Annotated in this window: 54 protein-coding genes and 1 riboswitch (2 of these 55 only partly in view); of the genes, 20 read left to right on the top strand and 34 right to left on the bottom strand. The window is 65.3% G+C overall.

Features of this window, described 5'->3' with window-relative positions; all coding sequences use genetic code 11:
* Positions 1–332 carry the 5' portion of an acetyl-CoA carboxylase carboxyl transferase subunit alpha gene (gene accA, locus V6D91_RS01125; RefSeq protein ID WP_347317347.1) on the bottom strand. The gene continues 631 nt to the left of window position 1, outside the view, so the window shows 332 of its 963 coding nt (coding positions 1–332); its start codon is at positions 330–332; the stop codon falls past the left edge of the window.
* 64 nt (positions 333–396) lie between these two features.
* On the bottom strand, positions 397–3,003 hold the full coding sequence (gene pepN, locus V6D91_RS01120) for an aminopeptidase N (protein WP_347317346.1): 2,607 nt from the start codon (positions 3,001–3,003) through the stop codon (positions 397–399).
* A gap of 113 nt (positions 3,004–3,116) precedes the next feature.
* On the opposite strand from pepN, the gene V6D91_RS01115 reads away from it, so the two are divergent.
* Positions 3,117–4,028 carry a recombination-associated protein RdgC gene (locus V6D91_RS01115; protein ID WP_347317345.1) on the top strand — a complete coding sequence of 304 codons (912 nt, stop codon included), beginning with the start codon at positions 3,117–3,119 and terminating at the stop codon, positions 4,026–4,028.
* On the opposite strand, the gene V6D91_RS01110 is transcribed toward V6D91_RS01115, so the two are convergent.
* The 15 genes from V6D91_RS01110 to ilvD all read right to left on the bottom strand — a co-directional run bounded on the left by V6D91_RS01110 (position 4,023) and on the right by ilvD (position 18,739).
* Positions 4,023–4,676 carry an alpha/beta hydrolase gene (locus V6D91_RS01110; protein ID WP_347317344.1) on the bottom strand — a complete coding sequence of 218 codons (654 nt, stop codon included), beginning with the start codon at positions 4,674–4,676 and terminating at the stop codon, positions 4,023–4,025. The two genes, V6D91_RS01115 and V6D91_RS01110, sit on opposite strands and share 6 nt — an antisense overlap.
* Before the next feature lie 881 nt (positions 4,677–5,557).
* Positions 5,558–5,950 (bottom strand): hypothetical protein, encoded by a 393-nt coding sequence (locus tag V6D91_RS01105; protein WP_347317343.1) that lies wholly within the window; start codon positions 5,948–5,950, stop codon positions 5,558–5,560.
* A 67-nt stretch (positions 5,951–6,017) separates the two neighbouring features.
* Positions 6,018–6,800, bottom strand: a complete 783-nt coding sequence (locus tag V6D91_RS01100) for a glycosyltransferase family 2 protein (RefSeq protein WP_347317342.1) — start codon at positions 6,798–6,800, stop codon at positions 6,018–6,020.
* Positions 6,801–6,929: 129 nt separating this feature from the next.
* Positions 6,930–7,649, bottom strand: a complete 720-nt coding sequence (gene fabG / locus V6D91_RS01095) for a 3-oxoacyl-ACP reductase FabG (RefSeq protein WP_347317341.1) — start codon at positions 7,647–7,649, stop codon at positions 6,930–6,932.
* Positions 7,646–8,095, bottom strand: coding sequence for a hypothetical protein (locus V6D91_RS01090; RefSeq protein WP_347317340.1), 450 nt, complete (start codon positions 8,093–8,095; stop codon positions 7,646–7,648). The genes fabG and V6D91_RS01090 overlap by 4 nt, the downstream gene beginning before the upstream one ends.
* The gene (locus tag V6D91_RS01085; protein ID WP_347317339.1) at positions 8,092–8,874 is read right to left on the bottom strand and encodes a beta-ketoacyl synthase chain length factor; all 783 of its coding nucleotides are present in this window, start codon (positions 8,872–8,874) and stop codon (positions 8,092–8,094) included. Before V6D91_RS01085 ends, V6D91_RS01090 begins: the two co-directional genes overlap by 4 nt.
* A complete protein-coding gene (locus V6D91_RS01080; RefSeq protein WP_347317338.1) occupies positions 8,871–10,052 on the bottom strand; it encodes a beta-ketoacyl-[acyl-carrier-protein] synthase family protein in 1,182 nt (393 codons plus the stop codon). Before V6D91_RS01080 ends, V6D91_RS01085 begins: the two co-directional genes overlap by 4 nt.
* A gap of 25 nt (positions 10,053–10,077) precedes the next feature.
* Positions 10,078–12,399 (bottom strand): MMPL family transporter, encoded by a 2,322-nt coding sequence (locus V6D91_RS01075; RefSeq protein WP_347317337.1) that lies wholly within the window; start codon positions 12,397–12,399, stop codon positions 10,078–10,080.
* Entirely contained in the window at positions 12,396–12,905 is a 510-nt protein-coding gene (locus tag V6D91_RS01070) for a LolA-related protein (RefSeq protein ID WP_347317336.1), read from the bottom strand. Before V6D91_RS01070 ends, V6D91_RS01075 begins: the two co-directional genes overlap by 4 nt.
* 40 nt (positions 12,906–12,945) lie before the next feature.
* Complete coding sequence (locus V6D91_RS01065; protein WP_347317335.1) at positions 12,946–13,851, bottom strand: lipid A biosynthesis acyltransferase; 906 nt, start codon at positions 13,849–13,851, stop codon at positions 12,946–12,948.
* Between the two features lie 307 nt (positions 13,852–14,158).
* Positions 14,159–15,463, bottom strand: coding sequence for an AMP-binding protein (locus V6D91_RS01060; protein WP_347317334.1), 1,305 nt, complete (start codon positions 15,461–15,463; stop codon positions 14,159–14,161).
* Positions 15,460–16,065: a hypothetical protein gene (locus V6D91_RS01055; RefSeq protein WP_347317333.1), complete on the bottom strand. Its 606-nt coding sequence runs from the start codon at positions 16,063–16,065 to the stop codon at positions 15,460–15,462. Before V6D91_RS01055 ends, V6D91_RS01060 begins: the two co-directional genes overlap by 4 nt.
* Positions 16,066–16,093: 28 nt before the next feature.
* Positions 16,094–16,366: a phosphopantetheine-binding protein gene (locus tag V6D91_RS01050; protein ID WP_347317332.1), complete on the bottom strand. Its 273-nt coding sequence runs from the start codon at positions 16,364–16,366 to the stop codon at positions 16,094–16,096.
* A 154-nt stretch (positions 16,367–16,520) separates the two neighbouring features.
* On the bottom strand, positions 16,521–16,877 hold the full coding sequence (locus tag V6D91_RS01045; RefSeq protein ID WP_347317331.1) for a HopJ type III effector protein: 357 nt from the start codon (positions 16,875–16,877) through the stop codon (positions 16,521–16,523).
* Positions 16,874–18,739 carry a dihydroxy-acid dehydratase gene (gene ilvD / locus V6D91_RS01040; RefSeq protein ID WP_347317330.1) on the bottom strand — a complete coding sequence of 622 codons (1,866 nt, stop codon included), beginning with the start codon at positions 18,737–18,739 and terminating at the stop codon, positions 16,874–16,876. Before ilvD ends, V6D91_RS01045 begins: the two co-directional genes overlap by 4 nt.
* 120 nt (positions 18,740–18,859) lie before the next feature.
* Between ilvD and V6D91_RS01035 the strand changes: the two genes are divergently transcribed.
* A complete protein-coding gene (locus tag V6D91_RS01035; protein ID WP_347318078.1) occupies positions 18,860–19,138 on the top strand; it encodes a heavy metal-associated domain-containing protein in 279 nt (92 codons plus the stop codon).
* A gap of 63 nt (positions 19,139–19,201) precedes the next feature.
* Here V6D91_RS01035 and htpX read toward each other — a convergent pair whose 3' ends face one another.
* The 5 genes from htpX to yegQ are packed head-to-tail and all read right to left on the bottom strand — an operon-like array spanning position 19,202 to position 25,922.
* Positions 19,202–20,098 (bottom strand): protease HtpX, encoded by an 897-nt coding sequence (htpX, locus tag V6D91_RS01030; protein WP_347317329.1) that lies wholly within the window; start codon positions 20,096–20,098, stop codon positions 19,202–19,204.
* 59 nt (positions 20,099–20,157) lie between these two features.
* On the bottom strand, positions 20,158–22,389 hold the full coding sequence (gene parC / locus V6D91_RS01025) for a DNA topoisomerase IV subunit A (RefSeq protein WP_347317328.1): 2,232 nt from the start codon (positions 22,387–22,389) through the stop codon (positions 20,158–20,160).
* A 24-nt stretch (positions 22,390–22,413) separates the two neighbouring features.
* Positions 22,414–23,475: an LPS export ABC transporter permease LptG gene (gene lptG / locus V6D91_RS01020; RefSeq protein WP_347317327.1), complete on the bottom strand. Its 1,062-nt coding sequence runs from the start codon at positions 23,473–23,475 to the stop codon at positions 22,414–22,416.
* The gene (gene lptF, locus V6D91_RS01015) at positions 23,465–24,562 is read right to left on the bottom strand and encodes an LPS export ABC transporter permease LptF (RefSeq protein ID WP_347317326.1); all 1,098 of its coding nucleotides are present in this window, start codon (positions 24,560–24,562) and stop codon (positions 23,465–23,467) included. Before lptF ends, lptG begins: the two co-directional genes overlap by 11 nt.
* 10 nt (positions 24,563–24,572) lie before the next feature.
* Positions 24,573–25,922 carry a tRNA 5-hydroxyuridine modification protein YegQ gene (gene yegQ, locus V6D91_RS01010; RefSeq protein ID WP_347317325.1) on the bottom strand — a complete coding sequence of 450 codons (1,350 nt, stop codon included), beginning with the start codon at positions 25,920–25,922 and terminating at the stop codon, positions 24,573–24,575.
* A 13-nt stretch (positions 25,923–25,935) separates the two neighbouring features.
* Between yegQ and V6D91_RS01005 the strand changes: the two genes are divergently transcribed.
* Together V6D91_RS01005 and V6D91_RS01000 are read left to right on the top strand one after the other, a co-directional pair.
* Positions 25,936–26,355, top strand: a complete 420-nt coding sequence (locus V6D91_RS01005) for a gamma-glutamylcyclotransferase family protein (RefSeq protein ID WP_347317324.1) — start codon at positions 25,936–25,938, stop codon at positions 26,353–26,355.
* Between the two features lie 58 nt (positions 26,356–26,413).
* Positions 26,414–29,053: a DUF2339 domain-containing protein gene (locus tag V6D91_RS01000; RefSeq protein WP_347317323.1), complete on the top strand. Its 2,640-nt coding sequence runs from the start codon at positions 26,414–26,416 to the stop codon at positions 29,051–29,053.
* A gap of 275 nt (positions 29,054–29,328) precedes the next feature.
* Here the strand turns inward: V6D91_RS01000 and greB are convergent, their stop codons facing one another.
* The 3 genes from greB to V6D91_RS00985 are packed head-to-tail and all read right to left on the bottom strand — an operon-like array spanning position 29,329 to position 31,943.
* Positions 29,329–29,805, bottom strand: a complete 477-nt coding sequence (gene greB, locus V6D91_RS00995) for a transcription elongation factor GreB (protein WP_347317322.1) — start codon at positions 29,803–29,805, stop codon at positions 29,329–29,331.
* Positions 29,806–29,811: 6 nt separating this feature from the next.
* Positions 29,812–30,999: a DHHA1 domain-containing protein gene (locus tag V6D91_RS00990; RefSeq protein ID WP_347317321.1), complete on the bottom strand. Its 1,188-nt coding sequence runs from the start codon at positions 30,997–30,999 to the stop codon at positions 29,812–29,814.
* Positions 31,000–31,025: 26 nt separating this feature from the next.
* A complete protein-coding gene (locus V6D91_RS00985) occupies positions 31,026–31,943 on the bottom strand; it encodes a cation diffusion facilitator family transporter (protein ID WP_347317320.1) in 918 nt (305 codons plus the stop codon).
* Positions 31,944–31,996: 53 nt separating this feature from the next.
* On the opposite strand from V6D91_RS00985, the gene V6D91_RS00980 reads away from it, so the two are divergent.
* Positions 31,997–32,389 (top strand): DUF6858 family protein, encoded by a 393-nt coding sequence (locus tag V6D91_RS00980; protein ID WP_347317319.1) that lies wholly within the window; start codon positions 31,997–31,999, stop codon positions 32,387–32,389.
* A gap of 64 nt (positions 32,390–32,453) precedes the next feature.
* Here V6D91_RS00980 and V6D91_RS00975 read toward each other — a convergent pair whose 3' ends face one another.
* Positions 32,454–33,377 (bottom strand): histone deacetylase family protein, encoded by a 924-nt coding sequence (locus V6D91_RS00975; protein WP_347317318.1) that lies wholly within the window; start codon positions 33,375–33,377, stop codon positions 32,454–32,456.
* 59 nt (positions 33,378–33,436) lie between these two features.
* Between V6D91_RS00975 and V6D91_RS00970 the strand changes: the two genes are divergently transcribed.
* Complete coding sequence (locus V6D91_RS00970; protein ID WP_347317317.1) at positions 33,437–36,115, top strand: bifunctional acetate--CoA ligase family protein/GNAT family N-acetyltransferase; 2,679 nt, start codon at positions 33,437–33,439, stop codon at positions 36,113–36,115.
* Positions 36,116–36,130: 15 nt separating this feature from the next.
* On the opposite strand, the gene V6D91_RS00965 is transcribed toward V6D91_RS00970, so the two are convergent.
* From V6D91_RS00965 to V6D91_RS00930, 8 genes are all read right to left on the bottom strand, one after another.
* Entirely contained in the window at positions 36,131–36,475 is a 345-nt protein-coding gene (locus V6D91_RS00965) for a zinc ribbon domain-containing protein YjdM (protein WP_347317316.1), read from the bottom strand.
* 53 nt (positions 36,476–36,528) lie between these two features.
* Positions 36,529–37,971, bottom strand: coding sequence for a sodium:solute symporter family protein (locus tag V6D91_RS00960; protein ID WP_347317315.1), 1,443 nt, complete (start codon positions 37,969–37,971; stop codon positions 36,529–36,531).
* Between the two features lie 342 nt (positions 37,972–38,313).
* Complete coding sequence (locus V6D91_RS00955) at positions 38,314–38,967, bottom strand: hypothetical protein (protein ID WP_347317314.1); 654 nt, start codon at positions 38,965–38,967, stop codon at positions 38,314–38,316.
* A 516-nt stretch (positions 38,968–39,483) separates the two neighbouring features.
* Positions 39,484–41,133: a phosphoglucomutase (alpha-D-glucose-1,6-bisphosphate-dependent) gene (gene pgm, locus V6D91_RS00950; RefSeq protein ID WP_347317313.1), complete on the bottom strand. Its 1,650-nt coding sequence runs from the start codon at positions 41,131–41,133 to the stop codon at positions 39,484–39,486.
* A 187-nt stretch (positions 41,134–41,320) separates the two neighbouring features.
* Positions 41,321–41,848: an SMC-Scp complex subunit ScpB gene (scpB, locus tag V6D91_RS00945; protein WP_347317312.1), complete on the bottom strand. Its 528-nt coding sequence runs from the start codon at positions 41,846–41,848 to the stop codon at positions 41,321–41,323.
* Positions 41,842–42,627 (bottom strand): ScpA family protein, encoded by a 786-nt coding sequence (locus tag V6D91_RS00940; RefSeq protein ID WP_347317311.1) that lies wholly within the window; start codon positions 42,625–42,627, stop codon positions 41,842–41,844. The genes scpB and V6D91_RS00940 overlap by 7 nt, the downstream gene beginning before the upstream one ends.
* An 11-nt stretch (positions 42,628–42,638) precedes the next feature.
* Positions 42,639–43,292: a site-2 protease family protein gene (locus tag V6D91_RS00935; RefSeq protein WP_347317310.1), complete on the bottom strand. Its 654-nt coding sequence runs from the start codon at positions 43,290–43,292 to the stop codon at positions 42,639–42,641.
* Entirely contained in the window at positions 43,292–43,924 is a 633-nt protein-coding gene (locus V6D91_RS00930) for an L-threonylcarbamoyladenylate synthase (protein ID WP_347317309.1), read from the bottom strand. Before V6D91_RS00930 ends, V6D91_RS00935 begins: the two co-directional genes overlap by 1 nt.
* A 92-nt stretch (positions 43,925–44,016) precedes the next feature.
* Here V6D91_RS00930 and V6D91_RS00925 point away from each other — a divergent pair, with 92 nt between their 5' ends.
* The 14 genes from V6D91_RS00925 to cobS all read left to right on the top strand — a co-directional run.
* Positions 44,017–44,571 carry a septation protein A gene (locus V6D91_RS00925; protein WP_347317308.1) on the top strand — a complete coding sequence of 185 codons (555 nt, stop codon included), beginning with the start codon at positions 44,017–44,019 and terminating at the stop codon, positions 44,569–44,571.
* Positions 44,572–44,581: 10 nt separating this feature from the next.
* Positions 44,582–44,890 carry a YciI family protein gene (locus V6D91_RS00920; RefSeq protein WP_347317307.1) on the top strand — a complete coding sequence of 103 codons (309 nt, stop codon included), beginning with the start codon at positions 44,582–44,584 and terminating at the stop codon, positions 44,888–44,890.
* Between the two features lie 18 nt (positions 44,891–44,908).
* Positions 44,909–45,772 (top strand): peptidylprolyl isomerase, encoded by an 864-nt coding sequence (locus tag V6D91_RS00915; RefSeq protein ID WP_347317306.1) that lies wholly within the window; start codon positions 44,909–44,911, stop codon positions 45,770–45,772.
* Between the two features lie 95 nt (positions 45,773–45,867).
* Positions 45,868–46,353, top strand: coding sequence for a cyclic nucleotide-binding domain-containing protein (locus tag V6D91_RS00910; protein ID WP_347317305.1), 486 nt, complete (start codon positions 45,868–45,870; stop codon positions 46,351–46,353).
* Positions 46,354–46,442: 89 nt separating this feature from the next.
* On the top strand, positions 46,443–47,357 hold the full coding sequence (locus V6D91_RS00905) for a Tim44-like domain-containing protein (RefSeq protein WP_347317304.1): 915 nt from the start codon (positions 46,443–46,445) through the stop codon (positions 47,355–47,357).
* A 149-nt stretch (positions 47,358–47,506) separates the two neighbouring features.
* Positions 47,507–47,702: riboswitch (cobalamin riboswitch) on the top strand.
* Between the two features lie 35 nt (positions 47,703–47,737).
* Positions 47,738–49,588 carry a TonB-dependent vitamin B12 receptor gene (btuB, locus tag V6D91_RS00900; RefSeq protein WP_347317303.1) on the top strand — a complete coding sequence of 617 codons (1,851 nt, stop codon included), beginning with the start codon at positions 47,738–47,740 and terminating at the stop codon, positions 49,586–49,588.
* A 46-nt stretch (positions 49,589–49,634) separates the two neighbouring features.
* Positions 49,635–50,240: a cob(I)yrinic acid a,c-diamide adenosyltransferase gene (gene cobO, locus V6D91_RS00895; RefSeq protein WP_347317302.1), complete on the top strand. Its 606-nt coding sequence runs from the start codon at positions 49,635–49,637 to the stop codon at positions 50,238–50,240.
* 20 nt (positions 50,241–50,260) lie between these two features.
* The gene (gene cbiB, locus V6D91_RS00890) at positions 50,261–51,187 is read left to right on the top strand and encodes an adenosylcobinamide-phosphate synthase CbiB (protein ID WP_347317301.1); all 927 of its coding nucleotides are present in this window, start codon (positions 50,261–50,263) and stop codon (positions 51,185–51,187) included.
* Complete coding sequence (gene cobD / locus V6D91_RS00885; protein WP_347317300.1) at positions 51,180–52,163, top strand: threonine-phosphate decarboxylase CobD; 984 nt, start codon at positions 51,180–51,182, stop codon at positions 52,161–52,163. Before cbiB ends, cobD begins: the two co-directional genes overlap by 8 nt.
* The gene (locus V6D91_RS00880; RefSeq protein WP_347317299.1) at positions 52,160–53,632 is read left to right on the top strand and encodes a cobyric acid synthase; all 1,473 of its coding nucleotides are present in this window, start codon (positions 52,160–52,162) and stop codon (positions 53,630–53,632) included. Before cobD ends, V6D91_RS00880 begins: the two co-directional genes overlap by 4 nt.
* On the top strand, positions 53,629–54,150 hold the full coding sequence (cobU, locus tag V6D91_RS00875) for a bifunctional adenosylcobinamide kinase/adenosylcobinamide-phosphate guanylyltransferase (protein WP_347317298.1): 522 nt from the start codon (positions 53,629–53,631) through the stop codon (positions 54,148–54,150). The genes V6D91_RS00880 and cobU overlap by 4 nt, the downstream gene beginning before the upstream one ends.
* Complete coding sequence (gene cobT / locus V6D91_RS00870) at positions 54,147–55,196, top strand: nicotinate-nucleotide--dimethylbenzimidazole phosphoribosyltransferase (RefSeq protein WP_347317297.1); 1,050 nt, start codon at positions 54,147–54,149, stop codon at positions 55,194–55,196. The genes cobU and cobT overlap by 4 nt, the downstream gene beginning before the upstream one ends.
* Entirely contained in the window at positions 55,193–55,813 is a 621-nt protein-coding gene (locus V6D91_RS00865; protein WP_347317296.1) for a histidine phosphatase family protein, read from the top strand. The genes cobT and V6D91_RS00865 overlap by 4 nt, the downstream gene beginning before the upstream one ends.
* Positions 55,814–56,051, top strand: the 5' end (the start) of a protein-coding gene (gene cobS / locus V6D91_RS00860; RefSeq protein ID WP_347317295.1) for an adenosylcobinamide-GDP ribazoletransferase. It continues 485 nt past the right edge of the window; the window shows 238 of its 723 coding nt (coding positions 1–238); it begins with the start codon at positions 55,814–55,816; its stop codon lies beyond the right edge, outside the window.

The raw sequence follows: 56,051 nt of genomic DNA, 5'->3' as shown, positions 1-56,051 counted from the left end.
ATCACCGGACGGCCCTCGAAGCGCGCCAGTCCACCCACGATCGCGGCATCGTCGGCAAACGCCCGATCACCATGCATTTCGACGAAGTCGGTGAACAGGTGTTTGACGTAATCCAGGGTGTAGGGGCGCTGCGGGTGGCGCGCCATCTGCGACACCTGCCAGGGGGTGAGTTTGCTGAAGATGGAGCGGGTCAGCTGATCCGCCTTGGCGCGCAGACGCTCGACCTCATCGCCGAGATTGAGGTTGCTGTCGTTGCCCATCAGCCGCAGTTCGTTGATCTTCGCCTCGAGTTCGGCAATGGGCTGTTCAAAATCGAGATAGTTCGGGTTCATGCGCGCAGAGCTTCAAAGGGATCGCGTGAAAGCTGAATGTTAGCAGACCAGCACCACATGCGGGTTAGGCGTCCTCAGCGAGGCTTTTCTCCACCACCTCGCGCAGTTCGACCGAGATCGACTGCGCAGCGAGGAACCGCAGGGCATCACGCATCAAGCCGCGACGCTGGGGATCGAAACGCCGCCACTGCTGGAAGGCCCCCGCCATGCGCGCGGAGACCTGGGCGTTGAGGGCATCCAGCTTCAGCACCTGCTCGGCCACGAAGCGGTAGCCCGAGCCGTCCGGGGCGTGGAAAGCGACCGGGTTGGCGCGGGCGAAGCTGCCGATCAGGGCCCGAGCCTTGTTCGGGTTGGCCAGGTGGAAGGCACGGTGCCCCATCAGACGCTTCACCTCGTCCAGCGTACCCGGCAGGGGGCTGGTGGCCTGGATGCTGAACCACTTGTCCATCACAAGCGATTCATGGGCCCAACGGGCCTCGAAGGCTGCGAGCACCGAGCTGCGTTCAGCGCAAGCGCTGTGCGCGATGCTCTGCAGGGCTGCGAGGACATCGGTCATGTTGTGCCCCACGCGGAATTGATGGGTGGCCAGCGCATGGTGCGTGTCATGATCCAGCGCCATCAGCATGTTCAGGCAGAAGTTCTTCAAACGTCGGCGGCCGATGGCTTCCGGGGTGGGCTCGTAGGCGCCTGGCTCCTGCTGGGTGTGGTACACGGCGAGCAGGCTATCCTCCCAGGCCTCCGCCAGGGCGCGACGGAGGAATTCACGCGCCGTGTGGATGGCGTGCGGGTCCACCACCTCGCACTGGTCGGCCAACCAGGCCTCGGAGGGCAGGGTCAACAGGTCGGCCTTCATCCGTGCATCGAGCTTGGCGTCATGCAGCGCATGGCCCCAGGCGGTGCTCAGTTTGGGATCGAGGACGAGCTCGCGCTCGGCCTGCACATCGTCGATGAGGCCAAGCAGCACGCGGGTCATCAGGCGCTGGGCGGCCTCCCAGCGGTTGAAGTCGTCGTCGTCCCGCGCCATGAGGAAGGCAAGCTCCTCCGCCGTGTAGGGGAAGTCGATGCGCACCGGGGCGGAGAATCCGCGCAGCAGGGAGGGCACGGGGCGCTCAGGCATCCCCTCGAAGACGAAGTGTTGCTCCGCCGCGGTGAGTTCGAGCACGCCCTCGGCGAGTTGTTTTCCCTCGCGGTCAAGCAGGGCCATGTCGATGGGGATGACGAAGGGCGCCTTTTCCGGCTGGCCGGGTGTGGGGGGGGTATGTTGGCGCAGGGTCAGGGTATAGCGCTGGGCTTCGGCGTCATACGCCCCGCTTGCAGTGACACGTGGGGTGCCGGCCTGCACATACCAACGGCGGAATTGACTCAGGTCGCGCCCGGAGGCGTCTTCCATGGCCTTGACGAAGTCTTCGATGGTGACGGCCTGGCCGTCGTGGCGGGCAAAGTACAGGTCGCTGCCCTTGCGGAAGGTCGGCCAGCCGAGCAGGTTCTTGAGCATGCGCACCACCTCCGCGCCCTTGTTGTAGACCGTGGTGGTGTAGAAGTTATCGATCGCCTGGTATTCCGGCGGCTGCACCGGGTGCGCCAGGGGGCCGGCATCCTCGGCGAACTGCCAGGTGCGCAGCACATTGACATCCTCGATCCGCCGGCAGGCGCGCGCGCCCATGTCGGCGGAGAATTCCTGATCGCGGAAGACGGTGAAGCCTTCCTTGAGCGAGAGCTGGAACCAGTCGCGGCAGGTCACCCGGTTGCCGGACCAGTTGTGGAAGTATTCGTGGGCGATGACGCTCTCGATCGCCTCATAATCGCTGTCGGTGGCCACCTCCGGGCGCGCCAGCACGTACTTGGCGTTGAAGATGTTGAGCCCCTTGTTCTCCATCGCCCCGGCGTTGAAGTCCTCCACCGCGACGATCATGTAGCGCTCGAGGTCATACTCGCGGCCGTAGGTTTCCTCGTCCCACGTCATCGCCTTGATGAGCGACTGCATGGCGTGGCCGAGTTTGTCCACGTTGTGGTGCTCGGCATAGATCTCCAGCGCCACCTCGCGCCCGCTCATAGTGACGAAGCGATCACGCAGCACGCCGAGATCCCCCGCCACCAGGGCGTAGAGGTAGGTCGGCTTGGGGAAGGGGTCGTGCCAGGTGGCCTGCTTGCGCCCATCTGCCAGCAGCGTCTCACCGACAAGGTTGCCGTTGGAGAGCAGCACCGGGTAACGGGCGGGATCGGCCACCACATGCGTGGTGTAGATCGACAGCACATCCGGCCGGTCCAGGCTGTACATGATCCGGCGGAAGCCCTCCGGCTCGCACTGGGTGGTGAAGATGCCGTTGGAGAGATACAGCCCCATGCAACTGGTATTGGCGGAGGGGCGGATGCGCGTGGTGATGGAGAGGGTCAAGCGCTCGGGCGGCTGATGAATCACGAGCCCCCCCGCCTCCGTCAGGGCATAGGCATCGGGGCTGAGCGGCGCATCGTCGATGGCGATGCGCACCAGCTCCAGCGCCTCACCATCGAGCACCAGCGGCCCCTGCCCCCCGTCGGCACGCTCGAGGTGCAGCTGGCCGTGGACGAGGGTGCTCTCGGGATCGAGCTCGAAGGTCAGCTCGATGCGGGGCATGCGCCAGGCGGGCGGACGGTAATCGGCGAGGCGGATGGTGCGATCGTCAGTGCTCATGGGACGCGGGCCGGGCTCTTCGTGACAAACGGATGCGGCAGTATAACCGTGTTTGCCCCGCGCGTTCGGCGCCCGGATAATCCTTGGCCCCGCCATGCAACGACGATGCCGCCATGTGGTTCCGCGCCCTGAGTCTCTACCCCCTGACCGCCCCCCTGCCCTTCGGGCTCGATGACCTGGAGGCCGCACTCGGCCATCACCCATTCCGTCCCTGCGGCCCCCTGGAGCTTGCCAGCCACGGTTTCGAGCCGGTGCTCGGGCCCAAGGCGCAGGCCTTCGTGCATGCCGCAGAGGGCGTGTGGACGGTGCGCTGGGTGAGCGAAGAGAAGCGCCTGCCGGGGGGCTTTGTGCGCGAGCAGCTGGCCGAGAAGGTGCTGGAATACGAGGCCCGGGAGGGCCATGCCCCGGGATCGCGCGAGAAGAAGGAGATGCGCGAAGGGATCGAGCACGCCCTGCTGCCGCGCCTGATTCCGCGCCGTCGCCGCATGTTCGCAAGCATCGACGCCGAGCGCGGCTGGGTAATGGTGGACAGTGCGGCCAGTAAGCAGGCCGAGGCCCTGCTCGGCGCCCTCCGTCAGGCCACCGGCACCCTCCCCGTCGCCCCTTGGCGCACCCAGGAAGACTGGGGCGCAACCATGACCCGTTGGCTCGCCACCCGCCAGCTTCCCGAGGGCTTTGAACTGGACCAGACCTGCGTCCTCACCGCTCAGGAGGAAGAAGGTGGCACCGCCACCCTGCGCAAGCACGATCTCACCGCGGAGGAGGTCAAGGTCCACCTGGCCTCGGGCAAGAAGGTGACCCGCCTGGGCCTGGTGTGGCGCGACCGGATGAGCTTCGTGCTGGATGCCGCAGGCGTGCTGCGCAGCCTCAAACCCACCGATGTGCTGCTCGAACCGCTCGAGCAGGCGGACGATGACGACGCCATGGCGCGCATGGATCAGACCCTTGCGCTACAGAACATGACCCTGCGGGCCATGATCGATGACATCGACAGCGCGCTGGGAGGGTTGGCCGCACGCTCATGAGCGCGTGGCCATGGCGCCTTTGCCGAGTACACCGCGCTCCAGCAGGCCATCCCACAGGCGCGTCCAGGTCGGCCAGCTGTGGTCGCCCGGAATGGCGAGAACGCGCTCGGCAGGCAGCAGCCTTTGCAGGGCTAGATGTCCATAGACCAGCTTGTCCAAGCTTCCGTAGCCCATGAAGATGGGCGGGGCGGATGGATTGCGTGCGTTCTCTTCCAGCCAGGCCCATAGCTCCGGCTCGAAGCCCTCAGGCATGAAATCCATCCAGGAGTCCTGATGCTTGGGGGACCCTTCGCTTACCAGGCGTGCAATGGCATTCCTGCGCCCGAGGAACGGGGCCAGCAGCACAATCCCGCGGATTTCTTCCGGATGCTCCTTGGCATAAAGCAGACTCCCCAGCCCGCCGAGAGAGACCCCCACCAGCCAGATATCCGAATAACCCTGCGCGCGGGCAGGCAAAATCACGTCTTCGTGCAGTTGATCGACAATCCTGCCTGAAAGGAAATAGCCGACATGGCTATTGACGGCGACTGTATCAGCCTCCACCCCGTGGCGGCGAAGGGCCTCGTGGAAGCCGTGCTTGCGGAAGTCCTGTGCGGAATCCTCAATACCCGGAAGGAAGACGACGAGCGTCTTGTGGCGCCCGGTCATGCCCGCGGTGTCCTGACTCATAGGGGCGCCGGGCCAGTACCGATAGGCAGCACACCCCCCAAGCAGAAGGACAATGGAGGTAAGCAGGAGTATGAGGATGATGGCACCATTCATGGAGCGGGCCGACATGATCCTATCCTCCCCAGCATGGTACGGTTCGAAGTCAAACATGCCCAACCCCGGCCAACGACATACCAATGAAGGAGATAGGCCTCCTTCAGGCACAGCAGCCATTGTCCCGGTGTTTCATGGAACACATCCTCGGCTGCACAAGGATGGGCCCTCAACCCAAATCCTCGGGCCATATAGAGACATCTGGCCAGATGATAGCGATTACTGAGCAAGATCACGTCTTGCTGGTTTTCCCACATGGCTTGCACGTTGTAGATATTCTCCAACGTGTGTCGCGAGCTTTCCTCAATGTGAATGTGTTCGTCTCCCACGCCAAGAGAGAGCAATACATCCCTGCCCGCGCCCGATTCGGAGATATCGTGACTGCCCGTCCGGCCGCCCAAGAGGATGAGATCCAGCGCAGGCCGGGCACGATGGAGGAGATAAGCCCGCTCAAGCCGCAGAAGGTAGGGGTCAGGCACTCTCCCATCATCCCTCAGGCGCATGCCGAAGACCAGACAGGCCCCTGCTGCAGGTGGATTCGTCGTCGCCTGGCGGGCGACTTGCAATACCCGTAAGCACAGGATCATGAACAGCAGCCCCCCGCTTACGATGAAGGCGACGTGGGAGAGGAACAAGGTGAACAGTCCGTCAGGTCCGATGTCCCGCAGGGCGACCCTAGGTTGATGTGGTGGGGGGAGTGGCATGGGAACAAACACAAAACCCCTCGCGGAGGAGGGGTTAAAAGGAAACGGGTGCTCAGGTGGAGATCACATGGCGGCGAGGTTGGCACGGATGGCCTTGTCCAGATTCTGAACCCAGCCGTTGTAGTTGCTGTGAATGTTCTGGCCGTCGTAATCGAGGTTGGTGCTGTTCTTGTACTTGATGGTGTAATTCTGCTTGGTGTAGAGGATATCGACCTGCGCCATGTGGCTACGCAGCATCAAGGTGCCAAGCATGTGGCCATTGTCCACATCCTTCATCTGCCAACCGAGCCTTGCGCCGGCATCGAGGATGGCCCTGCGCACATCATCCTGCGTGTACTTCTGCGTGCTGGTGGTCACCGGGGCATCGACCACATCCTGTACCGGCGCAGACTTGCACCCCATCATGGTTACGGTCGAGAGGATGATAACGGCGGCTAGCGTTTTCTTACCCAACATGTCCTTCATTCCCTGTCTTGGTTATGGTTCATGACCGCTGCTGGAAAGGCAGCGATCGGTACATATCCTAATCATCGTTCCGCAGGCTTTCCAGTCTCGCAGGGGCGATGATTCCCGCCGGACTGCGCAAGGCGCTGAGCAGCCCCGGAATATACATTCCGCGCCGCAGGAGTTTCCCCCCCACCATGCGCACGATCGCCCAGGTATCTTCCAGGGGGCGGTAATGACTGGCGCGCCGGTCTTCCGGGTAGATGGTTTCGATCGGTATCTGCAGGGTGCGGATCCCCGCATGCGAGGCCTCGATCAGGATCTCGCTCTCAAGCACGAAGCCGGTACGCCTGTCCGGGCCAGGGCTGACAAGATCAAAGGCTTGGGCAGGATAGATGCGGAAGCCGGACTGGGTATCAACCATTCTCTGGCCCGCAGCCCAGGATATCCAGAAATCAGCGAACTTATTGGCGAACCGGCGCATGGGCGGTGCCTTATCGCGCCTATTCAAGCGCGCCGCCACGACGATGCTGTCCGGATAGCGCTGGGCCACGGTGACGAGGCTTGCGATGTGATGGGGAGGATGTTGACCATCGCCATCAAGCGTGACGATGGCCTCTGCCCCCTGCTCGATGGCCACGCGCGCCCCACGCCACAGGCTCGCGGCCTTACCCAGGTTGGCCTCGTTGCGGATGACCTGTACCGGCAGCCCGGCCAGTACCTGGGCCGTCCCATCCACGGAGCCATCATCGACGACGATGATGCTTGAGGCATGCTCACGCACCTGGCCTACGACCGCGGCGATGGTGGCGACCTCGTTATAAGCCGGAATGACAACGCTGAATTTCATGTGATGCTTCATCCTTTTGCCTGTCCGCGGGCTTGCTCCTTGGGTCTCCGAATCAGCGGAGGACAGATCGAAGCCTGACTTTCAGTGGTGGATCTTCCACTGCCCGAAGCAGATCTTGGGAAGAGCGGCAAATCTACTTGCTCAGGCCATGGCTCCGTTGATGGAAATGACCTGTCCCGAGATATAGGCAGCCTCTTCCGAGGCCAGGAAGGCCACGAGGCTCGCGACCTCCTCCGGTCGCCCCGCCCGCTTCATCGGTACCAAGGCCTGGATGCGCTCACGGTCGAACACATCCTCCGTCATCGAGCCCTCGATCACTCCGGGTGCAACCACGTTGGCGGTGATGCCACGTGAGGCAAGTTCAATGGCCAGAGACTTGACCGCACCTGCCAGACCCGCCTTGGCCGCGGCGTAGTTGGCCTGCCCCCGGTTGCCCATGATGCCGGCCACGGATGACATAGCGATGACCCGTCCCCAACGCGTACCGATCATCGGCAGTAACAGAGGGTGGAGTGTGTTGTAGAAGCCGTTCAACGACACGTCGATGACTTCGTGCCAGGCTGCCGGGGCCATGCCGGCAAGCGGGGCGTCGCGGTGGATGCCGGCATTGCACACCACCGTCTGGATCGGGCCAGCGGTGAGAAGTCCCTCAAGGCCCGTACGGGCCGCCTCGGTGTCCGTGACATCGAATACCGTGGCCTCGGCGCGCCCACCTTCTGCAAGAATGACTTCGACTACCGCGGCTGCCCTTTCCGGGCGCGAGTTCGCGTGCACGATCACGTGATAGCCGTCGCGGGCCAGCCGGCGGCAGATGGCTTGGCCGATGTCTCCGCTTCCGCCCGTGACGAGTGCGCGTTTCATGGATGGTGTTCTCCTGGCTTGGGCATGACCGTCACGCGAGCCTCGGCGACCGGTTCGCCGCCGGCCTCGACGCGGATGGCATAAATGAAACTTCCTCCCGCGCCCCCCAGGCGGCTGGCATGGATGCGTAGGGGGTGTTTGATGTCGTGCAGGGTGTCCCGATGGAGGTGCACGCCGCGAACGGCGGCGAGATAGCCGCCCTGCCCCACCGGCTCGCCGGCCGCCTGGGCCAACAGCCCGCCGTGGATCGCCATGGCCTGTGCACCGTATTCGATCGCACAGATCGCTGCCAGGCGGCCGGCCTCACGAAGAGGGAGATCAGCCGCCCGATGGCTGTTCGTCTCGCACTGGATCTGGACCGCATCCCAAGCAAGGACGCGTTCAATCAGACACATCCCCCCTGCATGAGGTATGAGGGTTCGTATGGCTTCCTGATCCAGGATCATACGGCCAGCCCGAGCGTGACACTGCTGCCATCCAGGTAGGGAAGTCGCACCGACCTCTCCGAGCCGATGGCCATGGCGCACAGCAGGGGCAGCGCCCGCGCGGAGGGGTTGGCAAGGCGCAGGCCCTCCAGCGCAGGATCTGCCGCAAGGGTGTCAGAGGGCTCCGCGGTGATGGCCCCAAGCTCAAGCCAGACTCCACCTGACCTCGACGCCCAAGGTTGCAGCACGAGGGCGCAGGCAAAGGGCTGGTCGATAGGACACAAAGGATGCAAGCGCTCAGGGGTGGAACCGTCGTACGCCACGAGGAGCACGGACCGGGCTTCGGTATGCACCAGGCTCATCGCATCCATCAGCCCGGAGGCGAAGCTCGCCTCCCCGGCGGAAAGACTGGTGGATGCCGCATGTGATTTCCGCCCGAGATGCCAATAGCCCGCAGGAGCATTGTGCACCGAGTTGTGGAACTGGGTGGGAGAAACGGGACGGTGCGGCTCAGCGAGCGCGGTACAGAGGTGGTCGATGACCCCCAAGTCCCCTTCGCTGCTCGCGAACACGGTGGACAGATCCACATGCTCGTCGCCCATGGCCTCCAGAGCCGCCTGCAGGGCAATCCGGATCACGGGGGTCATTCGCCGACGCTCGTTCGGCGGGCAGAAGGCTGGGGCCTTCGGTTCAAAGGGCGATGGGCTGTAGGGTGCCCGCCCGGCCAGAACAGGGATGGATGCCTGCCAGCCTTCCAGTCCTGGAGCGATCAGCCCCACGCCTGCGATCCGGACCTTCATGCCTCAATCCTCCCGAAGACCAGGCTGCAGTTGCTGCCGCCAAAACCGAACGAATTCGACATGGCATAGTCCACCCGCTGCTCGCGCGCATTGACTACGACGGGGGTGTGCAGGCTAGGGTCGGGCTGGCCAAGGGTCGGCATCCCCGGCACGAAACCGTGCTCGATCGCCATGCAGGCAAACAGGGCCTCGATCATGCCGGCCGCACCGAGGGTGTGGCCGGTGCCACCCTTGGTCCCGCTGCAGCAGACCTTGCCCCCGAAGACGGCCCTCATCGCCTGGTCCTCCGCCTGATCATTGGCACGCGTACCGGTCGCATGCAGGTTGACGTAATCAATATCCGACGGGGAGAGTCCTGAGCGATCGAGGGCATCCTGCATGGCCCGCGCGGCCCACAGTCCCTCGGGGTGTGGTGTGGACATGTGGTAGGCATCGCTGCTTTCGCCATAGCCGATCAGGCCGATGCCTTCCGCAGCCGGCTCGAGCAGGGCAAAACCGGCCCCCTCGCCGATGGAGATGCCAGCACGGTCGCGATCCCACGGACGGCAGGGGCCGGAGGCAAGGAGTTCCAGTGCATTGAAGCCATAAAGTGTGGTGAGGCACAAACTATCGACCCCACCCACCAGGGCCGCATCGCAGAGACCCGCCTGGATGTGTCGCCAAGCGGTCGCGAAGACCTTTGCGCTGGATGAGCAGGCGGTGGAAATGACGTGCATGGGGCCGCGCAGGCCCAGCCATTCGCGCACGAAGCGCCCCGTGGCCGCCATATTGTGCGTCAGGGCATGATCGTGCTCACCTACCGGGAGATGTTTTTGGTCAGGTAAAGATGCGTAAGCATGCTCGGTGCGTTCGATGCCGGAGGTGCTGGTGCCGAGGAACACGCCGATCCGCGTGGCGCCGTGTCGGGCGATGGCGCGCCTGACACCCTCGAGGAAGCCATCCTGTTCCAAAGCGAGGAGGGCAAGTCGGTTATTTCGGCAGTCGTAACCAGCAAGGGAGGCTGGAAGGGAAACATCCTCCACCCCGTCCACCCGCCCGATCCAGGTTTTCGGGGTGGGTTCCTCCAGATCGATCGGGCGCAGGGCGGAACGCCCCCCGCGCAAGCCGCTGAGCGAGGCTGTCCTGCCTGCTCCAAAGGCGTTGGTAAGGGTGTAGTCGGCGATGCTTAGGAGCTTCATGCGTCGTTGCGGCATCAAGGTTGATTCAATGCCCCCCCCGGGGGCCCATCAATAAGGCAGCGCCGAGTGCCAGCGGCACGCCGAGGCTGACGGTCAGTCCGATGGCGTGGAGCACCGGGATAGGCGATCCGGCCAGCAAAGCGAAGACGACAGTCGTCGATGCCACACAGGCCAATAAGGCATGCAGGGTATGCGCCAACGACGATGCGTTGCCGCCGTGGGACTGGAGGAAAACCACATAGTCGATCGCGATCCCCAGCACGAGCAGCAGGGAGATCAGATGGAACAGGGTCAGTGCCTCCCCCAAAGCCAGCAGGGCAGCCACAGTCAACGCCATGGCTGCAAAAACGGGAATGATGGCACGGATGAGGGCGGCAGGCGACCTCAGCCAGAGCAGGAGGGCCAGAAGGATGGCCACACCAACCATTACGCTATTGGCCAGTGTTTCAGTGCGGAAGCGTGCCACCATGGCTTCGGTGTCCTGCTTGAGATCCAGCGCCAGGACATAGGCAGGACGAACAGGCCCCAAGGTTTCAGCCAGGCGTGTGGGGGAATAAACCCCGCGCAACACGACCAGCGCCGTCCAGGCATCGGCATCCTGGCGCAGCAGGCTGTCAACACGCAAACCAAGCGGGGTACCGCTTAGATCTTCTTTTCTGAGCAGGGGTAGATCACGCGCAAGCTCGACATCGGCGATGAACGGTGCGAACAGGCCGGTGCGGAAGGGCAGACCCTCCCCTGCCCGGGTAAGCCTTGCATACAGTTCATCCGGCAAAGGAAGCGCCTTGCGCCTGGCCTCCTGGGTGGCCTGACTCGGCAGATAGCGGGCTGCAAGATCAAACCCCTGGATGACGCCCTCCCTGACGAGATCATCCAATAGCGGGATGAGCATTTCGCTTTGTTGGAGGGTTTGCTCCAGATCCTGTCCCTTCACCAGGAGCAGATGACGGACGTCCGGTGCGCCAAGCGCTTGGCGCAATGCTTGATCCTGTAGGCGATCGGCGGACGGAATGGGGCTCAAGGCGCCCAGATCGTCCTCCCATGGCGCTGAGATGGTCAGGCTGTACCCCACGGCCAGGGCAGCAGCCCCGGCCAAGAACCACAGGCGAACTGCTGTGCGATGAGGGGAAGCCAAGGCGCGCGCCAGTTTTTCAGGACGCACCACGCGGCGGTCCGGGAATGTGCCTGTCAGGGCTGGCAGGACCCAGAGGGTGGTGATGGCTGCAGCCAGCAGCCCAGATGCAGTCATCACCCCGAGCTGGACCAGCCCGGGAAAGTCACTCAGGGCCAGGACTGCGAAGGCCATTGCGGTGGTCAGGGCGCTGATCGCCATGGGGGTGGCGATGGAATGTGCGGCCTCAGCCAGAGTGGAGCCTTTCCGATGTTGGCTGAACAGGTGAAGCGGGTAATCGACCGTCAGCCCGAGCAACACCATGCCGAAGGCCAGAGCGATACCATGGATCGGCCCTGTAAGGAGGGCGGTCACGGCGATGCCCACCATCAGGGCGGTTGCGAGCGGAACGACGCTCAGGAGTGCAACCTTCCACGATCGGTAAGCCACGAGGAGGATGAATGCCACCGCAATACTCGTCCATAGGCTGAGGCGGCGAATCTCTGTGCTGATGATCTCACGCGACTTGACCGCGAACACCGCCGGGCCAGTCATACGCAGGGTCAGGTCGGATGCACCTTTCACCTCCTCAAATGCCTTTTGAATCGCGTCGATGACCGCCTGTTGCTGTTCAAGATCAAATCCCGCTGCGGTGCTGTGCACCATCAGAAGCGCCTGCTGGCCGGCGGGATCGCACCATACCCCATGCTCCTGTGTGGGATTGAACCCCCCCTGCCACCCCTGCAGCAAGGAAGGGAGAAGCCCGACCGGATCGTGGGCAAGCCAACGCTTGTCCAGTAGGGGGAGTCCGCTGGAAAGCTCGGCCAGTCGCTGCTGTAGGGCCTGATGTAACTGCTCCTGTTCGAACAGGGCGGGCACCACCAGGGGGCTAAGCAGGAAGCGGTAGGCCAACAGCTCACCATCCAGCTCAAGGCCGGTCTGCCGGTCGCCATTGGCGACCTCAGCAATGAGGCTGTAACCCCGCAGTGCGGCAGCCAACTGTTTGCTTGCATGGGCGCGCTGGGGGGCATCGCCACCACTGATCGACAGCAGGATCAACTGTGCGGCGTGCCCAGCCCGTAACTCCCCCAGAAGGAGTTGCTCCTCCGTGGAACTTCCGGCAGGCAGAAAGACGGAGAGATCGTGGGTCACTTCGAGCCGGGTGCTCAGCCAGGCCACAACGAACCCCATGGTCAGAAGCCAGACCAGCGGGGGGAGTGCGCGCTTCAGGTTCATGGCGGGAGAATGCGCATGTCGCTCTGATCGCCGCCACGTTCATGAGTCACGGCCCGCAGAAGCAGCGCTCCCCTGCCCTGAAGGCTCAAGCGCTCAACCTGGTCGGCCACGCGGCGATCCAGAGGTGTCAGCTCGAGGCTCCAGGCATCCTGACCTTGTTTGCTGAAACGTACCTCGAAATAGCGACGCAAACTGGCCAAGTCTCCCGAGAGGGTGGCGCGGAATGCCTCCGCTATGGCTCGCAGGGCGGGATGAGTGTCGATGTCGATGCGACTCAGCTTGCCATCGCGCTCAATGGTCAGGGTGTTCTTTTCAAGGACATAGTCCTCACGGACGGGAGTCTCGACCACCTTGATCAGTTGGTCGGGTGCCCTGAACTGCAACCGACCGCGCAAGACCACAGGGCTGGCCAGTGCCGAAAGGTGCCTCTCCTCCTCAAACCGGGCCGCCGTTTCCTGCCGGGTGGCGAAAGCCGCCATCAGCTCCTCAAGGTTCTCTGCTGCCATGGCTGAGCCTCCTGTAAGGAGCGCTCCAAGCAGAATCAAGTTAATGAGACTTCGTGTCCTCATTCCAAAAATCGTAGAAATTGAACCAGTTATAGGGCGAAAGCCTTGTGTAGTACTCGAGCCGTTCCACATAGAGGCGGACATAGTGCTGCAGCTTGGCTGGATCATGCGGCCGACCGAGGTCGACTCGCTCCACGAGGGGTTCGAAGTGCAGGTCATAGCGGTTGCCGCCTTGGTAAAGGCCAAACACAAGAAATAACGGCAGGCGAAGGCTGTGCGCGAGGATCATGGGGCCTGCGGGGAAGGATGCTTCCTTGCCCAGAAAGGGACAACATACTGACTTGTCGCTCTCTGCCACCCGGTCGCCGAGCAGGCCGATCAAGTAGCCCTCGTCGGCGCATTCCCTGACCTTGAGCAGGCTGTCGAAGGGGCCGAGAGGAATGATCGTCTCGGCCACGGCTGGATTGAGTTGATGCAGGAGGCGCGAGATCACCTGGTTGTGATCCGCGTACATCAGTACCTTGAGGCGAATGGCATCGTCCTCGACTGCCAGGGCGCGCAGGGCCTCGAAGCTTCCCAGGTGGGCACCGATCAGCAGGGCCCCCTCCCCGTCCTTCGCCCGTTGGCGAAGAGCTTCGAAACCGTGCAGGTGGATATCGAAGCGCTCGAGCTTTCCAGTGAGGAAATAGACTCGATCAAGGATCGTCGCGGCAAAGGTGTGTAAATGCCGCAGGCTGTCCCACGAAGTCGCCCGGCGTCTGAGGGCGCGGGCAAGAAAACGCTTGGAAGCCAGCCGGGCGCGCGGTGCGGCGACGTAAAAGTAGGCGGTAATCGGCAACAGCACTAGGCGAGCGACACCACGCGGCATGTTCAAGGCTATCCAGAGCATGAGGCGGACGAGCCACGGCGCGCCACGTTCGCGTTCGGTCAACCACTGACGACTCAAGATCGATCCTCGTTGATCTCAACATTTAACAGGCCGTGCGCCACCGGTTGTCCCGCATGTTGGCAGACAAAGCTGAGACGTCCCGGAGTCGACTCCTCCAGTACGATGTCGAGGTGCTCACCAGGGCGCCAGGGCTGCACGAATTTGGCCTGTGGCAGGCCACGGACCCGGCACCGGGGCCAGCCCCGCGCCACGGCCTGCAGGACCCGGTCTAGCAGAAGCACGCCCGGCGCAAGGGGGTTGCCGGGGAAGTGGCCTGCAAGAGTCGGATGCTCAGCTTCGAGCAGGGTGGTTTCTCTCCAAACCCTCATCCGGGCCTCCGTTGCTGATCGAACAATCGCAGCACGTCTTGGTGTGCGAGCTTGCCTGTCTCGTTGCGCGGCAGGGCGTTGACCCTGTACAGCGGCCGGGGTAAGAACACCGGGTCGACATGCTCGGCCAAGGCATTGAGGACAGCACGCGTGGGGAGCCCGGGCGCCACCACGAGGCCGGCGGGGCGCTCTCCTCCCTCAGGCATGAAGATCACTCCATCCTCGACACCTTCGATCTGGCGCAACTTGAGATTGAGATCCGCGAGCGATGCCCGCTTGCCGGCAACATTGACCAGGTCGCTGTCACGGCCGAGGAGTTCAAAGTGCTCGTCACCCAACAGCTGAATCCTGTCGTTGAGTGCCAAAGGCGCAGGGCCGACCCCATGCAAACGAGGCCCGCTCGCCGTCATCTCGAGATGCAATCCATCCAGCAGGCGCCAGGCTTCGCCGCAAGCCGTTCGGCGCGTGGCGACGGCCCCCGTTTCGCTACTGCCGTAGATCTCAAGGACCGGGGCTCCCATCACGGCCTCTGCCTGCTGAGCGAGTTCCAGGGGCAACACATCCGTGGCCGAGAGGATGAATTCCAGCTTGGGCCACTTCACCCCTGCCTCAATGCAGGCGCGCAGATGCAGGGGGGTTGTCACGAGTGCACGAGGTTCGGGCAGCGTGGCGAGGGTGTCAGCCACGTCCGCAGGATAAAACGGGCGCCCCGAGAAAGCGGACAGCGCGTGATGCAACGGCAGCAGGATGGACGTCTCCAAGCCGAACATGTGCTGGGGAGGCACGGTTGCGACCAGGTGCAGGCCATCCAGTCCCCCGACCAGCGCAGCAAGCCGCGCATGGATGCGTTGGCTGCCGGCCAGAAGCCCTGACCAGCGCTTGGGCTGCGGCTTAGGGGTTCCGGTACTGCCGGACGTGTAAAGGATGACCGCATCGAGTTCCGGGTCGACAGAAGCTGACCCCTCGGGCACACGCGGTAGTGTCTGCCGGATGAAATCGTCATCCACGAACAGGGCGCCAGGCCAATCGGCCGAGAGCTGCTCAAGGGTACGGGGCGCCCGGTTGGGCGGAAGCAGCGTGGTGACACCTGCTTCCAAGGCGCCAACCAGCCCTGCGGCAAACTGGGTGCGATCCTCACACAGGTTGAAGACGGCCCGCGTGGCCCCTCTCAGGCGGGCAGCCACGCCATGCGCAAGGGCAAGAAAATCCCGGCGGGAAAGGTGCTGGCCGCGGCTGCTGAAGACCACCTCCTCGCCCCCGGAAGAATCGAGCAAGGGGGTGTTCAAACGCGTCGTTTTCATGGTCTGCTGCCCGCGCGTATCTGCCCCATCCCGCGGAGGAAGGCGCCGAAGTCGGGGTTGGCCTCGCCCCGTAGGACCCGTCTCCGTACCATGAACTCGGCAATGAAAACAAAGGCGATCAACAGGTAGTTGAAGCCATTGGTGAACAAGGACCAGAGTTCGACCGTCGCGAACAGGGCGAGATAGAGAGCACCGAATCCAAGCAGTGCAAACACGACGACCCATACCAGGGTCACCGCGCGGGTGTAGCGGATCGCCTTGGGCGAGAGGGGACCTTCAAGCTGACTTGCAATCCTTGTCACCCATGGCGTCCGTCCAGGAATAAGGCTTGAGGCGAACAGGAGCATCAACCCAAGGGGAAGGATGACCGGGACATAAAACAGCCATGTAAGCGCCATCCCGCTCCACGCCCCCAGCCCGAGAAATAGAAGGGGCAGGAGGGCAAACCATCCCCTGACCGTCCCGCCTGCCCGGATGGCCCCCAGCACCCCGGGCAGGACCAAGAGCCCAAGAGCCAGGGTGGCGCCGACCGCCGATCCCCTGCTCGCGGCTAGATGGCTCGCCAGGGGAAAGGCGATAAAAAGCAGGAGTGGCCAGCGCATAGATGAGAGCGCGAAAGCCGATGAGTCGTCAGGCCGACTGGCTGGCAATGTGCGCGCTCAGCGCGCGCAACGAGGAGAAGATGCGCATGTTGTCAGGCGAATCGGAACGGAGCTGAAAGCCGTACCGACGGCTGATGGCTAGGGCAATCTCCAGCGCATCGATGGAATCGAGCCCCAGACCCTCGCGGAACAAGGGGGCAGCGGGATCGATCTCGTCGGCCTGGATGTCCTCCAGGTTGAGGGCGTCGATGATGATCTGGGCAACTTCCCGCTCATGGGGAGTCAGGTTCGGGTTCGTCATGATGAAACATCCCTGCATATCGAAAGGCGAAGCATCTGCAATGTTAAGGAATGCAGAGCGCAACCTAGTCAAATTTTAATGGTTCAACTCAGGCGTGAATAGCCTGAGAAGCCAATGAACGCACGTGAAAAGGCCAGGATGCTGTTGCTCCTGGTTAACCACGGCAAAGAGGTTCCCCGTCAAAGCGGATCCCCTCCCAGCCATGGCGCATGAACAGGCGGATATTGGGGTGCCCGATCCCCGCGGGGTCGTTTAGCACAGCCTGGTAGTGCTCACCGAAGCAGGCCAGGGTTTCGGCCTTGGAAAGGCCGTTAAGCCGGGCGAAGGCGAACACCTTGCAGGAACCTTCGTTGACCCCGGCCGGGCTGTCGAGCCGATCTTCCCCCACACCATTGCTGAAGGCGGTGGGGGTGTAGTCGTACAGCTCGGCGATCAGCGCCAGCGTGTCGGCAAACGGGACGAACTCGTCATGCAGGCGCTGGATATGGGCCTGGATGCGTGGATCCTTCATCGCTTGCCCCGATGCTTGAGCTGTTCGAGGTCACGCACCGCGCCGCGGGCCGCGGAGGTAGTCATAGCGGCATAGGCCTGCAGGGCCAGGCTCACCTCACGCTCACGGGCCATGGGCTGCCAGGCGTGGATGCCCTTGGCCTCCATCGCCTCACGGCGGCGGTGGAGTTCCTCCTCGCTCACGTCCACAGCGATGGTGCGGTTGGGGATGTCGATCATGATCAGATCCCCCTCCTCCACCAGGCCGATGGGGCCGCCTTCGGCCGCCTCAGGCGAAACGTGGCCGATGGAGAGGCCGGAGGTGCCGCCGGAGAAACGGCCATCGGTGATCAGGGCGCAGACCTTGCCCAAGCCTTTGGACTTCAGGTAGCTGGTGGGATAGAGCATCTCCTGCATGCCGGGACCGCCCTTCGGGCCCTCGTAGCGGATGATGACCACGTCGCCAGCGTTGATTCTGTCACCCAGGATGGCCTCGACCGCGGCGTCCTGGCTCTCGAAGATGCGCGCCGGGCCATGGAACTTGAGGATCTCCTCATCCACGCCCGCGGTCTTGACGATGCAGCCATCCGGGGCGAGGTTGCCGTACAGCACGGCCAGGCCGCCATCCTGGCTGTAGGCGTGGGCGCGGTCACGGATGCAGCCGCCCGCGCGGTCGAGGTCGAGGTCCGGCCAGCGGGTGTCCTGGGAAAAGGCGGTCTGGGTCGGGATGCCGGCGGGGCCAGCGAGGTAGCGGGTCTTCGCAGCCTCGGCGGCGGTCGGGCGGGCGATGTCCCATTGGTCCAGGGCCTCGCCAAGGGTGTTGCTGTGCACGGTATGGCAACCGGCGTGGATCAGGCCGGCGCGATCCAACTCGCCGAGAATGCCGAACACACCACCGGCGCGGTGCACGTCTTCCATGTGGTATTGCTGGGTGCTCGGCGCGACCTTGCAGAGGTGCGGCACCTTGCGGCTGATGCGATCGATGTCGGCCATGGTGAACTCCACCTTGGCCTCATGCGCGGCGGCGAGGAGGTGCAGCACGGTGTTGCTGGAGCCGCCCATGGCGATGTCCAACGCCATGGCGTTCTCGAAGGCCTCGAAGGTGGCGATGGAGCGCGGCAGCACACGCTCGTCGTCCTGCTCGTAGTAGCGGCGTGCCAGCTCGACAATCCGGCGCCCGGCCTCGAGGAACAGCTCCTTGCGGTCCGCGTGGGTCGCCAGGAGCGAACCGTTGCCCGGAAGGCTCAAGCCCAGCGCCTCGGTCAGGCAGTTCATCGAGTTGGCGGTGAACATGCCGGAGCAGGAACCGCAGGTCGGACAGGCGGAACGCTCGATCTGCTCGACGTCGGCATCGCAGGTGTTCGGATTGGCGGCCTCGATCATGGCATCGACCAGGTCGAGCTTGATGACCTTACCCGCAAGGCGAGTCTTGCCGGCCTCCATCGGGCCACCGGAGACGAAGATCACCGGGATGTTCAGGCGCAGCGCGGCCATCAGCATGCCCGGGGTGATCTTGTCGCAGTTGGAGATGCATACCAGGGCATCCGCGCAGTGGGCGTTGACCATGTACTCGACCGAGTCGGCAATCAAATCGCGGCTCGGCAGGGAATACAGCATGCCGCCATGGCCCATGGCGATGCCGTCGTCCACCGCGATGGTGTTGAATTCCTTGGCCACGCCCCCCGCCTTCTCGATCTCACGCGCCACCAGCTGGCCCATATCCTTGAGGTGGACGTGGCCCGGCACGAACTGGGTGAAGGAGTTGGCGATGGCGATGATCGGCTTGTCGAAATCGCCATCCTTCATGCCGGTGGCGCGCCACAGGGCGCGGGCGCCGGCCATGTTGCGGCCGTGGGTGGTGGTGCGGGAACGGTAGACGGGCATGGCATCCCTCGGAACACTGGACGGAAAGATGGACTATTCTACACGGCAATGCACCCGAATAACCTTCATGCCCGGGGGCTTCCAGAGACGTCCGGCATTCGCGGAGGCTGTCTGATGGACATCATCATCGTGGTTGACAACATCAAGTGTAGCGGCTGCGCCAACAGCATCCGCACGGGGCTGCTCAAGATCTCCGGCGTGATCTCGGTGGAGGTCGATATCGGCGGGGAGAGCGTGTTGATCGCGGCAGACCGGGATGTGCGCCTCCAGGCCATCGAGCGCCTCGCGGCGATGGGCTACCCCGAGAAGGGCAGCGCGGAAGGCATGCAGGCGATGGGGGCCAAGGCCCGCTCGTTCGTCAGCTGCGCCCTCGGGCGCCTGGACAAGGGAATGGGGTAACCCCGCTGAAACAACGAAGGCCGCATGATGCGGCCTTCTTTCCTTCGCCCGGACGGGCTTGGATCACGCGGCGTTCTTCAGGGCCGCGATGCGCTCCTCCAGCGGGGGGTGGGTCATGAACAGGCGGGCCAGGCTGAAGCCCTCCTTGCCACCACCGTTGATGCCGAAAGCGGCCATCTGGCTCGGCAGATGGCTGGGCTCGTGCATGGCGCGCAGCTTCTCCAGCGCCGCGATCATCTTGTGGCGGCCGGCCAGGCTCGCGCCGGCGGCATCCGCGCGGAATTCACGCTGACGCGAGAACCACATGACGATGATGCTGGCGAGGATCCCCAAGACCAGCTCGGCCACGATGGTGGCGACGATGTAGGCGATGCCATTGCCCTCTTCGTTCTTGAAGATCACGCGGTCGACAAAGTTGCCGATGATGCGGGCGAAGAAGATCACGAAGGTGTTCACCACGCCCTGGATCAGGGTCAGGGTGACCATGTCGCCGTTCGCCACGTGGCCAATCTCATGCCCCAACACGGCCTCGGCCTCGTCGCGGTTCATGTAGTTGAGCAGGCCGGTGCTCACCGCGACCAGGGCATTGTTGCGGCTCGGGCCGGTGGCGAAGGCGTTGATCTCAGGGGAGTCGTAGATCGCAACCTCCGGCATGGCAATGCCGGCCTTGTCGGCCTGACGGCGCACGGTCTCCATCAGCCACAGCTCTGTGGAGTTGCTCGGCTGCTCGATGACCTGTGCACCCACGCTTTGCTTGGCGACCCACTTGGACATCATCAGCGAAACGAAGGCACCGCCAAAACCGAATACGGCCGCGAACACCAGCAGGCTGCCGAGATTGAGGCCACCCGGTCCGTTCATCGCTCCGAGGCCGAACACGCGCGAGATGATGCTCCACGAGAGGGTGAGCACGATCATGATCGCGATGTTGGTGGCTAGGAACAGGAAGATGCGTTTCATGCGTCGATTTTTCCTTCAATGGGGATGCGGCTTATTAGATAGGGATTTTCGTCAAGAATTCAATCGTTGGAGCGTACGGTTTCCAGTCGCTCGGCCCGGGTAAAGCCGCGGGGGAGCGGACGGCCGCGCCGGGCGCGCTGGCCGACCATGCCCTGCCAGTCGGCGGGGGAAAGGTTGAGATAGCGGTTTGCTGTGTGCACGCGCAGGCTGTCGCTCTTGCTGAGCAGGGTAACGGCGAGCAGAGGCTCGTCCCGGCCCAGGGCCATGAGCTTGCTGCCACGACCGCCGCGCCCTTCTTCGAGCAGCTCTTCCAGCGGGAAGATGAGCAGGTTGCCGCCGCCCAGCAGGGCCACCCAGGCATCTCCGTCGCGTACCGGCACCGGCGGCAGCAGGTGCGCCCCTTCCGGCACAGTGATCAGCGCCTTGCCCGCGCGCTGGCGGCTGTGGGCCTGCTCCAGCGGGGCGACGAAGCCGAAGGCCGCACTGGAGGCGAAGAGGTAGCGATCCTCCGCCGGACCAAGCAGGACATGGGGCACCTGCACGCCTGCTGGAAGACTGAGGCGACCGGTGAGCGGTTCGCCATGCCCGCGCGCGGACGGCAGGGTGTGCGCGGGGAGGCTGTAGGCGCGGCCGGTGGCATCAAGGAACACCGCCAGCTGGGTGCTGCGTCCCACGGCTTGGGCCTGGAAGGCATCGCCGGTACGGTAGGCGAGGCTCGCCCCATCCACGTCATGACCCTTGGCCAAGCGCACCCACCCCTGCCTGGAGAGCACGATGGTGACCGGCTCGCTCGGGATCAGGGCGGTCTCGTCCAGGGCCTGGGCCGCCTGGGCCTCGATGAGCGGGGCGCGGCGTGGATCGCCATGGGTCTCGGCATCCGCCAGCAATTCCTCATGCACCCTACCCCGCAACTTCGCTTCGTCGTCGAGCAGGTTGCGCAGTCCATCGCGCTCCCGGGCCAAATCGGCCTGCTCGCCGCGCAGCTGCATCTCCTCCAGCCGCGCCAGGTGGCGCAGCTTGAGTTCGAGGATGGCCTCGGCCTGGGTGTCGGAGAGGCCAAAGCGCGCCATCAGCACCGGCTTGGGCTCGTCCTCGTGACGGATGATGGCGATGACCTCGTCGATGTTGAGGAAGGCGATGAGCAGGCCATCGAGGATGTGCAGGCGGCGCTCGACCCGTTCCAGCCGCCACTGCACCCGGCGGCGCACGGTCTCGATGCGGTAGTTCAGCCATTCGCCCAGCAGCTCAGGCAGGGACATGACGCGCGGGCGGCCATCCAGGCCGATCACGTTCATGTTGACCCGGTAGCTGCGCTCAAGGTCCGTGGTGGCGAACAGGTGGGCCATCAGCGCCTCGATGTCCACGTTGCGGCTGCGCGGCACGATCACCAGGCGCGTCGGGTGCTCGTGGTCGGACTCATCGCGCAGGTCGGTCACCAGTGGCAGCTTCTTGGCCTGCATCTGCGCGGCGATCTGCTCCAGCACCTTGCTGCCCGAGACCTGGTACGGCAGGGCGGTGATGACGATGTCGCCCTCCTCGATCTCATACCGCGCGCGCTGCCGCACCGAGCCCTGGCCGCTGGCGTACATCTTCAACAGTTCCTCCCGCGGGGTGATGATCTCCCCCGCGGTGGGGAAGTCCGGCCCCGGCAGGTGCTGGCAGAGGGCCGCGGTGTCGGCGTCAGGGTGATCGAGCAGGTGCACGCAGGCCTGCACCACCTCGCGCAGGTTGTGCGGCGGGATGTCGGTCGCCATGCCCACGGCAATGCCGGTGGTGCCATTGAGCAGTACGTTCGGCACGCGGGCCGGCAGCAGCGCAGGCTCCTCCAGGGTGCCGTCGAAGTTGGGCTGGAAGTCCACCGTGCCCTGCTCCAGCTCGCTCAAGAGCAGGCGGGCGTAGGGGGTGAGGCGCGCCTCGGTGTAGCGCATGGCGGCGAAGGACTTGGGCTCGTCCGGCGAGCCCCAGTTGCCCTGACCGTCGATCAGCGGGTAGCGGGTGGAGAACGGCTGAGCCATCAACACCATGGCCTCGTAACAGGCCGAGTCGCCATGCGGGTGGTACTTGCCGATCACATCGCCCACGGTGCGGGCGGACTTCTTGTGCTTGGCCGCGGCCGAGAGGCCCAACTCCGACATGGCGTAGACGATGCGCCGCTGCACCGGCTTGAGGCCATCCCCGACGTGCGGCAGGGCGCGGTCGAGGATGACGTACATGGCGTAGTCGAGGTAGGCCTTCTCGGTGAAGCGACCGACGGGCAGGTGTTCGATATGCTCGGTCAGATCAGGACGCATGGGTAGGGTTGGCCTCCAAGGTGACTAAACCACCCCGCGCCGTAAGCCCAGGATGGCGAGGGCGAGGAACAGCACGGGGGGGAGCAGCGCAGCAAACCAGGCGGGCAGGCCGATCAAGAGCCCCCCCTGGGTCAACAGGCGGGTGAGGATGAGGATGGCAAGCCCAAGCAGGATGCCGAGCACCATGCGCTGCCCCGCCCCGCCCGTGCGCCGGGTGGCAAGGGCAAAGGGTAAGGCCAGCAGCAGCATGGCCACCACCTGCAGCGGGGCAAACAGCTTGCCCCACCAGGCCAGCCAGTAGGACGCGCTCTCCAGACCGTTGGCATCCAGGAAGCGCGCATAGCGCCACAGCTCCTGCATGCTCATGTACTGGGGCAGCACCACCAGCACGTTGAGCAGGTTGGCCGGCACCAGGGCGGGCAGCCTACGTTGCGCGTCGAACGCCATGCTCACGGACTCGGGCCGGAAGGTGTTGCTGCTCACCTTACTCGCCTCCCAGCCCTGCTCGCCGGGGGTGGCCTGCTCCAGCAAGAGGGCCTCGCGCAGGGTCTGATCGGGGCCGAAGGCGAAGGCGCGCACCTGGTGCAGCTCGCCACCGGGGGTGACATAGCCCAGGTGCACGAAGCGCTCCTGCTCGCGCAGCCACAACCCCTGTTCGCCCTGCATGGAGAGCGTGTGCCCCAGTGCCTCGGCCCGCATCAGGCGCGCCTGGGTCTGGCCCAAGGGACCCAGGGTCTCGCCCATCAGCATGCCGACGAGTCCGAGCAGGACCCCGGCAGCCAGCACCGGCCGCGCGAGCCGGCCGAGCGAGACCCCCGCGGCACGCATGGCGGTAATCTCGTTGCCGGCCGCAAGCTGACCCAAGGCCATCAGGCTACCGACCAGGGTGGCGAGGGGAAAGAACTCCAGCATATAGCCCGGCAGCATGTAGAGGACGAAGAGCATGGCCTTCCCCAAGGTGTAGGCCCCCTCGACCTTGTCGATCTCATCCAGCAGCAGCAGGATCACGGCCAGCCCGAGCAGAGCCCCGAGGGTGACCAGGGTGCCTCCCAGGACGGTGCGCAATACGTAGAGGTCAAGCCGCATGACCGGCCCTCCCCATCGTGCGGACGAAGGCCCCGTGGCGCCAGTACAGCACGCCGATCAGCGCCAGCAGGACGAGGTGCGGCAGCATGAAGCCGAGCGTGGCCTCCAGCCGGCCAGCCTCCACCAGCTTGGCGGCCAGGGTGATGAGGTTGTAATAGGCGACGTAGATCAGGATGCCAGCACCGAGGCGGGCAAAGCGCCCCTGGCGCGGCGCGGTGCGTGCGAGCGGCAGGGCCAGCAGGGCGAGCAGGAGGGCACTGATCGGCTGGGCGGCCCGCTTGATCAGCTCGGCACGATCCACGGGTTGCCCGCTTTGCCAGAGCTCGAAACTCCCCTGCGCGGAGCGCTTGCGCTGGGCGGCCTCGGCGGTGCGCTCCAGGCCAAGATCGATGCGGTGCTCGGCGAAAGTGATCACCCGCCAGTCGCCCTGACCGATGACACCGTCGTAACGCCGCCCATCCTCCAGCACCAGTTGCCGCACCCCATCCGCATCCTCGATCAGCCTGGCGCGGCGGGCACGTTCCACCCCCTCCCCCTCCGACAGCCGGGTATGCACGAACACCTCCTCCAGGGTGCGGCCATCCTCTGCCAGACGCTCGGCATACACCGTCACCCGGCCTTGGTCCGCCACCAGGAAGCGGCCGATTGGCAGGCGCTCATAGAGGGCGGCGGTGCGTGCCTGCTGCAGCATGGCATCGCGTGCACTCTGGGTGGCGGGCCATTGCACCAAGGACAGCCAGGCGACGATGAATGCCCATGGCAGGGCGACGGCGAGGATGGGGCGGGTCAGGCGCAGCGGCGAGGCGCCGCAGGCCAGCATCACCGGGATCTCCTGATCGCGGTACAGGCGGCCGAAGGCCAGCAGCAGACCGAGGAAGCCGCCGATGGGCAGGATGAACAGCAGGAACTTGACCCCGTTGGCCCACAACAGGCCCGGCAGGATCTGCACCGGCAGCGCACCGTGCATGACGGTGGAAAACAGCTGCACGCCGATGTTGGCCATCATCGCCAGCCACAGCACGCCACTGACCGCGAGCATCCCGAACAGGGCCTCGCGCATCAGGTAACGGTCGAGACGGCCGGGCATCACAGACGTCTCAGAGGTAACGGGCCAACAGGCCCAGCTCGACCTGCTCGGCCGGCAACGGCAGGCGCACACGCCAGCCACTGCCCGGGGCCTCGGTGAGTGGCCGGCCTTCGAGGTCGCGCATGTCCTCGATGACGAAGTCGTGGTTGCCGGAGGGCAGGATCAGCTCCATGCGATCGCCCACGCTGATCTTGTTCTTCACCTCCACCTCAGCGAGGCCCGTCGCCGGATCGCGGCCGACGATCTCACCAACGAACTGCTGCGCATGGTTGCGCGAGGCGCCTTCGAGGTAGTTCTGGTAGTCCTGGGTGTGGTGACGAACGAAGAAGCCATCGGTGTAGCCGCGGTGGGCGAGTGATTCGAGCTTGCCGATGAGGCTGGGGTCGAAGGGGCGGCCGGCCACGGCATCGTCAATGGCCTGGCGGTAGATCTGCGCGGTGCGGGCGGCGTAGTAGTGGCTCTTGGTGCGTCCTTCGATCTTCAGGCAGTCCACGCCGATCTCGGTCAGTCGCTGCACGTGCTCGATGGCGCGCAGGTCCTTGGAGTTCATGATGTAGGTGCCATGCTCGTCCTCGAAGATCGGCATCAGCTCGCCCGGACGGTTGGCCTCCTCGAGAAGATAGACCTGATCGGCGAGCGGGTGGCGCGCGTCGCCGGACACCCCGGCCTTCAAGGCGGCGTTGATGGCGTCCATGGAAATGACCGCCTCCGCCGGGCGCACCACACCGGCCACATCCTCCTCGCCGGGCAGGGTCTTGTACTCCCAGCGGCAGGCATTGGTGCAGGTCCCCTGGTTCGGGTCGCGGTGGTTGAAGTAGCCGGAGAGCAGACAGCGGCCCGAGTAGGCAATGCACAGCGCGCCGTGGACGAACACCTCCAGCTCGGTGTCCGGGCACTCCTGGCGGATTTCGGCAATCTCGTCCAGCGACAGCTCGCGGGAGAGGATCACCCGCTCCACGCCGACGGACTTCCAGAACTTCACTCCGGCGTAGTTGACCGTGTTGGCCTGCACCGAGAGGTGGATGGGCATCTCCGGCCAGCGTTCGCGTACCATCATGATCAGGCCGGGGTCGGCCATGATCAGGGCATCGGGCCCCATGGCGATGATGGGCTCGACATCGGCCAGAAAGGTGCGCACCTTGGCGTTGTGGGGCATCACGTTCAGGGCGACGAAGAACTTCTTGCCCAGCTGATGCGCCTCGCGGATGCCGATGGCGAGGTTATCCTCGAGGAAGTCGTTGTTGCGCACGCGCAGGGAATAGCGCGGCTGGCCGGCATACACCGCGTCCGCGCCATAGGCGAAGGCGTAACGCAAGTTCTTCAGGGTGCCGGCCGGGGAGAGCAATTCAGGAATACGCATGGAGATGTGTTGAATGAGCAATGAACATCATTGTAACCCGGCCCTGGCATGCAGGCCCGGAAATCGGCCGGAAAAGGCCCGCTCAGGACTTCTGTTCGTCTACGGGACCTTGATGCGGGGGCAGCCGGCTCATCGGCTGATGCGCGGGGCGCGCCTGCTTGGCCGCGTCACGACGCCGCCAGACTTCACCCTGTACGACCTGGGCCCCTACCCTGCCGCGGTACGTCGAGGCCACGGGCGGGTGCATGGCGAGTTGTATGTCGTCCCCACGCCCCTGCTGCGCAGGCTGGATGCCTACGAGCACTGCCCGCGTGAGTACCAGCGCGCCATCATCCCAACGGCGCAGGGGCCCGCGTGGATCTATCTTTACCCCACAAGGCCCCGGCGCGGACATCAGCTTTGGCACGGCGACTGGCGCCGGCGAAGGCTATGAAGGGGATACCCACCCGCTATAGTCCGGATACTTCCGTGCCCGTCGCAAGGCAGTGAACATGACCTGGATCCTCCTCATCCTCGGCCTGTTGTTCGGCCTCTCCAGCATCGGTCTGCCCGGCGCCATCTTCGGCGCATTGCTCGGCTACCTGCTCGGACGGGTGATCGCCTTGGGCGACGAGTTGCGGGCAGTACGCCAGGAGATGGCCGACTTACGCGACGCGAAGGCGATCCCGGAAGCCCCGGCGGCTGTGGCGGACGAGACGCGTCCGGAGGAACAGGAAAAACGGATCTCGCCACCGGAAGTGCCCTTGCCCGAGCCCGCCTCATCCCCCTCGCCGGCGAAGGCCTGGTCGCCCCCGCTCTCCGTGGGCCGAGACAGGCTCCCGCTCTTCGACCGCCTGCCTGTCCCCCTGCGTGCTTTCCTCGCCGAGGGCAACGTCGTGGTCAAGGTGGGGGTGGTGGTGCTGTTCTTTGGCCTGGCCTTCCTGCTCAAATACGCCGCGATGCGCTTCGCCTTCCCCATCGAGCTGCGGCTAGTCCTGGTAGGCATGGGCGGGCTGGCCCTACTCGCCGTGGGTTGGCGCCTGCGCGAGCCTAGGCGCGGCTATGCCCTCGCCTTGCAGGGCGGCGGTATAGGTGTGCTCTATCTCACCCTCTATGCCGCCTTTCGGCTGGACGCCCTGTTGCCTGCCGAGGCTGCCTTCCCGCTGATGCTCGCGGTGGTCGTCCTGGCCGCCGGGCTTGCCATCCAGCAGGATGCGCGCAGCCTCGCCGCCCTGGGGTTGGTGGGCGGCTTTCTCGCCCCAGTGCTCACCGCGAGCGAGGCTGGCCGCCACGTGGAACTGTTTGGCTATTACGCCATCCTCAACCTGGGCATCTTGCTGATCGCCATGCGTAAGGCCTGGGGTGAGCTGAACCTGCTGGGCTTTCTGTTCACCTTCGTCATCGGCACGGCCTGGGGCGTGCTGCGCTACCGTCCGCAGGACTTCGCCACCACCGAGCCTTTTCTCATCCTGTTCTTTCTCATCTTCCTGACCAGCACCGTGCTGTATGCCCTGCATCGCGCGCCGATTCTTCGCGACTACGTTCAGGCCAGCATGGTGTTCGGCCCGCCGCTGGTCGGCTTTAGCCTGCAGGCGGCCCTGGTGCGGGAGTTCGAATACGGCCTGGCCTGGAGCGCCTTGGCCCTCGGCACACTCTACCTGCTGCTGGCTGCGGGACTCTGGCGCTGGGCGGGCGAGAAGCTGCGGCAGTTGACCGAGGCCTTTCTCGCCCTCGGCGTGATCTTCGCCTCGCTCGCCATTCCCTTTGCCGTGGATGGGCGCTGGAGCAGTGCGGCCTGGGCATTGGAGGGCGCGGGCATCCTCTGGGTGGGGCTGCGCCAGGAGCGAAGACGGGCGGTTCAGTTCGGCCTGCTGTTGCAGTTGGGGGCAGGCCTGCTGTACCTGCTCGATGCACGCACCGCGCCAACGCCCCTGCCGCTGCTCAATGCCGAGTATCTCGGCACCGCCATGCTCGGCCTGGCCGGCCTGTTTAGCGCCTACCAGTTGCGTGCCCAGCAGGCGAGCACGGTACTGCTGCTCTGGGGCCTGGCCTGGTGGCTGCTCGGTGGACATGCGGATCTTGTGCGCACCCTGCCCGGCTCGGAGGTGCTCGCCGCCTGGCTGTCCTATGTCACCCTTTCTGTGGCCGCTGTACGCCTGCTCGCCGAACGCATTGAGTGGACGGCCCTGCATCATCTCCCGGCCGGCTACCTCATGCTGCTGGCCCTGCTGACCTTCGCGAGCTTCACAAGCCAGCCCCACCCTGCCGCACATGGTGGCCTGCTGGCCTGGCCCCAGGCCTTTGCCGTCATGCTGCTGATGTTGTGGTGGAGCGACCGCCGTAGCTGGCCGTTCAGTGCCCCGGCCCTGGTCCACGCTGGGACGATCTGGCTGCTGGCCCTGCTGCTTACACGCGAGCTGGACTGGCGCATCACCTTCGCCCTTGGACAGGACGGCAGTTGGCGTGAGATCGTCTGGGGGCTGGTGCCTGCCACCATGCTGGTGGGCATCGGCGCATGGCGGCGCTGGCCGGTGGCCGCCCATCCCGGAGCCTACCGGGGCCTGACCGGCGGCGGACTGGCTGTGTTCCTCGTCCTGTGGGTGGTGCTCGTCAACCTGCGTTCGGCGGGCGATCCCTGGCCTCTGCCTTACCTGCCGCTGCTCAACCCCTTGGATGTCGCCATCGGCCTCGTCCTGCTGGTGCTGGTGCGCGACGGGCTGACGCACCGTGAACTGCGTCCCGCCATCCCCATCCAGCGCCTGCTGCCGGTCCTGGGCAGTCTATTCTTCCTCTGGCTCAATGCCATCCTCGCGCGCAGCCTGCACCACTATGCCGGGCTACCGCTGGAATTCTCGGCGCTGATGAATTCCACGCTCGCCCAGGCCACCTTCTCCATCGCCTGGACCATCACCGGGCTGGTGCTGATGGTCGCGGCGAGCCGCCTGCAACGGCGGATCCTGTGGATGGTCGCTGCCGGCCTGCTCGCCGTGGTGGTGGTGAAGCTGTTCCTGTTCGATCTCTCCGGGCGCGACACCTTGGAGCGCATCGTCTCCTTCGTCGGCGTCGGCCTGTTGCTCCTGCTGGCGGGCTATCTCTCGCCCATGCCACCGGCCGAGGGGACATCCCAACGGGAGGCAGGCCGGGGTGAGTGACAGGGCAATCGCAAGAGATTGGAGCATCGCACTGGGAGCTCGCCACGACAGGCGTGCCGTGCGTGGGCTATCGGCCCGAGGCAGATTCTTTCGAAAGGGCTGTCCTGCCCTTTCGAAACTCGCCTTGTCGCGGTACACGCCCACGACGGGCTCCGAGAATCAATCACTTGCTGTGATTGACTTCTCGGGCGGGCCTCCTAAGGCCAAACCAAGGACATACAACATGATCGGCGTGCGCTGGAGACGAGCTTCGTGCAACGGCCCTGGGGGAGTGATCAGGGCGCATAGCGTATGCCGAGGATGACGTAGCTCTTCTCCCCCGCAGGGGTGTGCACGATCACCTCATCGTCCACCTGCTTGCGCATCAGGGCACGGGCCATGGGGGAGTCGAGGCTGATCCAGTTGCGCTTGGGATCGAATTCATCCGGGCCGACGATGCGCACCTCCATGGTCTGCCCCTCCTCGTCCTCAAGCCTCACCCAGGCACCGAAGAAGATGCGGTTGGGATCGGAGGGTGGGGAGGACACCACCACCATGCCGTCCAGCCGCTTGCGCAGGAAGCGTACGCGGCGGTCGATCTCGCGCAGCATCTTCTTGCCGTAGATGTATTCGGCATTCTCCGAACGGTCGCCCAGCGCGGCGGCCTCGGTCACTGCCTGCACGACCTTGGGGCGCTGCACGCGCCACAGGTCGTCCAGCTCCGCCAGCAGGCGGGCATGGCCCTCGGGGGTGATGTACTTGGAGGGGAACATCGTGGTTTAGAGCGGCTTGACCTCGCCCTTGCGCTCGACGATGGCCTGGCTGATGGAGCGGATGGCCTGGTTCACATCCTTCAGGCGGGTGTCCTTGAGCACGCCGCCGGCCGCGCCGGGGTGGCCGCCGCCCTCGAAGTAACGGCCGGCGATGATGCCGACGTCCACGCCGTCGTTGGAGCGCAGCGACATCCGGCCGTTGCCACCCACGCGGATGGCCATGTCCATCTTGCCCTGGTTCTCCATCAGCTCCATCACCACGCCGCGGAACACATCGTGCGGCCAGTTGAAGAAGATGCCGGCGCGGTAGCCGTCGATGAGCAGCATGGGCACCGAACCCTCCGGAAGCATCAGCGCGGAGAGCTTGTGGAACTTGTCCTTCAGCGGGGTCTCGTGGTCGTTGTACACGCCCTCCTCCACCCGGCCCTTGAGAAAGTCCTTGCGGAAGTCGTACACCGCGCGCTCCAGCGCCTCCAGGCTCGCGCCCTCCTCCATGCGTCGGAAGAAGGCGTCCATCAGGTGGAAGCGGTATTCGCGCTTGAGCTCGTCCAGCGGCGGGGCGAGCTGGTCATCCTCCATCATCAGGCCGATGAGGAAGATGGAACGGTGGAAGCGCGCATCGTCCTTCAGCCAGCGGTCACCGACGTCGATGAAGTCGGCCCGCGCGGCGTAGAGCGCGCGCGCCGCATCGTCCAGGTAGGGCGCGACGGCCTCGAAGGCCAGGCGGCTGGCGCAGCGGCTGGTGTCCAGGTGATACCAGGCGTGCTTCTCGGCGGCGTCCTCGCCCGTGGCGTGGTGGTCCAGGAGCATGACTTCGGGTTGGGGCCGCGTGCCCACGATGGACTGTTTGAGCATGGCCGCCATGTCCGGGCTGAGCAGTCCGTTCCTGGCCGGGGCAACGCTGGGGGCTGTCGATTCGCTGCCTCCCATGCCCTGGATGCGGCGAGCCACCATGTCGGCCTGCTCGGCGGTCAGGTTGAGGTCGGTGATCAGCAGCATGGCCGGCTCGCGGACCTTGGCCATGTCGGCGAAGATGCGCTCAAGCACCGCCGGCACGTCGCGGTAGTCGGCGTTGTAGTAGCGGGCGCGGAAACCCGCGGCACGGGTCATGTATTGCGCGCCGTAACCGTCGAGGTCGTTGTGGCTGAGGTGGAAAAGGAGAACGTCGCGGTTCGGCAGGGTGGGCGTGGTCATGCGGCAGGGGGTGTTGAGAGGGCCGGCTATTGTGCCGCAGTCCGGGCGCTTGGCCCAAGCACGCTGGCCGGCTCTTCGTGGATCACGATGTCGGCGCCGGGGAAGGCGCCCTGGATCGCGGCCCGCACCTCATCGCCAACGTCGTGCGCCGCCCGCAGGGTGATCGCATCGTCGAGTACGACGTACACCTCGAAGAAATAGATGCTGCCGGACTGGCGCGTGCGCAGGCTGGCAATGCCGCGCACGCCCGGGACCCCAAGGGCCAGGGCGCGGACCTGTTCGCCGATCGCGGCGGGCAGTTCGCGGTCCATCAGTTGGTCCAGCGCGTCGCGCGCGATCTGGATCGCGCTCCGGGCCACGTAGGCGGCGATCAGCAGGCCGATGATGGCATCGGCGCGCGGGAAACCCCACTGGCTCAGGAGCAGGGCGGCAATGACCGCGACGCCCGACAGCAGGTCGGTCACATAATGCAGGGCATCGGCGCGGATCGCGGTCGATCCGGTGCGACGCGCCACACTGTACTGGAAGGTCACCAGCGCCAGGGTGAGGGCGATGGAGAATCCCATCACCACCAGGCCGATCTCACTCTGCTTCAGGGGCTGGGGATGGATCAGGCGGTCCAGCCCCTGCAGGCTGAGCATCACGGCCGAGCCGAGGATGAACATCGACTGGGCAAGGGCCGCGAGCGCCTCGGCCTTGCCATGACCGAAACGGTGGTCATGGTCCGGTGGAACCAGCGACCAGCGCACCGCGAGGAAGGTCAGCAGCGAGGCGACGAGGTCGGCGGAAGAGTCGAGTAGGGATGCAAGCAGGCTGACCGAATCGGTCAGCCACCAACCGCCCAGCTTGGCCGCGATCAGGACCAGTGCGGTGGCCAGGCTGGCCCACGTGGCAAGGCGCAACAACCGAGCCTGGAACTCGGGATTGGACGAAGCGGACGGCATGGGTTAATAATTAGCTTGCGTTATCGAGCATCAATTTTATCGAGGAAACAGCCATGAAACAGACCGTCCTGATGGAAAAGTATCCGGTGTTCGAACTGGAGCTGCCCAAGTCCGAGACCACCTTCCAGAGCGTGGACGCCATCATCGCCCACCTGAAGGAGAAGATTGACGCCCACCCGGTCGCCGCCTTCATCGGCATCTTCGACCACTATGCCCATACCAAGGGCCTGCCCGAGGGGCAGGTGGCGGAGAACATCAAGGATGCCAAGCTGATCGTGTTCTGCTTCGGCACCGCCCTGCCCAACCCGCACGTGATGGCGGTGCGCCCCCGCTCCATCGGCGTGGCCGACCTTGGCGACAAGTTCGTAATCAACTTCATGGAGCCGCCGATGCCGGTCGCCACCCAGGCGATGGAGGCATGGGTCAAAGGCCTGCGCAACGCCTGATCGGGTATCCCTGCCTGAGCATCCCCGGGGCCGGTGGCAAAACCACCGGCTTTTTTCATGGCGTTCAATTATCCATCAAGGCACGCAGGTGGGCAGCCACGCTACGCGCGAGGGCATTCGGCGCGTAACCGCCTTCCAGCATGGAGACGACCTGTCCCTCGCCATGACGCGCGGCGATGCGCACCACCTCCCCGGTAAGCCAGGCATAGTCATCCTCCACCAAGCCGAAGTGGGACATGTCGTCCTCACGGTGGCCGTCAAAGCCCGCGGAAACGAGGATCAGCTGGGGCGCATGGGTCGTGAGCCGCTCGAACCAGCTTGCCGCGACCGCCTCGCGCCAGGCAGGGCCCGCCGCGCCGGCGGGCAAGGGCACAGGCAGGCAGTTGTCTGCCCTCGGTGGCGTGCCTGAGTGCGGGTAGAAGGGATGCTGAAAGCTTGAGCAGAATAGGATGCGGGGATCCCCCGCAACGATGTCCTCGGTGCCATCGCCGTGATGGACGTCGAAATCGACGATGGCCACCCGCGTCAGTCCCTTCCGCTCCAGCGCGTACCGGGCGGCGATGGCCACGTTATTGAACAGGCAGAAGCCGGCAGGCCGTGCCCTCCCCGCATGATGTCCCGGCGGGCGGATGGCGCAAAAGGCTCGCCGGCCGGCCTGCTCCAGCACCCAATCCACCGCCGCGATCCCGCTGCCTGCCGCGCGCAGGGCGGCCGGCAGGGTGTACGGGTTCATTGCCGTGTCGCCATCGATTTCCACCATGCCGGTGGCCGGGGCGAGTTCGAACAGGCGGTCGACATAGCGGGCATCATGGGCGAGCAGCAGGTCCTCGTGCGTCGCCTGCGGCGCGCTCAGGTGCACCAGCCAGGGGTCGAGGCCGGTGGCGATGAGGTGGTCGAAGATGGCCTCGAGTCGGCCGGCGTTTTCCGGATGATGCGGTCCATTGCTGTGCCGCAAGCAGTCGGGATGGGTGATCAGGGCGAGATTCATGCAGGCGCCATCCTTTTCCGTCATCATGTAAGCCAATCATGGCAGGGAAATGAAGGATTATGGGCGCTCACATCCTGGAACAGCTCTTCAACCCGCGTGGCGTGGCCCTGTTCGGCGCGAGCGAGCGCGAGGGCTCGGTCGGTGCGATGGTCCTCGCCAACCTGATCAAGGCGGGCTTCAAGGGCGCGATCGTGCCGATCAACCCCAAGCACGAGCAGGTGCAGGGATTGCCCTGCCATGCAGACTTGAGCCGGATCGAACACGACGTCGATCTCGCCGTCATCGCCACCCCCGCGCCGACTGTGCCCAACATTCTGCGCCAGTGCGGCGAGGCGGGGCTCAAGGGGGCGGTGATCCTCTCCGCAGGCTTCGGTGAGGCCGGTGTGGACGGCCAGCGCCTGCAGCGCGAATGCGTCGAGATCGCCCAACGCTTTCGCATGCGCCTGATCGGCCCCAACTGCCTTGGCATCATGCGCCCTGCCATCGGCCTGAATGCCACCTTCAGCCACAACCAGGCCCTGCCCGGGCAGCTCGCGCTCGTGTCGCAGTCCGGCGCCTTGGTGACGGCCGTGCTCGACTGGGCCCAGGCGCGTGGCATCGGTTTCTCGGCCATCGCATCCACCGGCGATGCGGCAGACGTCGATTTCGGCGACGTGCTCGACTACCTCGCCCTCGACCCGCAGACTCGCGGCATCCTGCTCTACGTCGAGGGCGTGCGCCATGCGCGCCGCTTCCTCAGCGGGCTGCGCGCCGCCGCGCGGATGAAGCCGGTGATCGTGCTCAAGTCCGGCCGCCACGCGGAGGGGGCGCATGCCGCAGCCACCCACACGGGCGCCATGATTGGCGGCGACGATGTGTTCGACGCCGCCCTCGAACGCGCCGGCGTGGTCCGCGTGGAGCGCATCACGCAATGGTTCTCCGCCGCGCAGACGCTGGCCCAAGGGCTCAGCCTGCGCGGTGAGAACCTGCTCATCCTGACCAACGGTGGCGGACCGGGGGTGATGGCCACCGACCGCGCCGCCGACCTCGCCCTGCCGCTCGCGCAGCTCGGAACCCAGACGGTCGAGTCGCTCGACGCCGTGCTGCCCGCCCACTGGTCGAAAGGCAACCCTGTCGACATCCTCGGCGACGCGACCCCGGAGCGCTACGGCGAGGCGGTGCGCCTGTGCCTGGCCGATCCCGCCGTCGACATGATGGTGGTGCTGCTCACCCCACAGGCGATGACCGATCCCACCGGCTGCGCCCGCGCGGTGATCGAGCAGGCCAAGGCCAGCCGCAAGCCGGTGCTGGCCTGCTGGATGGGCGAGACCCTGGTCAGCGAGGCCCGCAACCTGTTCGACGAATCCTCCATACCGCACTTCCGCTCGCCGGAAACCGCCGTCGAGGCGCTGGCCTACCTCGTCGCCCACCGCCGCAATCAGCGCCTGCTGATGCAGACCCCGGGGCCCTTAAGCGACGACATGCCCGCGGACGTGGAGGGCGCGCGCCTCATCCTGCAGGCCGCACGCACCGAGGGGCGCAAGGTCCTGACCACGCGCGAATCCAAGGCGGTGCTGACCGCCTTCCACATCCCCACCAACCCGAGCATCCTCGCGCGCACCCCGAACGAGGCGATGCTTGCCGCGGAGAGCATCGGCTTTCCCGTCGCCCTCAAGATCAGCGCACCGGCCCTCACCCACAAGAGCGACGTGGGCGGGGTGCGCCTGAACGTACGCAGCGTGCAGAGCGCGCGCCAGCAGGTGCAGGACATGCTGGACCAGGTCCGTGCCCGCCATCCCGAGGTCGAGATCGAGGGAGTGACCATCGAACGCATGGCCGAGGTCGGGCACAAGCGCGAACTCTTGATCGGCGTCACCCGCGACCCGGTGTTCGGGCCAGTCATCGCCTTCGGCCTGGGCGGGACGGCGGTCGAGGTCCTGCGCGACCGCGCGATCGCCCTGCCGCCGCTCAACAGTGTCCTGGCCGAACGCCTGGTCCGCCGCACCCGCGCCGCGCGCATGCTCGAGCAGTTCCGCGACGCCCCGGCGGTGGACCCGAAGCGGATCGAGCAGGTCCTGCTGCGCGTCTCGGAGATGGTGTGCGAGCTGCCGGAAATCGCCGCGTTGGACATCAACCCCCTCCTCGCCGGCGAGCTCGGCGCGGTGGCGGTCGACGCGCGCATCGAACTGGCGGACACCCTGCACGGGGCCGAGCCCTACGCCCACATGGCGATCCACCCCTACCCCGCCCACTTCGCGCGCACGGCCGCGCTGAGCGATGGCCGAACCATCACCCTGCGGCCGATCCGCCCCGAGGATGCCGAGATCGAGCAGGCTTTCGTGCGCGGCCTGTCCGAAGAAAGCCGCTACCTGCGCTTCATGCGTGCGATTGAGGAACTGACGCCCGAGATGCTGGTGCGCTTCACCCAGATCGACTACGACCGCGAGATGGCCTTCGTCGCCATCTTCGAGAAGGACGGCCAGGAGGAGGAGATCGGCGTGGCGCGCTACAGCGTTGAGCCGGACGGCGAATCGGCCGAGTTCGCCGTGGTGGTGGCCGATGCCTGGCACGGCCTTGGGGTGGGCACGCTGCTGCTCGAGGCTCTGATCGAATCAGCCCGCCAGCGTGGCGTGCGCGAGCTGATTGGCGAGGTGCTTCCGCGCAACCGCTCCATGCTGGCGCTGGCGGAACGGCTCGGCTTCAGCCGCCAGATGCTGGAATCGGACGAAGACCTGGTGCGGGTCAGCCGGAGGCTTTGAGGGAGCCTGGGCGCATCAGCCCTTCTTCACGAACTCCGACTTCAGGCTCATCGGCCCGATGCCGTCGATCTTGCAGTCGATGTTGTGGTCGCCCTCCACCAGACGGATACCCTTCACCTTGGTGCCCACTTTCACCACGAGGGACGAACCCTTGACCTTCAGGTCCTTGATCACGGTCACCGTGTCGCCGTCCTGCAGGATATTGCCGTTCGCATCCTTGACCACCAGCACATCGCTGGCCTCTTCGGCTGGAGCAGCGTCCTTGGCCCACTCATGCCCGCACTCCGGGCAAACGAGCATGGTGCCATCCTCGTAGGTGTATTCAGAGCCGCATTTCGGGCAGTTCGGCAGAGCGGACATGGTCAACCTTCAATAAGAAAAGATAAAAAAAGTCCGCAAATCATATCAGAAAATCATGATGCCTCAGGGCGCGCCTTCGCGACATGCCCAGCCGGTCGCATCAACGACCCCACAACCATGCCGGCCATCGAGGCGAGGAAGCCCCAGAAATGCGGGGAGATCTCCGCATCCGGCATGACGAACTCCAGCGGCAGCCAGACCGAAAGGCCCGCGGCGATGGAAACATAGACCCCCAAAGTGCTGGCGCGCTTCCAGTACAAACCGAACACCAGCGGCGCGAAGGCCACCACCAGGGTCACCTTGTAGGAGGCCTCCACCATGGCGTGGATGCCGGTCTCGTTCTCCAGGGCCCACAGCGCGTACAACGTCACCGCCATGGCAAACACCGCCACCACGAAACGCGTGATACGCAGCATGTCCGTGTCCTTCACGTCCTTGAATAGCCAACCCTTGAGCACGTTCTCCGACAGGGTCACGGACGGTGCCAGCAGGGTGCCGGACGCCGTGCTCATGATCACTGCCAGCAGCGCGCCGTAGAAAATCACCTGCGCGATCAACGGCAGGTGGCCCTTGATCAGCTCCGGCAGGATGCTTTCGGCATCCGTGGACAACAGGCGCTGCACCAGACCTGGATCAATCAGGTTGGCCGAATAGGTCAGGTACAGCGGCACGGCGGCGAACAGCAGGTAGAACACGCCTCCCAGGATCGCGCCCCACATCGCCACGCCCGCGCTCTTCGACGAGTTGGCGCGTTGAAACACGTCCTGCTGCGGGATGGAACCGAACGCCACGGTCAGGAACGCGGAGATGAACGCCAGCCAGGCCACCGCACTCAGCTCCGGCCAGAACACGAACTTCTCGGCGTGTGCCGCGTGCTCCACCACAGGCCACACCCCACCGGTCATGCCGCTGACCAGCCAGGCGATGTAGAACAGCCCGAGCACGATCACGATCATCTGGAAGAAGGTCGTCATCGCCACCGACCACATGCCGCCGACGACGGTGTAGATGAACACCACCGCCGCGCCGATCATGATCCCCTGCGCCTGGGTAATCGCCCCTTCCGACAGCACGTTGAACACCACGCCCAGCGCGGTGATCTGCGCCGACACCCAGCCAAGGTAAGACAATGCGATCGCGATGCCCGTGATCACCTCCACCTTGCGGTTATAGCGCTTGCGATAGAAGTCCCCGATGGTCAGAAGGTTCAGGCGGTACAGCTTCTTGGCGAAGAAGAGGCCGAACAGGATCAGGCAGATCGCCGCGCCGAACGGGTCCGAGATCAGCCCGCCAAGATTTTCCTCCTGGAAGGTCGCCGGGATGCCCAGCACCGTCTCCGCCCCGAACCAGGTGGCGAACACCATCGCCGTGACGATGTAGATCGGCAGGCTGCGCCCGGCGGTGATGTAGTCCCCCGCCGAATGCACGTGCCGCGCGGCGATCAGGCCGATGGCAATGGAGAGGACGAGATAAAGGATGACAAAGGTGGCGAGCATTGGGCGTCCTGAATGAGGCTTGGTATTGGGGCTGGTCGCCGTCTCACCTGCAGAGCGTGTGCTTGTTGTTGTCTCTCACCCCTTTAATAAGGGGATGAATTCCGCAGAATTTTCAATGAGCGAGCCGCGTGTATCAAGTCTCTGGGCGTCCTGATGTACATGCAGGACAAGCCACAGCACGCCCTGCCGGGGATAAGGCTCTCCAGCCCATAGAGATTGACATGCTCCGCAAGCTCTTCATTTTCCACGCGGTATGTGGCGGTTCCTTCGTGCACGTTGAATCCGCTCTTGAGTGGCATAGTGTTCTAACGTCGCCCATGCAGCGGCCGCTGCATGGGCTGGTTATGCCCCATCGCGGGGCACCCATTGAAGCTTGTCTATGAGGAAGGCTCTATACACGGCCGGTGCCATGTAGCTGTAGAAGTCCTCCGCCCGGCGTTTGAAGATGGCAGCGGCGAGGAGGCACACAACAAGGCTTGCGCCTCCAATAACCCAAGACTTCTCGAGAGCGAGCACCGAAAAGCCGGAAACCACCGCCAGGAACGCACAGTTCCGATAGAAACCATACCTCGAGAGAAAGACCATGAAAGTAGTGCTCAACTGCTTTGTCTCCACGTATTCTTTGCAGATGGCGTACGGATTGGAGATCTTTCCGTTTAATGACCCGAGGTATCGCGAACGAATCTCTGCTTCCAGAATATATTCCTCGTCTGAGTGCTTATCTTTAGGCTTTAAAACCCAGCTAAAGATGAACTTCGAAACGTACCGATCAAAGTAGTTTGCGAACGGCTCGATGACCATTCCGAGCAGCGTCAATGCCAGAGGCGCTGCAACAATCGTAATTGCCGTCGGCAGTGCGGACAGGCCGTTAAAAAAATCCTTCGGTGTAGCGGGGCTGTATATGACAACGAGGATCGCGACGAGGATCGCTGCGAGGAACCCTGTGAGAAAGAATGAAAAGATGTCCCACAGAGAGACGCGGATCTTCTCAACCATAGCTGTGGCTACTCACATGGAGCATAATGTCGAAACCTAGGGGGCGCCGCCGATAGGCAGTGCCTAACCTGCAACGAAGGGGTGGGCGTCATAGCTTGCACATTGCAATAGGCGACTGAAAATACCTGAGCTCAACGACGCATTGACGTTCCGATGCTGTCATATTGTCCTTTGCAGGTGGCAAACCCGTCGTCCCAGCTTATCTTATACACGGCATCAGACAGGTATCTCGATACATCTTTCCCAGCTTTGGCATAGGGATGCCACGCAGCCACGAAGCCAGAACCACAGCCGGCTGAATAACCGTCGACGCAAGCTGGAGGCTGGCCGGCGGTATTCCGTTTCGTAACGGCATCTACCGGAGCACACGCCGCCACCATCAATATAATGGCCGGCGACACCAGTGCTCCAGATTTAACTTTCATTTGATTACCTTTTCTTGTTCCCACGATTCATGCAAGGAGAATTCAACTAAGGCACCTTTCGACAAATCTCGCAAACAAACACGGCGCAGGCTTACTTCCCCGGCCCAAACGCCGCCGCCACAATCGCCTGCGCCTCGTCCTGAATCTGCTTCAGGTGGGCCTCGCCCTTGAAGCTCTCCGCATAGATCTTGTAGACATCCTCAGTGCCCGAGGGCCGGGCGGCGAACCAGCCGTTTTCGGTGACAACCTTGAGGCCGCCGATTTCGGCGTTGTTGCCGGGGGCGCGGGTGAGCTTGGCGGTGATCTTCTCGCCGGCCAGGGTTTCGGCCTTGACCTGCTCGGGGCTGAGCTTGGCGAGGATCTGCTTCTGCTCGCGGTTGGCGGCGGCATCGATGCGGGCGTAGACGGGGTTGCCGTGACGCTCGGTGAGCTTCTTGTAGTACACACCGGGGTCTTCGCCGGTCTTGGCGGTGATTTCGGCGGCGAGCAGGTTGAGGATGATGCCGTCCTTGTCGGTGCTCCAAGCGGTGCCGTCCATGCGCAGGAAGGAGGCACCGGCGGATTCCTCGCCGCCGAAGCCGCAGTGGCCGTCCACCAGCCCGTCCACGAACCACTTGAAGCCGACCGGCACTTCGCGCAGACCGCGGTGCAGGTCGTGCGCCACGCGGTCGATCATGGAGCTGGAGACCAGGGTCTTGCCGATGTAGGCATTCGCCGGCCAGTGCGGGCGGTTGCGGAACAGGTAGTCAATGGCCACGGCGAGGTAGTGGTTGGGGTTCATCAGCCCCACACTCGGGGCGACGATGCCATGGCGGTCGGCGTCCGGGTCGTTGCCGAAGGCGATGTCGTACTTGTCCTTGAGGCGGATGAGGCCGGCCATGGCATAGGGGGAGGAGCAGTCCATGCGGATCTTGCCGTCGTGGTCCACGCACATGAAGGCGAAGCGCGGATCGATCTCCTGATTGACTACCTCAAGGTTCAGGCCGTAGGTCTCGGCGATCGGCGCCCAGAAAGGTAGCCCTGCCCCGCCCATCGGGTCGACGCCGATGGAAAGGCCTTCGGACCTGATGGCCTCCATGTCGACGACGTTGCGCAGGTCGTCCACGAACGGGCGGATGAAGTCGTGCTTCACCGTGGTGCCAAGGCGCAGGACGGATTCGAGCGGCATGCGCTTGACGCCTTTGAGGTCCGTATTCAGCAATTCATTGGCGCGCGCCTGGATCAGGCGGGTGACGTCGGTGTCCGCCGGACCGCCGTTGGGCGGGTTGTACTTGAAACCGCCATCCGCTGGAGGATTGTGCGAGGGGGTGATGACCACGCCATCGGCCAGGTGCGCCTTGCGGCCTTTGTTGTGGGTGAGGATGGCGTGCGAGATGACCGGGGTGGGCACCAGGGGCTCGCCGGCCGGGATGCGCAGTTCGATGCCGTTGGCGGCAAACACCTCGATAGCGGTGTAGAAGGCCGGGGTGGAAAGGGCGTGCGAATCCAGGCCGATGAACAGCGGGCCGGTGATGTCGTTGTCGCGACGGTATTCGGCAATGGCTTGGCAGGTGGCGAGGATGTGATCCTCGTTGAAGGTCTGCTTGAGGCTGGAACCGCGATGACCGGAGGTGCCGAAGGCCACCCATTGGCTCAGATCATTCGGATCGGGGTGCCGGGTGTAGTAGGCGGAGACCAGTTCCGGGACGTTGATCAGGAGCTCACGCGGGGCGGGTTGCCCGGCCAGGGGGTGCAGTGCCATGTGTCGTTTTCCTTGGGTTGACCGTCGGCGCTTAGGAGATGCTAAAAATTAGAACTTAGCACGTCCCCTCCCCCCCTCTGGTGGGGGAGGGTTAGGAAGAGGGGGGATGCGTTTTAATGAAGTGGCACCCTCTCCCCCAGCCCCTCCCCCATCAAGGGGGAGGGGGGGAATAAATACATGACGAAGATTACCTTTCCTTGGCAGGCTCGGGAAACACCCTGGCCGCCAAGTCCTCCAGGCATTGCAGGTTGAAGTCATCGAGAAACTGGCGGGTGGTGCCAAACAGGTCCGGGCGGCCGGGGGCCTCCTTCTTGCCGACCACGGTGATCCAGCCGCGTTCCTGCAGGGTGCGGAGGATGTTCGGGTTGACCGACACCCCGCGCACGGCCTCGATCTCCGCGCGGGTGACCGGTTGCTTCCAGGCAATGAGGGCGAGGGTCTCGAGCACGGCGCGGGAATAGCGCGCAGGCCGCTCGGGGGTGAGGCGGGCGATCCACGGGGCGAAGCGCTCGCGCGCCTGCAAGCGCAGGCCACTGGCGACCTCGACCAGCTCGAAGCCGCGCTCGGCGTAGCTCGCGGCGAGGCCCCGGAGCGCCTCATCGAGGATCGCGGCATCGACCTCCTCACCCATGATCTCTTCCAGCCGGGCGCGGCTCAGCGGCTCGCCGGCGGCGAGCAGCACGGCTTCGAGGATTTGTTGCAGGGGGGTCAGCATGCCTCGGTCTTCACGCTTACAAGAAACAATCCCTCGGCGTCCCGCTCGACCTCGATCTGCCCGCCCTTGAGCAGCTCCAGCAGGGCGAGGAAGCTGACCACCACGCCGCGGCGTCCCTCGTCCGGCGTCAGAAGATCGAGCAGGAGCACCGCGCCCTCCGCCACCCGCAGCAGGATCAGGCTCATCCGCTCGCGCACACTGATGGCCTCGCGCTGGATGTGATGGTGCTCGACGAGTGCGGCACGCTGCAACGCTGTGCGCAGCGCCTCCAGCAGTTCGTCCAAAGCGACCTTGGGCGGCTCCTGCCGGCGTTCAATGGCGGGGGGCTGGACCGAGACCGGGAACACGTCGCGCTCCACACGCGGCAAGGCATCCAGCCGCTCGGCGGCCTGGCGCAGCAGCTCATACTCCTGCAGACGACGGACGAGGGCCAGGCGCGGGTCTTCTTCGTCCTCATCTTCCGTCTTGGGCGGACGCGGCAGGAGCATGCGCGACTTGATCTCCGCCAGCCACGCGGCCATCACCAGGTAGTCGGCGGCAAGCTCAAGCTGCATGCCCTGCATCAGCTCGATGTAGCCCATGTACTGGCGGGTCACCTCAGCGATGGGGATATCGAGGATATCGATGTTCTGCTTGCGGATCAGGTACAGCAGCAGGTCGAGCGGCCCCTCGAAGGACTCCAGGATGACCGCGAGGGCATCCGGCGGAATGTAGAGATCCTGCGGGAATTCGAGGACCAGCTGCTCGCCGACCCGGGCGACGAATTCGGGCTGGACCATGCCTTCGCTCGTCACGGCAGGAACAGTCCGGTGATGAATCCGTTCATCGCATTGAGCAGGGGGCCGAGGACCGCCCACAGCACCCCCGTCACCAACAGCAGAATCAGGATCAAAAGGCCGAAGGGCTCGATGCGCGCAAGCTGGGCGCCGAGCGGCGGCGGCAAGAGGCTGATCAGGATGCGGCCGCCGTCCAGCGGCGGGATGGGCACCAGGTTGAGCAGCATCAACAGCAGGTTGATGAACACCCCCGCCTGCCCCATCAGCGCCAGCGGCACAGCCACCGCGCCGAGGCCCTTGTCGGCCAGGACCTGGGCGAGGGCCATCATCAGCCCCCAGAAGATGGCCATGACAAGGTTCGATCCGGGGCCGGCCAGCGACACCCAGGCCATGTCGCGGCGCGGGTTGCGCAGGTTACGGGCATCCACCGGGACCGGCTTGGCCCAGCCGAAGATGAAACCGGAGAGGAAGAAGGTGGCGATCGGCAGCAGCACCGTGCCGATCGGGTCGATGTGGCGCAGGGGGTTGAGCGAGAGCCTCCCCAAGCGCGCGGCGGTGTCATCGCCGAAATACCGCGCGGCGTAGCCGTGCGCGGCCTCGTGCACGGTGATGGCGAACAGGGCCGGCAGAATCCAGATGGTGAATTTCTGGATGAGGTTCAGATCCATCACTCGGCCTCCTCCACACCGGCCGGCACCTCGCCACGTCCGCGCCGGATCAGCACGGGGGCACCACTCGACAGATCAATGACCGTGGTCGGATGATCGGCGCAGAAGCCGACATCCAGGATCAGTTCGATCCGGTTACCGATGCAATCATTGATGTCATACGGGTCGCACAGCGGCTCCGAGGCATCCGGCAGGATCAGGCTGGTGCTCAGGATCGGCTCGCCCAGGGCCGCAAGCAGGGCCTGGGTCAGCGGGTGCTCGGGCACCCGCAGGCCGACCGTCTTGCGCTTGGGATGCTGCAGCCGGCGCGGCACCTCGTGGGTGGCCTGCAGGATGAAGGTGTAGGGGCCGGGGGTGTATTGTTTGAGGAAACGGTATTCGACGTTGCCGACACGCGCATAGGTGGCAATTTCCGACAGGTCGCGGCACATCAGGGTGAAGTGGTGCTTCTCCCCCAGCCCGCGGATCGCGCGCATCCGCTCGATCGCCGCCTTGTCACCCAGGCCGCAGCCGAGGGCATAGCCTGAGTCGGTCGGAAAGGCGATCACCCCCCCGCTGCGCAAAGCCTCGACGGCCTGGTCGAGCAGGCGGGCCTGAGGATTTTGCGGGTGCAAGGCGAGGATGCGCGCCATCAATACGGTCCTTATTCTGTGGAAATTCACGCGACCCATGACCGCGCCTGGATAAACGGTTACGATAACGTAGCTTCAAAGCCGATGCATTGATGAAACTCCTTTTCGATTTCCTGCCGATCCTGCTGTTCTTCGTGGCCTACAAGACGGCGGGCATCTATGTCGCCACCGCCGTGGCCATCGCCGCCACCCTCCTGCAGGTGGGTTTCACCTGGTGGCGCAGCCGCCGCCTCGAGCCCATGCACCTTATCTCCCTCGGCCTGATCGTGGTGTTCGGCGGTGCGACGCTGTGGCTGCAGAATCCGCTGTTCATCATGTGGAAGCCGACCATCCTCTACCTGTTGTTCGCAGTAGCCTTCCTCGGCAGCCAGTTCGTCGGCCAGAAGCCGCTGGTTCAGCGCATGATGGGCGGCATGCTGGCCGCGCCGGACAAGGTCTGGCGACAGGTCAACGCGGCGTGGGCGATCTTCTTCCTGGGCCTCGCCGTGCTGAACCTGTACGTGGCCTACCACTTCTCCGAAGAGACGTGGGTCAATTTCAAGCTGTTCGGCCTTTTGGGCCTGACCCTCGTGTTCATGATCGGCCAGGGGCTGTGGCTCGCGAAGCATGCCGAGGCCCTGCCCGAGCCCCCCGCCGAGAAAGGATGAAGCCATCACCATGTGGTACATGATTCTGGGCCTCGACGCCGAGGGTAGCCTGGACAAGCGCAAGGCCGCCCGTCCGGCCCATCTTGAACGCCTGAAAGGCTTGCAGGATGCCGGGCGGCTGATGCTCGCCGGCCCGCTGCCCGCGCTGGACACCCGCGAGCCGGGGCCGGCCGGTTTCGTCGGCAGCCTGATCGTCGCCGAATTCGACTCACTCCAGGCCGCCAGGGCCTGGGCCGAGGCCGACCCCTACGTGCAGGCCGGGGTGTACCGCGAAGTGCATGTGCACCCTTGGCTGCAAGTCTTCCCCTCCTCATCCTGAAAATAAGGAATGTTCCCCATGTCGTTGATCAAAAAGCCTCTTTTTATCGCCATGGCTGCCGCGCTCATGCTCGCGGGTTGCGGTGAGGACAAGTCCGCGCCCGCCACGAAGGCCGCCGTCAGCCAGGACACCGTGGCCGTGGTCAATGGCGAGAAGATCACCCGCCAGGACCTCGAAGGCGTGAAGGCCCAGATGCCGGGACGCGGCAACGATGAGCAGATCGTCGATCAGCTGGTCGAGCTGAAGCTGCTGGCGCAGAAGGCCCGCAAGGAAGGGCTGGACAAGGAGGCCGAGATCAAGGCCGAACTGGAGCGCGCCCGCGAGAGCATCCTTGCCAACCACCTGGTGCGCAAGATGCTCGAGGCCAAGACCTTCACCGATGCCGAGCTGAAGGCCGAATACGACGAAATCATCGCCAAGATGCCGAAAAAGGACGAGTACAAGGCCGCCCACATCCTGGTCGAGGACGAGGCGCAGGCCAAAGAGCTGCTGGCCAAGCTGGCCAATGGCGCGGATTTCGCCGTGCTGGCGAAGGAACACTCCACCGACCCGGGCTCCAAGGACCAGGGTGGCGACCTCGGCTGGTTCGAACCGAGCATGATGGTGCCGGAGTTTGCCAAGGCCGTGACCGAGCTTGAGCCCGGCAAGACCAGCAGCGCCCCGGTCAAGACCCAGTTCGGCTGGCACATCATCAAGCTTGAGGACAAGCGCCAGGTTCCGCCGCCCGCCTTCGAGGCCGTCAAGCCCCAACTCGGCAACATGCTGCGTCAGAAGGCCGTTGAACAGTTCGTCAAGGATGCCCGCGCGCAGGCCAAGGTGGAGATCAAGCTCGCCCCGGCCGCCAAGCCCGAGGAGAAGCCGGCCGAAACGCCGGCCAAGTAAGGCCGCCTAGCAAGCAAGACCAGGTTTGCCGCGCAGGATAGGCATCCGCAACCATCGGCAAGGACGCCGAACAAGACCATTACGAGGCTCAGCCCATGCAGCTCCCCATCACAGGCCAAGACATCCGTAAGACGCTTCTTGGCGCGGAACTGACTGACATGGAATGCGACACCCTCGCGCAGGTGTGCGAGGTGCGCCATGTTGCCAGCGGTGAGACGCTGTTCCGTGAAGGTGAATCCCATCACGAGCTATTCGTCGTGATCGACGGCCGCCTGTCGGTCAACAAGGACACGGGACGCGGCTATGCCGACACCCTGCACATCCTCGGTCCGGGCGACCTGGCCGGGGAATCCGGCTTCCTCGATGGCAAACCACACAGCGCCACCCTGCGCGCCGTGGGCGATGCCACCGTGCTCAGCCTGCACCGCGAAAACCTCGAGCGGCTGATCAAGGACCATCCGTTCATGGTTTACCACGTGATGCGCGCCATCATCCGCAGCATCCGCGAGATCATCCGCCGCATGAATGCACAGTGCTCGCAGATGACCAGCTACATCCAGCAGACCGGCGGCCGGTTCTGAGAACCATCCCCTCGCCCCACGGTCACATGACTCTGTACGGCCCGTTCCCCCGGGCCGTACGCACGCTTACCAACCTTAAGGAAAACCCCATGACGATGAAGAAGATCCTCCCCTTCCTCACCGCCCTGATCCTCGGCCTCGGCCTGGCCCTCCAGCCCGCCGAGGCCAAGCGTCTCGGCTCCGGTCAGAGCATGGGCCAGCAGAAGCAAGGCTTCGCCCGCGAGGCCACCCCCCCGAGCGCCCCCGCCAGTGCCACCACGGGCACCGCCGCCACCGGTGCCGCTGCGGCAGGCGCGACCACCGCGGCCAGTGGCGCCAGCAAGTGGATGGGCCCGCTCGCCGGTCTTGCCGCCGGCGGCCTACTTGCCGCCCTGTTCTTCGGCGGCGCATTTGAGGGCATCCAGGTCATGGACATCCTGCTGATCGCCCTGCTCGCCTTCGGCATCTTCATGCTCATCCGCATGATGCGCGCCAAGGCCGCCCAGACCCAGCAACAACAAGCGGGCTACCAGTACGCCGCTGCCGGTGCGCCGTATGGTGAAGCCCAGCAGCCGGTGCAGAGCGCCCCGACTTCTGGCACAGGTTTCGACCGCAGCCGCACCCCGCTGCGTGACGCCCCGGCCTGGTTCGACGAGCACGGCTTCCTGCAGGGCGCCCGCAACCACTTCCTGACCCTGCAGATGGCCTGGGATGCGAACGACATGGAGAAGGTGCGTGAGTACTTCACCCCAGCCATGTTCGACCAGCTCCGCACCCAGCGCGCCGAGATCGGCGATGCGCACAACAGCACCGACGTGCAGAGCCTGGACGCTCAGCTGCTCGACCTCACCCGCGAAGGCGGAATGATCGTCGCCTCCGTCCTGTTCCAGGGGCGCGTGCGCGAGGACGGCAACATGCCGGAAGACATCGCCGAGATCTGGCATGTCCAGCACGCGGCCGACAGCGCCCAAGGCGACTGGCTGATCAGCGGCATCCAGCAGGCCGACCCGCGCACCCTGCACTGATTGGACTCCCCCTCTGGGAGCGGCGTGCCGCCGCGATCGCCGCCACAGGTGGCTCCCACAGCAACCATAGAAAGGCCCGGAACACCCCCGGGCCTTTTTCTTTTCCACCCTCATCCCCTACAATCCGCGCCTCGCCCGCGACTGTACGCGGGCGAATCCACGTTTCGGGTGCCCTGCGCCATTCAGGCCAAGGGTTAAACGGGAAACAGGTGAGAAACCTGTGCTGCCCCCGCAACGGTGAGCGTTCCTAAGGCGCGTCCACTCGGCCACTGTCCCTTGGGGGATGGGAAGGCGACGATGCCTCATGCGCAAGCCCGGAGACCGGCCCGGAATTCCACTTCACCAGGCGTGCGGGTGTGCGCGCCTCTTGAGGCCCGACCATGAAACAACTCGCCCTCTCCGCGGCCATCGCGGCCGTGCTCGCCCCATCCATCGCCCTCGCCGCTGATCCCCTGGATGATGTCATCGTCACCGCCACCCGCACGGCGCAGACCGCGGACGAGACCCTGGCGCCGGTGACCGTCATCACCCGCGAGGACATCGAGCGCACCCAGATGTCTACGCTGGCCGAGGCCCTGCAAACCGTTCCCGGCGTGTTCATTGCCAATAACGGTGGTGCAGGCAAGAGCACCTCCGTCTTCCTGCGCGGTAGCAATGCCAATCATGTGCTGGTGTTGATCGATGGCCTCAAGGTCGGCTCCGCCACCACAGGCACCACACCCTTCGAGAACATTCCCATTGAGCTGATCGAGCGCATCGAGGTGGTGCGTGGCCCGCGCTCCAGCCTGTACGGTTCGGAAGCCATCGGCGGGGTGATCCAGATCTTCACCCGCAAGGGTGGCGGGGCGCTGACGCCCTCCTTCAGTGCGTCCGTGGGGAGCGACAAAACCTACAAGGGCAGCGCAAGCCTTACGGGTGGTGGCAAGGACGCCTGGCTCAATGCCAGCGTCAGCGGCATGAGCACGGACAGCTTCAATGCCTGCAACGGCAAGCCATCACCCAATGGAGCGGGCTGTTTTACCGTCGAACCCGACCGCGACGGTTACCGCGAAAAGGCCGGCAGCCTGCGCCTCGGCACCCGTTTTGGCCAGGGCCACAGCGTGGAGGCCTTTGCCCTGCGTAGCGAGGGCAAGAACTTTTTCGATGGCTCGTTCCAGAATGAGGCGGAAACCACCACGCAAACCGTCGGCGCCAAGCTGAACCTCGCTGCCTTGCCTCACTGGCGCATGGGGTTCCAGGCGGGCCAGAGCCAGGATCTGGCTGACAACTTCAAGAACGGCGTCTACAGTTCCACCTTCGACACGCACCGTGACAGCGCAAGCTGGCAAAACGACATCAGCCTAGATCAGAATCAACTCGTCACCCTGGGACTGGATTGGCAGCGCGACAAGGTGGACAGTGGCGATCTTGCGAGCTGGCAGCCTGGCGTTCAGGGGTATGCCGTCAGCTCCCGCGAGAACACGGGCATGTTTGCCCAGTACCAGGGTGGTTTCGGCGCCCACGATGTGCAGGCCGCCCTGCGTCATGACGACAACGAACAGTTTGGCACCAAGAACACCGGCAACCTCGCATGGGGCTATGCCCTCTCCCCAGAACTGCGCCTGACGGCAGGCTTCGGCACAGCCTTCAAGGCACCGACCTTCAATGAACTGTACTACCCCGGCTATGGCAATGCCCAGCTCAAGCCGGAAAGCTCGCGCACGATCGAGGCCGGACTGCAAGGCAAGCTCGGCACCGCCCGCTGGGGCGTGCAAGCCTTCCAGACCACGGTGGAGGATCTCATCGCCTACAACACCGCCACCTTTTCCCCAGGCAACATCGACGAGGCACGCATCCGTGGGCTCGAAGGCACCCTAAGCGGGCGAATCGCCGGGTTCGACATCAACACCGCACTCACCCTGCTCGACCCGGAAAACCGCAGCACGGGCAACACGCTCCCCCGTCGGGCCAAGGAAAGCCTGAATGTGGATGTGGATCGCCATGTCGGTGTCTGGTCCTTCGGCGGGCGCCTGTATGCCGCGGGCAAGCGCTATGATGACCTCGCCAACAAGGTGGAGCTCGACCCCTACGCCACGCTGGACTTGCGCGCCGAATACCGCCTGCAACGCGACTGGCGCCTGCAGGCCAGGGTCACCAACGTGTTTGACGCGCATTACGAGACAGCCGCCTGGTACAACCAGCCCGGCCGGGGCTTCCTGGTCACCCTGCGTTACCAGCCGAGCGCGCGCTGATCCCTCCTCTGCCCCGGCTCGTCCGGGGTTTTTACCGGGCGTCACTATGAACGAACACGAACAAGAAGCCCGCCACAAGGCACGCATGGCGCGCAAGAAGGCCCTGATCGACGCGGCCATTGCCCGGGCCGATCAGGAAAAAGGGCTGTTGGTGGTGCTCACCGGCAACGGCAAGGGCAAGTCCTCCTCCGCCTTCGGCATGGTGGCGCGCGCGCTGGGGCACGGCATGAAGGTCGGCGTGTGCCAGTTCATCAAATCCCGCACGGATACGGGCGAGGAGGCCTTCTTCTCCCGCCAGCCGGGGTGTGAGTGGCATGTGCTCGGCGAGGGCTTCACCTGGGACACCCAGGACCGTGCCCGCGACATCGCCGCAGCGGAGCGCGGCTGGGCCATCGCCGAGCGGATGCTGTCCGACCCGTCCTACCAGCTCGTGGTGCTCGATGAGCTGACCTATCTTTTGAGCTATCACTACCTGGACAGCGACCGGGTGCTGGATACCCTGGCCCACCGCCCCGAGATGCAGCATGTGGTGGTCACCGGGCGGGGGGCCTCGGAGGCCTTGATCGAGCTTGCGGATACCGTCACCGAGATGCGTGATGTCAAGCATGCCTACCGGGCCGGCATCAAGGCCCAGGCTGGCATCGATCTTTGACGACGATTTAAAGCGTTTTCATGCCCCTAGCCTTGACCATGTTGGCCGCCGTCATGCTGGATTGGCGGGTTGGCGAGCCGCGCCGGCTCCATCCGCTGGTCGGCTTCGGGCGGCTGGCGACCTGGCTGGAGGTTCGCCTCAATCCTCCACCCTCCCCGCTGGGCACACGCCAGCGCCTGCTCGGGCTCTTGGCCGTGCTCATGCTGCTGACCCCTGCCACCCTCCTTGCCGGGTGGCTCGCCACCCTGCCCGTCCTCGGCCCGTTGTGGGCGGTGGTCGCCCTCTACCTCGCCATCGGCCATCGCAGCCTGCATGATCACGCCCGGCCGGTGGCTGCGGCCCTCCAGCGTGGTGACATGGAGGCCGCCCGCAACCATGCGGCGATGCTGGTGAGCCGCGACAAAGAGGCCCTCGATCCCGCTTCAGCGACCTGCGAGTCGGTGCTGGAGAACGGCAGCGACGGGGTGTTCGGCGCGCTGTTCTGGTTCCTCGTCGCGGGTCCGGCCGGGACGGTGCTCTATCGCCTCGCCAACACCCTCGACGCCATGTGGGGCTACAAGACCGAGCGCTTCCTGCACTTCGGTTGGGCGGCGGCGCGGCTGGACGATGCGCTGGGCTACATCCCGGCGCGCCTGACGGCGCTCACCTATGCCCTCCTGGGTCACACCCGGCAGGCCCTCACCTGCTGGCGCGCGCAGGCCCCAGCCTGGAAGAGTCCGAACGCAGGGCCCGTGATGGCGGCGGGCGCCGGCGCCCTCGGCATCCGCCTCGGCGGGCCGGCACGCTATCACGGCGAGTGGCGGGAGCGTCCGCCGCTCGGTGCGGGACACCCTGCCGAAGCGCGGGACATCGAGCACGCCCTGAACCTGGTGAGCCGGGGTACAGTCCTGTGGCTGATCCTGATCCTGCTGGGCGCTGTCCTCATCGAGGGCATCCACCATGCTTGAGCACGGTGGACGCCTGCACGAGGCCGCGCGCCGGCACGGCATCCCTCCGGGAGACTGGCTGGACCTCTCCACCGGCATCAATCCGCGCGGCTGGCCGGTCCCTGAGCTTCCGCCCGAGGTCTGGCGACGCCTGCCGGAGGAGGACGACGGCCTCGAGCACGCCGCGCGCAACTACTACGGCTGCACCAGCCTGCTGCCCGTGGCCGGCTCGCAGGCCGCCATCCAGGCCCTCCCCCTGCTGCGGCCGGCCTGCCGGGTGGGGATCATCAGCCCCGGCTATGCCGAACACGCCCAGGCCTGGCGCCGGGCAGGCCATGAGGTGGTCCCGCTCGCCCCCGATGACATCCCCTGCACGCTGGATGAGCTCGACGCGCTGGTCATCATCCACCCCAACAACCCCACCGGTCATGCCTTCGATCCGGCCCGCCTGTTGGACTGGCATGCCCGCCTTGCGGCCCGGGGCGGATGGCTGGTGGTCGACGAGGCCTTTATCGACGCCACGTCCGCCATGAGCCTTGCGCGCCACGCCCCGCTTGCTGGGCTGGTGGTGCTGCGCTCGCTCGGCAAGTTCTTCGGCCTGGCAGGCACGCGGGTCGGCTTCGTGCTCGCCGAACCGTCCCTGCTGGAGGCGCTGCGCGAGCGCCTCGGCCCGTGGAGCATCGCCCATCCGTCGCGCCATGTCGCCCGGCTCGCGATGGAGGATGAGACGTGGCAGGCCACAACCCGTACCCGCCTGGCTCAGGATTCCACGCGCCTCGCCAGGCTGCTGGCCGCGCACGGACTCGCCCCGCACGGGGGCTGCGCCCTGTTCCAGTGGATTTGCACCCCGGAGGCCGCCCGCATCCATGAGGCGCTGGCTCGGCGCGGCATCCTCACCCGCCTGTTCGGAAGCCCGGCGAGCCTGCGTTTCGGTCTGCCGGCAACCGCAGCCGAGTGGGGGCGTCTCGCGCAGGCCCTTGCGGAGGTCATGGCATGAAGACGCTGATGGTGCAGGGCACCACCTCGGATGCAGGCAAGAGCACCCTTGTCACCGCCCTCTGTCGCGCCCTGCTACGGCGCGGGATCCGCGTGGCCCCGTTCAAGCCGCAGAACATGGCCCTCAACTCAGCCGTCACCCAGGATGGCGGCGAGATCGGCCGCGCCCAGGCAGTGCAGGCGCAGGCCTGTCGACTGGAACCGCACACCGACATGAATCCTGTCCTGCTCAAACCCACCACCGACACCGGAGCCCAGGTCATCATCCAGGGGCGGGCCATTGGCAATCTGAATGCGACCGACTACCACGCCTACAAGCGCACCGCCCGAGCGGCGGTGCTGGAGTCCTACGCGCGCCTGGCCGGACGGCACGAGGCGGTGATCGTCGAGGGTGCCGGATCGCCCGCCGAGATCAACCTGCGCGAGGGCGACATCGCCAACATGGGCTTTGCCGAGGCGGTGGACTGCCCGGTGATCCTGGTCGCCGACATCGACCGCGGCGGGGTGTTCGCCCACCTGGTCGGCACCCTCGCCCTGCTCTCGCCCTCCGAGCGGGCACGGGTGAAGGGGTTCGTCATCAACCGCTTCCGGGGTGACATCAGCCTGCTCAAGCCTGGACTCGACTGGTTGGAGCAGGAGACCGGCAGGCCGGTACTGGGCGTGCTGCCCTACCTGCACGGGCTGCACATCGACGCGGAGGATGCCATCTCCCCCCTCTCCCTGGAGGGGAAAGGGGCCGGGGGAGAGGGTGACACACTGCGCGTCGTCGTCCCTGTCCTCCCCCGCATCAGCAACCACACCGACCTCGACCCACTGCGCCATCATCCCGCGGTGGAGGTGCACCTCGTCGGCCCAGGGCAGGCCATTCCGCCGGCCGATCTCATCATCCTGCCCGGCTCCAAGAACGTTCGGCAGGATCTCGCCTTCCTGCGGGCGCAGGGTTGGGAAGAAGCCATCCGCCGCCACCTGCGCTATGGCGGCAAGCTCATCGGCCTGTGCGGTGGTTTTCAGATGTTGGGCCGCAGCCTTGCCGACCCGCACGGCATCGAAGGGGAACCGGGCATTTCCCCGGGCCTGGGCTGGCTTGAGATCGACACGGTGCTGGAGCCGGAAAAGCAGTTAAGACGAGTCACGGGCCGGCTGTGCCTTGACGATGCCCCGCTCACGGGCTACGAAATCCATGCGGGCGTCACCCGGGGCGAGGGGCTGGCCCGCCCCGTTGCCCTGCTCGAACGGGGGCCGGATGGGGCCATCTCGCCTGACAGCCAAGTGCTCGGTAGCTATGTCCATGGCCTGTTCGATCGGCCCGAGGCCTGCGCCGCCCTGCTGTCTTGGGCCGGGCTGAAAGACCGGCAGTCCGCCCCGGACATGGCTTGGCTTCGCGAGCAGGGCATCGAGCGTCTGGCCGACAGCGTGGAGGAGCATCTGGACATGGAGCGCATGATCACCATCCTGGACGGCCGGGCATGAGCACGACCCTGATCCTTGGCGGCGCACGCAGTGGCAAGAGCGCCTTGGCCGAACGGCTGGCGGTCGAGAGCGGGCTTGCGGTGACCTACATCGCCACGGCGGAAGCCCTGGATGAGGAAATGCGCGAGCGCATCGCCCGCCACCGCGCCGAGCGCCCCGCGGGCTGGAGGACGCTGGAGGCTCCACGCGCCCTCGCCGCCACGTTGCGGAACGAGGCCGCCCCAGGGCGCTGTCTGGTCGTCGATTGCCTGACCCTCTGGCTGACCAACCTGATGCTGGATCCGGATACTGACCGGCTCGAAGGCGAGCGTACCGCACTGCTCGAAATCCTGCCCCACGCGCCTGGGCGCACCATCCTCGTGGCCAATGAGGTGGGGCTGGGCATCGTCCCCGACAACGCCCTCGCCCGCCGCTTCCGCGACGAGGCCGGACGCCTCAACCAGGCCATCGCGACCTTGTGCGATCATGTCATCTTCGTGGCCGCAGGCCTGCCTCTCACTCTCAAGGACGAACGATGAACGCCATCCATCCACTCGATGAATCCGCCCGCCAGGCCGCGCTGGCCCGTCAGGCGCGGCTGACCAAACCGGCCGGGGCGCTGGCGCGGCTGGAAGACCTCGCCATCCGTCTTGCCGCCATGCAGGGCCGCGAGCGCCCGCGCATCACACGCCCCTGGATCAGCGTGTTTGCCGCCGACCACGGCGTGGCGGCGGAGGGCGTGTCGGCCTACCCGCGCGAGGTCACCGGGCAGATGATCGTCAACTTCGCCCGCGGCGGGGCAGCGATCAGCGTGCTGGCGCGCGAGCTCCAGGCTCAACTGGAGGTGGTGGACGTGGGCAGCCTGCTCGCCCCCTGTGACCTGCCCGGGGTGCTATGGCGCAAGGTCGGCCAGGGGACCGCCAACCTGCTGCACGGCCCGGCCATGAGCGCCGAGCAGCTCGATGCGGCCATGGCCGAGGGGCGGGCGGCGGTGGAGCGGGCCCGGGCCGCGGGCAGTGACCTGTTCATCGCCGGGGAGATGGGCATCGGCAACACCACCTCGAGCAGCCTGCTTGCCTGCCTGCTGCTGGGCCTTGCGCCCGAGCGTGTCACTGGCCGCGGCACGGGGGTGGACGATGCAGGCCTTGCGCACAAGCTCGACGTCATCCGGCAGGGCCTCGCCCTGCACGACACGGCCGACGGACTGAGTGGAGCCACCCTCGCCCGCGAGGCCCTGCGTCGCGTCGGCGGGTTCGAGATCGCCGCCATGAGCGGCGCCTACCTCGCCTGCGCCGAGCATGGCCTGCCGGCGGTCATCGACGGGGTGATCAGCAGCGTGGCGGCCCTGGCCGCGGAGCGCATCGCCCCGGGGGCGAGGACCTGGTGGCTGTTCGGCCACCGCTCGCCTGAGCCTGCCCACACCCTGCTGCTGGAGGCCCTCGGGGGTGAACCCGTCCTCGATCTCGGCCTGCGCCTGGGCGAGGGCTCCGGTGCAGCGACCGCGGTGGCCATCCTCAGGCTCGCCTGTGCCCTGCACGCGGACATGGCGACCTTCGACGAGGCGGGGGTGAGCGACAAGACATGAACCAGCACGTCCACCACACCACCGCACTCCCGGACACTGGACCGCGCCGCATCACCCTGCTGCGCCACGGCGCCACCACCCAGCCCGGCCACTATCACGGCCATTCGGACGTCCCCCTGTCCGATCGCGGCATGCGCAGCATGCACCAGGCCATGGCCGGCGAACGCTTCGACCAGGTCATCAGCTCGCCGCTCAAACGCTGCGCAAGCTTCGCTCAGGACTTCGCCGCCCTGCACGATGTGCCGTGCGCGCTCGATGCCGACTGGATGGAGGTGGGCTTCGGCGCCTGGGAGGGCAAGACCGCCGCCGAGATCATGGCCGAGAGCCCCAAGGCGCTGAAGGCCTTCTGGCGCGACCCGATCGGCCATCCTCCACCGGGCGGCGAGCCGCTGGACGCTGCAACCGAGCGCGTCTGGCACGCCTGGGAACGCCTACCCAAGCTGCCCCAGGTGCTGGTCGTCACCCATGGCGGGGCCATGCGCCTGCTCTTCTGCCGCCTGCTGGGCCTGTCGCTGACCGCCCTCTGGCGGCTGGAACTCAACCATGTCGCCCGACTGGAGTTCCTGGTCGATGAGGACGGTGTGCGCCTGCATTACTTCCATGCCGGAGGGGCGTGAGTGCGCGGCCTCATCCTCGCCACCCAGTTCCTTACCCGGCTGCCCACGCCCCCCCTGCGTGACTTCGATCCCACCGAGCTGACCCGCAGCGCGGTGTGGTTCCCCCTGGTGGGACTCATGATCGGTGCCGTCGTCCTCGCCGCCGCCTGGCTGGGCGCACGGCTCGACCCGTGGCTGGGCGCACTGCTGGGGCTGCTGGCCTGGGTGTGGGTGACCGGCGGGCTGCATCTGGATGGCC

It is taken from the genome of Thiofaba sp. EF100 (genome assembly GCF_039822285.1).
GTDB lineage: Bacteria > Pseudomonadota > Gammaproteobacteria > Halothiobacillales > Halothiobacillaceae > Thiofaba.
The sequence above is the reverse complement of the archived record's forward strand: the minus strand, read 5'-3'. Positions and strand labels throughout refer to the sequence as shown.

Excerpts from the sequence above, each read along its gene's own strand:
- cobO (WP_347317302.1), top strand. The coding sequence starts at position 49,635 with ATGAACGAACACGAACAAGAAGCCCGCCACAAGGCACGCATGGCGCGC.
- greB (WP_347317322.1), bottom strand. The coding sequence starts at position 29,805 with ATGTTCCCCTCCAAGTACATCACCCCCGAGGGCCATGCCCGCCTGCTG.
- V6D91_RS00920 (WP_347317307.1), top strand. The coding sequence starts at position 44,582 with ATGTGGTACATGATTCTGGGCCTCGACGCCGAGGGTAGCCTGGACAAG.
- V6D91_RS00940 (WP_347317311.1), bottom strand. The coding sequence starts at position 42,627 with ATGGTCCAGCCCGAATTCGTCGCCCGGGTCGGCGAGCAGCTGGTCCTC.
- V6D91_RS01080 (WP_347317338.1), bottom strand. The coding sequence starts at position 10,052 with ATGAAGCTCCTAAGCATCGCCGACTACACCCTTACCAACGCCTTTGGA.
- cbiB (WP_347317301.1), top strand. The coding sequence starts at position 50,261 with ATGCCCCTAGCCTTGACCATGTTGGCCGCCGTCATGCTGGATTGGCGG.
- V6D91_RS00865 (WP_347317296.1), top strand. The coding sequence starts at position 55,193 with ATGAACCAGCACGTCCACCACACCACCGCACTCCCGGACACTGGACCG.
- lptG (WP_347317327.1), bottom strand. The coding sequence starts at position 23,475 with ATGCGGCTTGACCTCTACGTATTGCGCACCGTCCTGGGAGGCACCCTG.
- V6D91_RS00985 (WP_347317320.1), bottom strand. The coding sequence starts at position 31,943 with ATGCCGTCCGCTTCGTCCAATCCCGAGTTCCAGGCTCGGTTGTTGCGC.
- V6D91_RS01005 (WP_347317324.1), top strand. The coding sequence starts at position 25,936 with ATGAGCAATGAACATCATTGTAACCCGGCCCTGGCATGCAGGCCCGGA.
- parC (WP_347317328.1), bottom strand. The coding sequence starts at position 22,389 with ATGCGTCCTGATCTGACCGAGCATATCGAACACCTGCCCGTCGGTCGC.
- V6D91_RS00980 (WP_347317319.1), top strand. The coding sequence starts at position 31,997 with ATGAAACAGACCGTCCTGATGGAAAAGTATCCGGTGTTCGAACTGGAG.
- V6D91_RS00925 (WP_347317308.1), top strand. The coding sequence starts at position 44,017 with ATGAAACTCCTTTTCGATTTCCTGCCGATCCTGCTGTTCTTCGTGGCC.
- V6D91_RS01060 (WP_347317334.1), bottom strand. The coding sequence starts at position 15,463 with ATGAAAACGACGCGTTTGAACACCCCCTTGCTCGATTCTTCCGGGGGC.
- yegQ (WP_347317325.1), bottom strand. The coding sequence starts at position 25,922 with ATGCGTATTCCTGAATTGCTCTCCCCGGCCGGCACCCTGAAGAACTTG.
- V6D91_RS00975 (WP_347317318.1), bottom strand. The coding sequence starts at position 33,377 with ATGAATCTCGCCCTGATCACCCATCCCGACTGCTTGCGGCACAGCAAT.
- V6D91_RS01100 (WP_347317342.1), bottom strand. The coding sequence starts at position 6,800 with ATGAAGCATCACATGAAATTCAGCGTTGTCATTCCGGCTTATAACGAG.
- V6D91_RS00930 (WP_347317309.1), bottom strand. The coding sequence starts at position 43,924 with ATGGCGCGCATCCTCGCCTTGCACCCGCAAAATCCTCAGGCCCGCCTG.
- V6D91_RS01055 (WP_347317333.1), bottom strand. The coding sequence starts at position 16,065 with ATGCGCTGGCCACTCCTGCTTTTTATCGCCTTTCCCCTGGCGAGCCAT.
- V6D91_RS00935 (WP_347317310.1), bottom strand. The coding sequence starts at position 43,292 with ATGGATCTGAACCTCATCCAGAAATTCACCATCTGGATTCTGCCGGCC.
- V6D91_RS01115 (WP_347317345.1), top strand. The coding sequence starts at position 3,117 with ATGTGGTTCCGCGCCCTGAGTCTCTACCCCCTGACCGCCCCCCTGCCC.
- pgm (WP_347317313.1), bottom strand. The coding sequence starts at position 41,133 with ATGGCACTGCACCCCCTGGCCGGGCAACCCGCCCCGCGTGAGCTCCTG.
- V6D91_RS00955 (WP_347317314.1), bottom strand. The coding sequence starts at position 38,967 with ATGGTTGAGAAGATCCGCGTCTCTCTGTGGGACATCTTTTCATTCTTT.
- V6D91_RS01085 (WP_347317339.1), bottom strand. The coding sequence starts at position 8,874 with ATGAAGGTCCGGATCGCAGGCGTGGGGCTGATCGCTCCAGGACTGGAA.
- V6D91_RS01050 (WP_347317332.1), bottom strand. The coding sequence starts at position 16,366 with ATGACGAACCCGAACCTGACTCCCCATGAGCGGGAAGTTGCCCAGATC.
- pepN (WP_347317346.1), bottom strand. The coding sequence starts at position 3,003 with ATGAGCACTGACGATCGCACCATCCGCCTCGCCGATTACCGTCCGCCC.
- ilvD (WP_347317330.1), bottom strand. The coding sequence starts at position 18,739 with ATGCCCGTCTACCGTTCCCGCACCACCACCCACGGCCGCAACATGGCC.
- V6D91_RS00915 (WP_347317306.1), top strand. The coding sequence starts at position 44,909 with ATGTCGTTGATCAAAAAGCCTCTTTTTATCGCCATGGCTGCCGCGCTC.
- V6D91_RS00905 (WP_347317304.1), top strand. The coding sequence starts at position 46,443 with ATGACGATGAAGAAGATCCTCCCCTTCCTCACCGCCCTGATCCTCGGC.
- htpX (WP_347317329.1), bottom strand. The coding sequence starts at position 20,098 with ATGAAACGCATCTTCCTGTTCCTAGCCACCAACATCGCGATCATGATC.
- V6D91_RS01110 (WP_347317344.1), bottom strand. The coding sequence starts at position 4,676 with ATGACCGGGCGCCACAAGACGCTCGTCGTCTTCCTTCCGGGTATTGAG.
- V6D91_RS00990 (WP_347317321.1), bottom strand. The coding sequence starts at position 30,999 with ATGACCACGCCCACCCTGCCGAACCGCGACGTTCTCCTTTTCCACCTC.
- V6D91_RS01070 (WP_347317336.1), bottom strand. The coding sequence starts at position 12,905 with ATGGCAGCAGAGAACCTTGAGGAGCTGATGGCGGCTTTCGCCACCCGG.
- V6D91_RS01090 (WP_347317340.1), bottom strand. The coding sequence starts at position 8,095 with ATGATCCTGGATCAGGAAGCCATACGAACCCTCATACCTCATGCAGGG.
- V6D91_RS01000 (WP_347317323.1), top strand. The coding sequence starts at position 26,414 with ATGACCTGGATCCTCCTCATCCTCGGCCTGTTGTTCGGCCTCTCCAGC.
- V6D91_RS00880 (WP_347317299.1), top strand. The coding sequence starts at position 52,160 with ATGAAGACGCTGATGGTGCAGGGCACCACCTCGGATGCAGGCAAGAGC.
- V6D91_RS01075 (WP_347317337.1), bottom strand. The coding sequence starts at position 12,399 with ATGAACCTGAAGCGCGCACTCCCCCCGCTGGTCTGGCTTCTGACCATG.
- cobD (WP_347317300.1), top strand. The coding sequence starts at position 51,180 with ATGCTTGAGCACGGTGGACGCCTGCACGAGGCCGCGCGCCGGCACGGC.
- fabG (WP_347317341.1), bottom strand. The coding sequence starts at position 7,649 with ATGAAACGCGCACTCGTCACGGGCGGAAGCGGAGACATCGGCCAAGCC.
- cobT (WP_347317297.1), top strand. The coding sequence starts at position 54,147 with ATGAACGCCATCCATCCACTCGATGAATCCGCCCGCCAGGCCGCGCTG.
- V6D91_RS00970 (WP_347317317.1), top strand. The coding sequence starts at position 33,437 with ATGGGCGCTCACATCCTGGAACAGCTCTTCAACCCGCGTGGCGTGGCC.
- btuB (WP_347317303.1), top strand. The coding sequence starts at position 47,738 with ATGAAACAACTCGCCCTCTCCGCGGCCATCGCGGCCGTGCTCGCCCCA.
- V6D91_RS01045 (WP_347317331.1), bottom strand. The coding sequence starts at position 16,877 with ATGAAGGATCCACGCATCCAGGCCCATATCCAGCGCCTGCATGACGAG.
- V6D91_RS01105 (WP_347317343.1), bottom strand. The coding sequence starts at position 5,950 with ATGTTGGGTAAGAAAACGCTAGCCGCCGTTATCATCCTCTCGACCGTA.
- cobU (WP_347317298.1), top strand. The coding sequence starts at position 53,629 with ATGAGCACGACCCTGATCCTTGGCGGCGCACGCAGTGGCAAGAGCGCC.
- V6D91_RS00960 (WP_347317315.1), bottom strand. The coding sequence starts at position 37,971 with ATGCTCGCCACCTTTGTCATCCTTTATCTCGTCCTCTCCATTGCCATC.
- V6D91_RS00965 (WP_347317316.1), bottom strand. The coding sequence starts at position 36,475 with ATGTCCGCTCTGCCGAACTGCCCGAAATGCGGCTCTGAATACACCTAC.
- V6D91_RS00910 (WP_347317305.1), top strand. The coding sequence starts at position 45,868 with ATGCAGCTCCCCATCACAGGCCAAGACATCCGTAAGACGCTTCTTGGC.
- scpB (WP_347317312.1), bottom strand. The coding sequence starts at position 41,848 with ATGCTGACCCCCCTGCAACAAATCCTCGAAGCCGTGCTGCTCGCCGCC.
- lptF (WP_347317326.1), bottom strand. The coding sequence starts at position 24,562 with ATGCCCGGCCGTCTCGACCGTTACCTGATGCGCGAGGCCCTGTTCGGG.